The organism is Nostoc cf. commune SO-36 (assembly GCF_023734775.1).
GTDB lineage: Bacteria > Cyanobacteriota > Cyanobacteriia > Cyanobacteriales > Nostocaceae > Nostoc > Nostoc commune_A.
Genome location: NZ_AP025732.1, coordinates 1,915,515 through 1,973,185, shown reverse-complemented (window position 1 = coordinate 1,973,185; position 57,671 = coordinate 1,915,515). Strand labels below are relative to the sequence as shown.

The window sequence follows — 57,671 nt, the reverse complement described above, 5'->3', positions numbered from 1 at the left end:
GCATGGCACAGGCTCTCACGGAGTTGGGGATAGAATTAAAAGGTACACACCACCGTGGTATTGATGATGCCCGTAACATTGCCGCTATCTACAAACAGATTAAAACTAAAAAACTAAGCTGAATAAGAGTACTCCAAGTAAAAAAATGCTCAATTGTCATTGTGAACGCTCGCGGAGCGTCTCGTAGAGAAGCAATCTTAGCCCTTGCGATTGCTTCGCTTCGCTCGCAATGACGGGTTTTGGATCATTTATTTTTTGGAACACTCTAATAAAAAATTTCACATCGAGCCAATCAAAGTTTCTTTTACTGGGGTTGGGGAAGGTAATAGAGGATAGCGGGGAAAAAAGGGAAAGATATACTACCCTATTCCCCGTGCCCGATATCCTTTTTCATAAGGTTCATCGTATCTTCAGAAAAAAAAAGTTTGAGTGGGGTTCTGAAAGAGCTAAAGTTTTGTTAAGATGCAATGGCTAGCACTTTCTCAACGAAATACACCTGTCGGGGTGTGGAGAAATAAAAAGTACTAGCAGCAAAAAGTTCAAAAGGTGAAGCAATGACCACCTATATTTTTTCTGATGAAGCCCTGATGATGCTGACCAACGCCTATTTGATATCAGTAGTACTGTTAATAGCAGCTTCTGGTATAGGTTTGGCGGTAATTGAAACCATAGAAAAGACAGGAGAACGCTAAATTTATAAATGGCAATCTATTATTTTTGCCAAAAACCATTGAGTGCAAGTGTTCGCTGTGCATAAATCCTGGGAACACTAAAGTATGAAAGTCTCATAGCGCTACAGTCTTACCTGTAAATCTACCAAACACACAGGTAACTTTAGCGCCATTGGGACTCTAACTAAGGAGCTACTACAATGGGTCTATTCGACGCTGTTTTGGGCACAGAAAGCCAAACCCAAGCAGCACTCAATCCAGCCGAAGCTTTTGCTGTCATTATCTTGACTGCAACGGCCTCAGACGGTTATCTTTCTATTGAGCAAGCAAATTCTATCACTTCTGTGCTGTCTCGGATGAAACTTTTTCAAAGTTATCCCCATGAGATGATCAATAGGCTGTTTGACATAATCTTGGGCATTCTCCAAGGTGATGGTTTTAATGATTTATTTAATGCAGCAAAAGATTCTCTATCTCAAGACTTGCGGGAAGCAGCCTTTGCGGTAGCCACCGATTTAGTCCTAGCTGAAGGTATTGGAGCTGAAGAGAAAAACTTTTTAAATGATTTATATCAAGCTTTAGGGGTTTCTAGTGAAATTGCAATACAAATTGTGCAAGTAACCTTAATTAAAAACCGGGTATAGGGCGATAGAAGACATACTTAATTAAAGTATACAAATAGCTTATAAATAAAGCGTGCCACAAAAGCTGAGTTTCTTTGGCACTATTTTTGGTGTTATTGTAATTGTGTCATAATCCGATTTTATAACTTTAAACTTTAAATTGTAAATTACTTATGCGTTGTTCTGCCACCCTAACCCAACTGGTTGAAGTTCTTTTGGCCTATCCTGTAAACGTGTCTGAAACTGCTTTAACACAAGTAAGTAGCGGTATACAGACAGATAGCCGTACCCTCAAGCCGGGTGAAGTATTTGTCGCTTTAAGAGGCGATAAGTTTGATGGACATGAATTTGTGCCAGCTGCGATCTCAAAGGGTGCTTTAATTGCAATTGTAGATTTTGAATACGACAATCCCGGATTTCCTGTATTACAGGTAAAAGATACCCTCAAGGCATATCAAAAAATTGGCAGATGGTGGCGCGATCGCTTTAACATTCCTGTAATTGGTGTAACAGGTTCCGTGGGCAAAACTACAACTAAAGAATTGATCGCCGCAGTTTTAGGAATAAAGGGAGTAGTTCACAAAACTTATGGAAATTACAACAACGAAATCGGTGTCCCAAAAACTCTCTTAGAACTTGGCGCAGAACATGACTACGCCGTGATTGAAATGGCGATGCGGGGTAGAGGGCAAATTGCCGAATTGACACAAATAGCCCGTCCAACAATTGGATTGATTACCAATGTGGGGACGGCACATATTGAGTTACTGGGTTCGGAAGAAGCGATCGCTGAGGCAAAATGTGAGTTATTAGCCGAAATGTCTGCTGATAGTGTGGCAATTCTCAACCACGACAATGCCCTATTAATGGCCACAGCAGCAAAAGTTTGGCACGGAGAAGTTTTGACTTACGGCCTTTCTGGTGGGGATATTCAAGGGCAATTAATTGATAACGAGACTGTGGAAGTCTCAGGAATCCAACTGCCTCTGCCGTTGCCTGGTCGTCACAATGCGACTAATTTCTTGGCAGCTTTAGCAGTGGCAAAGGTGTTGGGAATCGATTGGGCATCCCTGAAAGCAGGTGTGATGGTGAATATGCCTACAGGGCGATCGCAGCGATTTACCTTACCCAACGATGTGGTAATCTTAGATGAAACTTATAATGCTGCACCAGAAGCGATGATCGCAGCGTTGCAATTATTGGCAGATACACCCGGAAAACGGAAGATTGCCGTATTGGGTGCAATGAAAGAATTGGGAGAGCGATCGCAGCAATTGCACCAGCGAGTGGGAGAAACAGTACGAAAATTGAATTTAGATGGCTTATTGGTTTTGGTAGATGGGCAAGATGCCGAAGCGATCATTAAAAGCGCCGAGGGTATTCCATCGGAGTGCTTTGCAACTCATGCCGATTTGGTGGCTAGGTTGAAGACATTTGTGCAAGCAGGCGATCGTTTATTGTTCAAAGCCGCCCATTCCGTGGGATTAGATCGAGTAGTCAATCAGTTACGTGCAGAATTTCCTAAATAGACATTTATTTGGTGAAATTAAATATGCGTTATCCAAAACCCTTGTAGAGATGTAGCACTGCTACATCTCTACATTCTGTCGTGGAGAGTCGGTATAGATTTCAGACGTTGTTGGAAAGACTAGGACTATTACTGTGGCGTCTTTGAAAAAGAATTGCTGCCAAATTAGCCAGTAAACAGGTGATTGCTAGCCACAGCAAGATATAAGTAGGAGCCATCACCACGCCAATCTGGAACCAAGTATATACATGCAATATCATTACAGAAGCGAAAAAGCTAGCAATTCCAGCAGATTGCCATACTTGGTGCGATGGGCGACGTAACGCTACTAGGCTGATCGTCAAAATTGTGACAAGCAAGTTAGCTGGTACGAGAAATGTACAAATACTTATGCAGTTGCCACGAGAAAACTCAGCTAAGGTGTCTAAATCGAGCATTAATTTGTTGGGATAGATGTTAGGTTTTTAAGACTTTAGTTTATTTGATTTGAAAGCAATGAAATATAAATTCACATATAAGTGAGTAATCACATTGCAAATATAACATAAATTAAACTATTGAGTTGCATTTTGATGCTATGAATAGTTAGTTAATTATAAAGATTTTGGATAAGTAGGGTGGAAAACACCCACCCTAGCTGAATTAACCCGGTAAAATCACCGTATCGATAACGTGTACCACACCATTATCAGCTTCTATATCTGCTGCTAAAACTGTGGCATTTTTAACTTCAAAACCATCGGAAGAATGAATTTTAATAGGTGAACCTTCTACAGAATTAACTGTACCGAGTTGGGCTAAATCAGCCTGTAGGAGCTTTCCGGGAACGACATGATACTTTAAAATACGCGTTAGCTGAGGAATATTCTGTAACAGAGTTTGAATAGTTCCCGGTGGTAGCTTGGCAAAAGCATCGTCATTTGGTGCAAAGACAGTAAACGGGCCAGGACTTTTTAATGTTTCTACTAAACCAGCAGCTTGCACAGCCGCCACCAGTGTTTTGAAAGACTCAGCCGTAACTGCAATATCAACAATATCAGCCATAAATTTTACCTAAATCTCTGAAAAAGATTTTAAAGGATAATAAACCTATTTTAAGTTTTGTGAAACAAAATAAATTTAAAATCAATCGTTGAATAAACTACACGCAGACACGTACTACCTGTCAGACATCGCCTTATGATGTTTCTAGGAAAATTTCGTTATATAAAGAAATGTCCGATCGCACGTATGCCATTCTAGGAACTGGAGCATTAGGTGGGTTCTATGGTGCCAGACTACAAAAAGCTGGATTGGATGTCCACTTTTTGCTCAAGAGTGATTACGAACAGGTAAACAAATATGGTTTAGTGGTAGAGTCCAAAGATGGCGACTTTACGCTTCCCAAAGTCCACGCCTACAACGACGTTGAAAAGATGCCACGATGCGATGTGGTGGTGGTGGCACTAAAGACGACGCAAAATCATTTATTACCAAAGATGTTGCCATCTGTGGTTAAAGACGATGGGGTAGTACTGGTATTGCAAAATGGACTCGGTGTAGAAGAGGAAGTTGCTGAAATTGTTGGTAATGTAACTGTTAGTGGTGGGTTGTGCTTTTTATGTTCTAACAAAGTGGGGCTAGGGCACATACACCATTTAGACTATGGGCAAATTGTTTTAAGTGAATATACCCCTAATTATCAGCCTGCTGGGATAACTGAGATGATGCAGCAAATTGCTAATGACTTTGAAAGCGCTGAAATTTCAATTGAATTAGCCGAAGATTTACTACTGGCACGTTGGAAAAAGCTGGTGTGGAATATCCCCTACAATGGGCTTTCTGTGATTCTCAACGCCAGAACAGATGAATTAATGGCATATAGCTACACCCGCCAGTTAGTTGAACAGTTGATGTATGAAGTAGCAGCAGGGGCAAAAAGTTATGGACGGATAATCAGCGATCGCTTCATTCAAACAATGCTCGATTACACTGTCAAAATGAAGCCTTACCGCCCCAGCATGAAAATTGACTACGACGAACATCGCCCTTTGGAGGTAGAAGCAATTTTCGGCAAACCATTACAGAAAGCCCAAGCAAAAGGTGTGAATTTAGTGCAGATTAGTTGTTTATACCACCAGTTGAAGTTTTTGGATGCAAGGGGAAAAGAAGGGGGATGTTGAAGGAGGCAGAAGGGGACGCAAAGAAATTCTTCCCTTGCGTCCCCGACTCTCTACACGAATAGTATTAAGTTAAGATACACACCTTGCCTCTTAACTCAACTTCTTTAGTACTTCAAGTAAACTAATCACTGCTGAAATTGTTGCTTGAAGTTTTTCTGTACGATCGTCTGAACCTTGATCAATAGTTTTAACAAACTGTTCTAGTGCTTGAGTCAAGTTTGCTTGAGATTGCTGAATTGCAGACGTATCAGATATCTGAGGTTTTGCTGGTGCAGACGGTAAATTTACGGATTCGATCACAGGGCGATCGCTTGTCGGATTATCACTAACAACTAACCGCACTGCGGGGTCGCCAATAATGGCATAACTACGAGCATCGTTGTTAGCTGTCCACATTCCAGACAAACTTATTGGATTAGCGATCGCTCCATATTTAATCTCTTCTAATTCTGTGCTGAGGTCGGAAGACAGTTCAGCATAGCGTTCGTTGAAATATTCGACGGCTGACCCTACGGGATGTCCTTCTAGCAATCGTTTGAGAGTACTTTGAAAAACTGCTAACTGTTTACCAGTTTTTTCCCAAACGAAAGAACAACCCCAAGCGCGTTCTACGTGACCGATGACAGCCAAAGCGCCGCCATTGGGATGGCTGAGGAGTCGTCGGGGTAGGGGAGCGATAAAGGCATTAGGAGCGATCGCTAACCTTTCGTTAGAGCCTTTTTGATGGGCAAATTCATCAAATCGGGGAGTACCCGCACCATAACAAGCAAAGTGAAAGGCAATCAGCCCTAATAAGCGGGCATCGCTGCCAACATCATCTGCTGAGAAGTAAAAATCTTCAGGAATCGGTTCTCGCCATTTGAGCGGGCCCGGCCAGTCTTGACAAAGTAATGCTCCTTGATGGCGTAGTTGTCGCTCATGTCCATTAGGAAAACCCATACCATGACTAGCAGTAAACAACAACGCTGGAGTCTCTTCCCCCCCTAGCAGCTTCTTTAAACGTGCTTTGGTAGCTTCTTCTGCAAGTAAGGTTTGAACATTCCAATTGTTGTCTTTTTGATCGTTAAGCATCCATTCAGCTAAGGGCTGGATCAGATTTTGAGCGCTGAGTTGTGTGGCTGCGTCAGCAGCGTTACGCACACCAAAAAAGCTGGCGCGGCGAGGTAGTGATAAATTGGTGGTTTCCGCTTGCACTACACTACGAGCATACTGAGCATATTCTTCCGGCGTATCGAAATAAATCCGGCCTACTGCATATTGCACGTCGAGTTGATACTGAAAACGATAGGAAATTGTTTCTGGATCGCCAACAATCAACAGGTAATAAGGCATTTTGTCAGGATCTGCTGGGCCTGGCCCAACTCCATGACGTGATAAAAATTGATTCTTTGATTCCCCTGGACGATAACCCTTTGGGCCAGTGTATTCTCGATAAAAATGCTCGTGCTTTTTCGCCGCTTGCTTTTGTCGATGCGTTAATAATTCTTGGAGTGCTTCTTTAATTGCTGGGTCGGCATTATAGGCAAAAATAACTCCCCAACCTGTCTCTGCGAGGTTTTTTGGATCTACACCTTCTATGGGGGCAAAATCAGGTTCTAGACCTTTAACATGCAGATCCTTTTTCTTGAGTTCGCTAATTTCTATAGGATCAAAATCTTCGCCCTGAGCAATCTTAGCTAGCTGCTCAGGTGTTAATGGAGGCAACAAATACTCTCCAGAAGCCCCATCAATGCCATTGAAATATAGCTCTTTTGTCAGTTGTTCTATGCTCATACTATTTACACCCTTATATTTTTATTGGCACAGGGATTGGCTGTTCACTCGGAAAAACTATGAATGTTTTCCCAGTTCCTGAATTAACTAGCAAAAGCTGCTGACCATACAGCATGAGCTACTTCCGGTTTATCAATTGTGTTGTGGGCATCTTCATCTTTACCGTTAACTAGATTGCGAATAAACTCACTGCTTTCTAAGTTGTAAACTTTACCAGATTGGAAATTATAAGGCTTTTCACAAGGGTGCATTTTTAGACTGATAATTTCGTCTAATCCTTGAATACCAAAAGTGCCAATACTACCATATTCAGGGAATTCTGACTCAGTAGAAATTGCAAAGTTTATATCCTGACCCATAAACCAGTTACCAGGTCTGCTAGCAATAGGATACAGTTTGCCCACAGCATCGTCATGTATGGAGCGAGTGGTAACAACTGGGCCAACAACTTTACAGTCGTTGATAATTGAAGAAAAACAACCAGCTAAATTTGCTCTGCGAGGAATATTTGAGCAGTAAGACCAGAGTGATAAAGCTCCTTGGATAAGAACTAAGGAGTTAACTGGACGGATTAATCTACTATTGTTTTTACCTGCCACAATAGAAGAAACAACGATACATCCAAAGCTATGCCCAACTAAGTGAAATCTTGCTGTTGGAGCAGCAGCTTTTTGAAGTTTTGTTAATAAATTAAAACCACTAGTTTCACCAATTTGGCGGGCACGCTGTTTCATCTTCCAATAAGACAAGCGTCCTAATAAATCCAAAAATACATTTCTTCTGTATTCAGAAACATCACCAATTGCAAAACTAATTTCTTCAGATTCTTTTTGAGCAATGATAGATTCATAGATATCGTCAGGCTCTAAATTAAACGATTCGCTATCATTTTCATCAGTGTCTAAAGAAGCCTCTTTAATTAATACTTCGTAGGCTTGTCTCACTTCCAGTGGTAAGTTGTCTGGTGGGATAGAATATTCTATTGACGCTGTAAAAATTGTTCTGAGAGCTTCACGTGCCGCTTCCGTATCAGCAACATCTTGGGCGTATTGTTCGATTGAATCATTTAATTGTGTCCCTGTCGTGTCAAAAGATGCAGCGTTAGCATTTAAGTCTTCATTACCCCAGGGTCTACTAGGCCAATGCAACCCAATCAACAGTGGACGGAATTCTTGGTTTTGAGATTTCCGTAATTCTTGAATTTTTTGAATATCAGCCTGACTGTATACCATAGCTTTAATCCAACTTTGGTAATGTCTTTTTGCTCCGGGAACGTCACCTAACCATCCGTGACTCATGAAAAAGACATCTGTAATTGGTTGAGTGGATAGTATCTCCACTAGCTTTTGACTCATAAATCCATCTGTCTCAAGACGTTCATTACCATCAGCATCAAAAGCAATGAGGTAATAATCTAAAGAAGCAGCGATAGTATCAATGGTTACAGTTTGGATTGGCATATATAAATCCTTACCAGGGTTTGATTTTGATATGTTGTGCTAACTGTTAGGAAGATCGAAAAAATAAAATGCCTTTCTTGCAAAAACTACGAAATTTTGGCGCGGCAGCCTGAAGAACCGTCAATGACGGCTGGGCATTTTATTACTTGTAAGTGCCTTAACGGAGAGTCACAATTGTTGGCTGTATCAGTGAACTACAATCTGAAATAATCATTTATTTCAAGCTTGCAATTCATTTATACTTAGTAAAGACTGACACTATTAGATACATGATATCTATAAAGAAACGGTAAAACCTCAGTGATAATACGATGGTTTTGTCGTAATCTGCAATAAACAAGCAATACTTTTTTAAAATAGTTGTAATTTATACATAATATTTTTATCAGTAGAGCGAGATAGCAATCATTTATGGTGTGTCATCAAATAGCGATCAATCTAGTTGAGAATCGGATTACACTAAGTTAAGACATAGCCCTTGCTCTAACTGGTTAGCCTCGTTCCGAGCCTAACGAGACTACACAAGACCTTTAAAAAAGATTGTTTGGTTGTCTTGCCAGAAAACTGCAACACCTGATGAGAAAATAAGACATTCAAACAGAGCGATATCTACGATGGGCTACGCCTACGCCATTTGATTGCTAAAAAGCCCGTTAATTCAGATGCAATTTTTTTGAGTTTACAGGCAATGAAAGTGTTATGGGGTATCAAGTAGAAGGTCATCACCTCGAAATAGTTCTAAAAGCCAGTCCTTCTTTAGTAAGTTTTGTGTAGAATTTGGTGGTGAGGTTATTTACTTGATTCTCAATTGCAGCAATCCAGGTTTCATTTATGAATCAGTCTTTTTCTCAAAACCAAGCAAGACGAAATCGTCAACAAAAGCTGTGGCAACAAAAATGGAGTTTAAAGACTAAAGCAATAGTTTGGGCATTAAGTATAAGTGCCTTTCCTATAGTTGCAATTGGAACATTTACTTATTACTATGCTAATGATTTAATTACCAAACAAATTCCGCAAGTAAGACTTGAGAGTGTAAAAAATTCAACAGTAACGGAAGCTCTACAAGGGCAACTCTCAGTGTTGGTAACTGGTATGGGAGTAACAGCAATTTTGACAGGTGCGATCGCTGTTTTTGTGACTAATCAAGCTATTAGTCGAGTCAGCAAAGCTGCTGCAATGTCTAATAGTATCAAAAATAAGCTCCGTCCAGACAGTGAGTTTACTCAATATTTCATCGCTAGCGAAGATGAATTAGTGATGTTAGAGAGAAACATAAACTTATTCACAGAGCTGCTTTCAGTTTTAATAAAGGAAAAAGAAACCGAAGCTGATTACTCCCAACTATTAATTAAAGTTACCCGATGGGTTCGAGAATCATTTAATGAAGAAGATGTTCTCAAAATTACCTCAGAAGAAATTCGTAAAGCTTTAAGCATTGATCGCGTAACCATTTTTTGCTTTAACTCCAACTGTAATGGAACCTTTATCGCCGAATCAGTAGCACCTGGTTTACCAAAAATTTTAGGGGTTACAGTGTCTGAGCCTGGGTTCGAGCCAGGATATATAAAAAAATACCAGAATGGTTCCATCCGTGCTATTGATAATATCTATCAAGCCGATCTTAGTGATGATGATATTGAGTTGCTAGAGCAATTTGCTGTCAAATCTAATTTAGTAGCACCTATTCTCAAAGGCAAACAGCTATTCGGTTTATTGATTGCACATCAGTGTTCTAGAATTCGCTTTTGGCAGCAGTCTGAGATTGATTTGTTAGCTCAGATAGCTATACAAGTAGGATTCGCCCTTGACTATACCAAACTTCTAGAACAGGTTGATACGAAGGCGGATATAGCTGAGGTATTTATCGAAATTACCCGCAGCATTCGCCAATCGCTCAACGAAGAGGATGTCATCAAAACCACCGTGGAAGAGGTTCGCAAAGCACTGAGTACTGACCGAGTACTGGTCTATACTTTTAGCGCTGATTGGTCTGGAACTGTGATTGCAGAATCAGTGGTTCCAGGTTATCCCAAAGTTTTGCGGTCTGAAGTGCAAGACCCATGTTTTGCTCAGGACTATGTAGAAAAGTATCAGTCTGGTCGCGTTCAAGCTACAAATAACATTTATGAAGCAGGTTTGCGTGATTGTCATATTAACCTGCTAGAATCCTTTGGCGTGAAAGCAAATTTGGTCGCCCCCATCCTCAAAGATGAACAACTGTTTGGCTTATTAGTTGCACATCAATGCTCCAGACCGCGTGATTGGCAACAGTCTGAGATTGATTTATGTACCCAAATAGCGATGGAAGTGGGATTTGCTCTCGACCATGCAAGGCTCCTGCAACGAATCGAGGCTGAAGGTGTGCAAAGTCGGTTGCTGGTGGATACTATCGGCAGCATTCGCCAATCGCTCAACGAAGAGGATGTCCTGAAAACCACTGTAGAAGAGGTTCGTAAGGTACTGGCTACTGACCGAGTGATGGTTTATAGCTTAAATGGTGATTGGTCTGGAACTGTGATTGCCGAATCAGTCGTTCTCACCTACCCAAAAGTTTTGCGATCTGAAATCCAAGACCTATATTTTGGTCAAGGCTACGTAGAAGATTATCAGTCTGGTCGCGTTTTAGCAATAAACAACATTTATGAAGCCGGTTTGGCTGATTATCACATTAACCTACTCGAATCCTTTGCTGTGAAAGCAAATTTGGTAGCCCCTATTCTTAAGGATGAACAGCTATTTGGCTTATTAATTGCACATCAGTGTTCCAAACCTCGTGATTGGCAACAGTCTGAGATTGATTTGTTTGGTCAGATAGCGATGCAAGTGGGATTTGCTCTCGATCATGCAAGACTCCTGCAACGAGTCGAAGCTGAAAGTAGGCGAAGTCAGTTACTGGTGGATATTACCCGCAGTATTCGCCAATCGCTTAACGAAGAGGATGTGATCAAAACCACTGTGGAAGAGGTTCGCAAAGCACTAAGTATTGACCGAGTATTAGTTTATAGCTTTTACGCTAATTGGTTCGGAATTATAATTGCTGAATCAGTAGTTCCAGGTTATCCCAAGGTTTTGCGGTCTAAAATTTATGACCCTTGTTTCACTGAAAACTATATAGAAAAGTACCAGTCTGGTCGTGTTGTCGCCACTAATAACATCTATGAGGACGGTTTGGCTGATTGTCATATTACTCTGCTCGAATCTTTTGGCGTAAAAGCGAATTTAGTAGCACCCATTATCAAAGATGAGCAGCTATTTGGCTTGTTAATTGCACATCAGTGTTCTGGCCCTCGTGATTGGCAACAGCCTGAGATTGATTTATTTGCCCAAATAGCGATGCAAGTAGGATTTACTCTCGATCATGCTAGGCTCCTACAAGCGTATGAAGCTTCTGAAGCTAACTCTGATGAGTAGGGCGGAATTAGTCGCTTGGTCGTAACCAGAAAATCACTGACTAGGAAAAGTTTAATTACGGTTTTTACAAAATTTTATAGTTGTAAAAATCATAATATAGGGGCGCACACAGATCATTGGTGTCAACTTACAGCAAATTGCAATCAAACGTGCCACAGATAAAATTACTGAAAGCAGTACTGGGCTTTGTTTTAGGATTTATTTTGTGGTGGGTTTGATCAAAAACTGCTGTAACGTGAAAGCCAGCCTATAACCAGCTTTTAGATATTCTCCTCTCGTTCCCAGTCTCCGACTGGGAATGCCGTCCTAGAGGCTCCGCCTAGGGTGTTGACTCTGTATCCTTTAGCCCATAAGACTTCATGCAAAAAATGTGTCGCCTGTGTTTGACTTAAAGTGCCTGCTTTAGGCACTTTAAGTCAAACAAAAATAACACGAATAATTTTCCCGAAAATTCCCGAAAAATTCACAAAGTCAACAGCCTAGGCTCCGCCCCCCTTGCTGGCGGCAGAGCCGCTTTTGAGCAGCATTTCCAGCCCAGAGGCTGGAAACGAGATTTGAAAAGGCTTTCAGCTTAAGTTGACACCAATGCACACAGATGTGCGCCTACAGCATTTTTTATCCATAGACTTGCCGTCAAAAATCCTGCGCGTTCAGATTGAGAAGAAATTTAATGAAGGAATTGGGCAATTTTTTCCACAGCAGCTTCCAACAAAGGTGGCTCATGCACTAAGGCAAAACGGACATATCCTTCTCCAGATTTGCCAAAGCCAGCACCAGGGGAAACGGCTACACCAGTTTCTTTGACTAGCTGGGTGCAAAATTCTATGGAGTTGTGACTCCAAGCTGAGGGCAATTCTGCCCAGATGTACATTGTCGCTTGGGGAGTAGGAACATTCCAGCCAATGCGGTGTAAGGCGTTGATAAAAGCATCACGTCGTCCCTGGAAAGTAGCAACAGCAGATTTTACTCCAGCTTGAGGGCCAGTTAAGGCTGCGATCGCACCATTCAAAATTCCCCGATACTGATTAAAATCAACGGCGGCTTTTACCTGGCGTAAAGCTTTAATTAACTGGGCATTACCAATAGCGTAGCCAATACGGAAGCCGCCCATATTGTAGGACTTGGAAAGGGTGAAAAATTCAATTGAGACGCTTTTTTCTGGATCAGCTTGCAGAATTGAAGGGACTAGGGATCGAGAAAGATTTTTTCTAGTTTCTAATTCCCCGTCCCCAGTTTCTCCAAATACTAAATCTACGTAAGGGAAATCGTGAACCAACACGAGATTGTGTTCCTGACAGAAGGCGACAGCTTCTTGAAAGAAAGATAAAGGAGCGATCGCAGCTGTGGGATTGTGAGGATAACTTAATACCATCATCCGCGACTGAGCCAAGACTGGGGCAGGAATATCAGCAAACACTGGTAAAAAAGCGTTTTCTGCCTGTACTGGCATTGGGTAGATTTGACCACTAGCTAGGTAGACTCCCCCGGCATGGGAGGGATAACCTGGATCGAGCAATAGGGCAAAATCTCCGGGATTGAGTATTGCTAGGGGTAAATGGGCTGTGCCTTCTTGAGAACCAATTAGAGGTAGTACCTCAGTTTGAGGATCGACTTTGATGCCAAATTTTTGTTCATACCAATTGGCTGCGGCTTCGCGGAACTCTTGAGTACCGTTAAACAACAGATAGCCGTGGGTACTGCGATCGCCAAGAGACTGGGCGATCGCCTCGATGACGTGTGCCTCGGCTGGTAAATCAGAAGACCCCAACGACAAATCAATTACCTGTCGTCCAGCAGCCAAAGCGACTGCCTTGGCTCTGTCCATATCAGCAAATACATTAGATTGCAGGGGTTGTAAACGCTTTGCAAATTGCATATTAATTATTTGTCCTTTGTCATTTGTCATTTGTCATTTGTCTAATTACTAATACTTCTTTACGAGAGGCGGCGCTAACGGCAAGACTCAGTACAAGTTACCAATGACCAATGACTAATGACTATTGACTAATTACTATTTAAGTAGGTATCTAAGAGTTCGAGTAATTTATCTTTACCGATGACTCCCTCAGTGGATATTAGAACTTCCTGGCCAAGAAATAGTCTAATGGCGGGTACACCTTCCACTTGGTACTGCTTAACAGTGAGTGGGTTGGGGTCAATTTCCATTTTAACGACTTTGAGGCGATCGCTATATTTGGTAGCAGCTGAGTTAATTAGGGGCGACATCAATTGACAAGGCCCACACCAGGAAGCCCAAAAGTAAACTAATACAGGCTGTTCAGCTTTTAATACTTCGGTTTCAAAGTCAGCATCAGTTATGGTGATTACAGCCTTACTCATTGCAGTCTCCATCAGGTGGCGATCAAAGTTGGCACACACAATACTTTATCCCAAAGTCGTCAATAGTCCATAGTCAATAATTCATAGTTATTAGGAATGTTAACTATTGACTAATGACGTAAAATCCCACAGCCAACAGGTGTGGGACTAGCTCAAATAAGTTTTCTGCCAATTTTACAGTTGATCCAATTGCTTGCGTAGGGAATCCAACTCCGCATCAACTACCTCATTAGACTTAGGAGTAGTGCTTTCTTGTTGCGGTGGCAGTTGTGCTTGAGTTACTGGAGTAGCAGGTGGTAGCATTTGCGCTTTCAAGGCTGCCAATTCATCATCAACATCGCTACCACCTTCCAACTGGGCAAATTGGGTTTCTAAATCTGCACCTGCTAACTCTCCTAATGCCTGAGCGCGGGATTCTTGCATCAAGACTTTTTCTTCCATCCGCTCAAAGGCAGACATTGCACTGCTGGTATTCATCCCACGCACCATCCCTTGGAGTTGCTCTTGGGCTTTGGCAGTGGTGATCCGGGCTTTGAGCATTTCTTTCTTGGTTTTAGCTTCAGAAATTTTGCTTTCTAGCTGGATTAAGTTGCGCTTGAGGGTTTCAACTTGAGTGCTTTGGGTATCGAGACTAGCTTTCAGGGCAGCGCTGGTGTCTGTATAAGTCTTTTTCCGCTCTAAAGCTTGTCTGGCTAAGTTTTCATCACCTTTTTGCAGCGCCAGTTGGGCATTGCGTTGCCACTTATTGATTTCATTTTGAGCATCATTGTACTGCTTCTCACTGCGTTTTTGGGAAGCGATCGTCTGGGCTACTCCCTGACGCAGTTGCACCAAGTCTTCCTGCATTTCCAGGATGGCTTGCTCTAGCATTTTTTCGGGGTCTTCGGCTTTGTTAACGAGGTCGTTGAGGTTAGAACTAACTACTCGCTTAATGCGATCGAATAATCCCATAACTTTGTTTTTCCTTGTGTAATTTACGCTTTTTGTTGAACAGTTAGCTTTTTTACTTTTTAATAGCTACCTATTTTAATGTAATCTTTTCGGTTTGAATGAGTACCTCCTAACAACTCCTAATTGTTAAGATATCTCTAAAGAGGGGTAATTAGCTGCACTTCAAGAGTCCTTAGTTTTGGGTAACTGCTGTTTAGGAGGCTGCATTGTCTTCTGGTTTCCCTCAGTTAGAAGGCTGTTGTGCTGTGTGTTTTCTGCTTGGTTTAAAACCTGCACCTTCATCGCTGCCAATTCGGTATCTACATTATTAGTAGATTCCAAGGAAGTAAATTGTGTTTCCAAGTCATCGCTACTCAGTTGGGCAATAGCTTCTGATTTCGCTTCTATTTGCGAAACTTTTTCTTCCATGCGCTCAAAAGCACTCAGACTACTGGTGGCAGAAACTCCGCCGAGCATTTCTTGGAGGCGAGAAGAGGCTTCAGCAGAACGGGCGCGAGCAATATACATATCTTTTTTTGTTTTCGCCTCGGAGATTTTTAACTCTAGCGATCGCATATCCGTTTTTAGCCTAGCGACTATATCGTTTTGCTGCTCTATTTGGGAAAATAGGGCTGTAGTGGTTTGTTTATAGGCTTGGCGCTTAGTCAAAGCTTCGCGTGCTAGAGGTTCGTTGCTTTGTTGCAAGGCCAATTGGGCGCGGCGATACCATTCTTCTGTTTGAGACTGGGCAGCCGCAGCCTGTCGTTCAGTACGTTTTTGGGTAGCGATCGCTTGTGCTACACCCTGCCGCAACTGCACCAAATTTTCCTGCATCTCTAAGACAACTTGCTCCAAAATCTTTTCTGGATCTTCTGCACCACCGATCAAACTATTGAGATTAGCGCGAATCACCCGCAGGATACGCTTGATTAATTCCATGTCGGCTCTCCATTCACGAAACTCAGTGCTGAGTAATGAGTTTTGATAAGTCGTTAGGCATAAACAAATTAAAGTAAAGTTTGTAGTTGGGACTTTAGTCCTGATAATCCTTGTTTTGAGCAATGAATCGCTGACTAAGAACTATCACCGCATCTGTGGCTACCACATCCTAACTAACTCAGTACTGAGTATTAAGAGGAGGTGAAAAGTGGTAGATGCGGCAACGCAGATAATAAAAATGTTCTCATTCTCTCTCATGTCTTCGTATCCCCGTGCCCTGTTCACGCAGGACTCAACACTCATGACTCAGGACTGTTATCTCATCGTATCGTAGATTTTTGCAGATCATGGCTGCTGAACCCGCGCTTTAATTCCCTTCGCCTCTAACAGTCGCATCTGTTGTCTCACTTGCTCTTTAGTTTTAAAAGCACCCAGATAAATCAATTCTTTGTTGGGTGATAAATAAGCATCGGGAACTATTTGCCGTGCTGAGGCAAAAGCCGCATCTTTATTATCTATCACTACATGATAAAACCCATCTGTTCCTGGTTTGATTTCTGCATTCGGCTTCGGTGAGGTGGCGATTGGCTTGGGCGAGGTTTTTGCCGTTGAAGTAGGAGGCAAATTCCGGGTGGGCAAAGACTGTACTGTCGGTACTGGTGCTAAGGCGATCGGATTTGTCGGTTTTAGGGCTGTGTTGATTTCAGGCAAAGCCCCTTGAGAATTTGTGGAGTTCTGGGGAACAACTGGATTAGGCACTACTGCGAGGCTGGGTTCGACTTTGGGTTTTAAGCCAACGACATCATTAGGATCTCTCACCTCAGGAAACTCTTCGGCAGCGAGATTGGGATACTTGGGTATAGATGTGCTTGGTGGTTGGATTTGCGGTTGGGTAGTACTCCCAACTACTTCAGTATTTTCTGGTGCGGGAGACGAGTTTCCGTTGAACAAGTTGCCTAAATTCCATTGTGGCAAGCTTTTGGGATTGAACACCACATAGCCCAAGGTAATACTTGCCACCAATAGCAGCAACATAGAACCAATACCCAAAGGTGATAGCAGACTGTCGCTAGAATTGCTTGCCTTCTTGGTTTCTGGTTGTTCTTCTGTCAGACTTCGTAGCAAGGCTTCACTAGATTCCAAATAGTCATCTGGGTGCTTGGGTGTGTCATCTGGCTGCAAGAGATTTTCGCTTTTAGTATCTTTAACGAGTGCTGGCACAATGCTGCTATTAAAGTTAGGCGGGGGTGGTGGAAGTTGAGTTTGGGTTTTAGCAGAATCGGAAGTGGAGGTAACGTTAAGATTATTGAGTTCTTCGGTCTTTGCCTTGACTGGGGCTGGTTTCATCTCAGGATTCACAGCTACAGAAGATGGTGGTGGGTCAATTTTTGCCGTAGCTGCGGCTGAGGTTTTCTGATGATTCACAGTTAGAGATCCAGGCGGCACATTAGTTTTAATTTCTGTTACTGAAGACTGAGGTGTGCCCAATTTTGTAGGAGTAGCAGCCATCGACTGGGATTGATTGCTCATGTAACTTGCAACACGGGACTGGTTCAATGACACCAAACCATTTCGCGTGCGTCTGTATCGAGCTAACTCTTGATCTAGCGGCACTTCTAAACTCGCTAGTGCTGCTGCTAGTGCTGGTTTCAACCCAGGTGTTTTAGACGATTTAGTACCGGAATCGTTCAGGGGGTTTTGAGTCATTGCCTCTGTACCTCAAACTTAGACTGCTGGAATTAACTTATATATTTGTGACAATATTAGCGGAAATTATTTAAATATATAGGGTAGACATTGGGTTATTCCCCTTGTCCACCAGTCCCAAATCCCCAGCCCCCAGTCACCATTTTTAACGATGTCGTTGAAACCAATTAATGATATTTTAGGCGTTCTGGAAAAGCAGGCTAAATGGCAGGAGCAACCATTTCAACGCCTGCTCAAGTTTTGGGCAGAAGTTGTTGGGCCAGTGGTTGCCGCAAATACTCGACCATTGTCGATTCAGCGTGATGTTTTGTCGGTGGCAACTTCTAGTGCTGCTTGGGCGCAAAACCTGACTTTTGGTCGAACATCGCTGCTTTTAAAGTTGAATAAAAAGCTGCCAACACCTTTGGTTGATATTCGCTTCTCTACTGCTAGCTGGCAAAATCCATCGGTGGAGAGAAAACAGCAACCAACGGTTTTACCCTATGAGCATCCCAGTTACCTTGGTGATGATATTAACCGCTCTGATGCTACACCTACCAAGGATGTGAATGTGGCTTTTGAACATTGGACGAAGATCATGCGATCGCGATCGCATGGCTTACCCCTTTGCCCCCAGTGTCAATCTCCCACCCCACCCGGTGAACTCCAGCGTTGGCAAGTCTGTTCTGTCTGTGCTGCTAAACAGTTTTGAAAGCAAAATAGTTGAGCGATTATTCATTGAACAAATTTTATCCTCAAGTAACTTGCTGCGATCACACAAAATATTTCTGATTCTTGAGAAAAAAAATATTTTTGCAGTAATACAGCACTTCCAGCTATTATGCAATACAGTTTTTATCCTTGTCCCTCTCCTGTCATAGCTTTCAGTTTTGAGGATGTACCTTATAGCTGCCGGAAGTGCTGTATATGCCGAATGTGGTCTGAAAAACTGACTATTTATCTGAAATTCTCTGCCTCAAGGTATACTTAAAGAGGAATTTAAAAGCCTGGATAAATCAAAAGGTTTACTTTTACCCTTGATCCCTAATAAGTTTTAGCCAAAATTTATATGTAACTACTATACTGATTATTTATATATATAACAAGATTATAAAAATATCCTGAAGTTTATTTTTTCCTTGGGATCGCTGAAACCTATAGAAAATAATGGTTTTTTGGCTCTTATCTATCTTTATATATAGAGGCAAAATATAAAGATGAAATTCAGCCAGACACGGCACTAAAGATGAATCCAAATGAAACCCATTAAAGTTTTAGCATCTGCCTGTAAATATTGCCGTCATTACCAGCCAGAGGGCCGCCGTGGCGGAACGTGCCAGCAGTTGGGCGCACCAGTTCAAGCAACTTGGAAAGCTTGCTCTTTGGCGATCCCACCTTTTGCACCTTCTTGGGAAACCTTGGAAGATGCTTGGGGTTTGCCAGATGCAGCCCCAGTTTTAGCATCTTGTCAATTAGCCTCAGATTTGGACAATGCTACTCTTGCCCCTCTAGAGGAAATAACGATCTCTATATCTGAACAGGTAAAGACTAAAGCAGTGGTTATTTAGTTATCCATTATTACGGACTGAGTTTTTAGTCTATTTAAAATAAGATTTGTTTTTAAGATTTTTAGTGCTGTAAAAGTTGATATAGACAAAAATCGCACCCTTTAGTAAGGTGCGATTTTTGCAATTTTAAGGCAACCAAGGAAAAGAACGAAAATCTGGTGGACGCTTTTCAAGAAAAGCTTGTTTGCCCTCAGATCCCTCTTCTGTCATGTAATAAAGTAGAGTGGCATTGCCAGCGAGTTCTTGTAAACCCGCTTGTCCATCACAATCAGCGTTGAAGGCGGCTTTGAGACAACGAATTGCGATCGGACTTTTTTCTAAAATCTCTTGCGCCCATTGAATACCTTCTGCTTCTAGTTGTTCCACTGGGACAACGCAATTAATTAAACCCATTTCTAGAGCTTGTTGTGCATCATATTGGCGGCAGAGAAACCAAATTTCTCTAGCTTTTTTTTGCCCCACGATACGGGCGAGATAGCTAGCTCCAAAACCACCATCGAAACTGCCGACTTTCGGGCCAGTCTGTCCAAAAATAGCGTTATCGGCGGCGATAGTAAGGTCGCAAATCAAGTGTAGGACGTGTCCACCACCGATCGCATATCCCGCTACTAGGGCAATCACGACTTTTGGCATCGAACGAATCAGGCGTTGTAAGTCCAGCACATTTAAGCGGGGAATGCCAGTGTCATCCACATAACCCGCATGTCCCCTTACACTTTGATCGCCACCAGAACAGAAGGCATATTTTCCATCTGTATGTGGGCCATAGCCAGTAAATAGAACAACACCAATAGTAGTATCTTCACGAGCATTAGAAAAGCGTCGTACAGTTCAAAGACTGTTTCAGGACGGAAAGCATTGCGTTTATGGGGACGGTTGATGGTGATTTTGGCAATGCCATCAGTTTTTTGATACAGAATGTCTTCGTAGGTTTTGGCAGTTTGCCAGTTAATTTGCATTGTATGGAGTGCGCTGTTGTGCTTGAGAATTTTATCGCGGACGTAGGGACATCCGATACCTGCGGTGGGCTACGCTACGCTAAAATTGTTGTCTCAAGCCTTTACAATCTGGTAATTGTCTGGGTGTTGAGGAATAAAAATGCGACGTGACACCATCTTCTACAAATTATTTAAGCAATTTCCCGGTTTGCTGTTTGAATTAGTAGATGAACCACCTCCAGAAGCGGAAAACTACCAGTTTGAATCAGTTGAGGTGAAAGAAACGGCGTTTCGGATTGATGGAGTGTTTTTACCTCCCGATAATGCAGTTTCCAAAACCGTCTTTTTTGCAGAAGTCCAGTTTCAGAAGGACGAAGACTTATATCACCGCTTCTTTAGTGAGTTGTTTTTGTTTCTCTACCGCAACTCTATTCGTTACGATGACTGGTTTGGAGTCATAATTTTTGCTTCTCGCAGCTTGGAACCTTCTAACTCAACAATTCATCGCGCTTTGTTGGAAAGTGGTCAAGTCAGGCGGGTTTATCTGGATGAGTTGGGAGATTTGCGAGAACAACCTTTGGGATTGGGTTTGATGTTGCTAACAAATGTTACTTCTGAAACGGAAGCAGTGGAAGGGGCGCGGTTTTTGTTGGAGCAAGCACGGCAACAATCGGAGCAAGCGATAATTGATTTAATTACGACGATTATTGTTTACAAGTTTTCTACCTTAAGTCGAGAGGAGATTGCAGAAATGTTGGGACTGAATTTGGAAGAACCACGGGCTATTCTGGAAGCGAAAGAAGAAGGGCGAGAGGAAGGCGAAAGAACGATCATTTTACGACTATTAAATCGGCGTGTGGGTAATATTCCTGATGCGCTTCTGTCACAGATTCAAGGGTTATCGGTGGAACAGTTGGAAGCTTTAGGTGATGCTTTGTTGGATTTCTCTACTCTTGCTGATTTGGAAGGGTGGTTACAAGGTCAACCAAGAGGGTAAATTTCACGCACAGGAGAAAGGCGATACCTGCGGTGGGCTACGCCTACGCACCCGGCAAAATTCTCATAGCTAAATCTGAGGCTGGAAGACACGCGAGTATATCAGGAAGCGGTGGAAGGAAAAGTGCGATCGCTCCTCCTGCGACTGTTAAAACGACTATTTAGTGAAATTGCTGAGGAACGTTGGAAGCATTAGCTTTGGCGTTGTAGGAATTGAGATTGCGATCGCGAGCTTAAGTAGTTACATTTGTATATACAAATGTAACTATAATATATGACAGAAGCTGTATCAGGCTTTAACTGGGATGATGGAAATATTGAAAAATGTCAAAAGCACGGAGTCTCATTAGAGGAAATTGAGGCTTTGTTTCTTGATAAAAGTCTTAGGATTTCACCTGATATAAAGCATTCTGAAAGTGAGGATAGATTTATTGCAACAGGCGTATCAATCAAAGGTAAATATATTTTCGTAGGATTTACATTCCGGGAAAAGCAAGGAAAAAGGTTAATTAGACCTATCAGTACTCGTTACATGAGAGAGAAAGAGGCGAAAAAATATGAAGAAAATATTTCCTAGAATCAAAACTGATGAAGAGTTAGAAAGTTTACTAGATGAAGATTTGTCAGATTATCTTCATACTGACAACTTTAAGCCCGTTACTTTTGAATTTCAGCCTAAAGACAAAACTGTAAATTTAAGAATGTCAGAGGAAATGCTAGAAAAAGTTAAAGCTGTTGCTAAAAAAGAAGGTATTCCTTACCAAAAGTATATCCGAAGGGCAATAGAAAGGTCTTTGGGTGAATAAATACTTAAAAATATGTTGTTGAACTATCTGTACTGTTCTTAAGTTTTTGCCCGCGATCGCACTCCGTAAAATAATTATGCCTACAAATAAAGTTTCCCGAAGTCAAGTAAACCAGCATTTGCAGACATGCGGGTATATCAGAAGCAGTGGAAGAAAAAGTGCGATCGCTCGTCCTCTGACTTTTAAAACGACTATTTGGTAAAATCGCTGAGGAACGTTGGAAGCGCTAGCTTTGGCGTTTTAATAGAGTAATGTGTTTTATTTATACTTAAAGGATTGTATCGATTATGGCAATGGAGATTGTAATTTGATTTCATTCAGTAGCTACAAAGGAACTGCATCTAAGTGGATTACCATATTTGACTCACCATTCTACCCTGATTCTTTAGATGAAGCTAAAATGCTCTACGAGAAAGTTTTGGAGCGTTTCATAGAATTGGTAGACCAAGCAACAAACTCTGCAAATTTACTCGAAATTATTACAAAAGAGCCTGATCCTTTACGTATTCAACTTCTTAGAGTATTTCGGAGGTATGTATCACCAGATACGACAGTAGAAATGACCAAGAAAAAACGTGATATTCCCAATATAATTAACGATTTTGGTGATAGATTTCGTAGCTTAGAAGAGGTTAGAAGAAACTTGCAAAGTCGTCCTGTACCCGATGAAACTCTAATGGCTCTTCTTTTAGAGCAGAGTAAACGGGGACAAAAAGGCTATGACTTGACAGAAGCGTTTTTCTTATGGTTTGACAGAGTATTTGGTAAAAACTATATAATTCGGGGGCCAGTTCGTGCTGGAAAAGATGTAATGCTTGATAAGGTTTTGAATAATTGGGAAGCTCAAACTCCAGCAGATATTTTTATATCTCGATTAGATGGAACCCCCTTAGTAGTTGGATTTGCTCGTTATGACTCTGATAGAGGAGGTTCTCAAGAAGATGATCGGACTGGTGGAAATCGAGATAAAGCAACTGATCTTCTCAGATATGCTGATACATATAAAGTGGCTTTAAAAGTATTCTTTTTGAATGATGGCCCAGGATTACTACTAGGATCTATGTGGAATGATTACGCTCGTCTAGAAAGTTATGGTAATGGCAAAATAATGGTATGCACTCTGAAAATGCTTGATGAGAAATTTACACAAGATTGGCTTGAAAGTTAAGTTTGCTATCCCAATCATGTATTACATTATCAGAGATAAAGTCTAATTCTGGTGTTTCTTCAATATATAAATCTAGACCACTTCGTAAAATTCTATTTATACCTATTAAGCACTTTTGTTCATGTTTAGCGGAACTATTTCCGTTAATGAAGTCACCCATTGCTTCTGTCCCTTTAACTAAACGCTGAACTATTGTAGCTATAGCAAGTTGAGAATTATCAATAGCTATCCATTTTCTACCTAACTCTTCAGCTACAGCAGCAGTAGTACCACTTCCAGCAAATGCATCTAACACAATATCTCCCTCATTAGATGAGGCTAGAATTATTCGTTTGATCATATCTGGATTTTTTTCTGTTGGATAGCCAGTAATTTTAATATTTTGATTGTGAGCATCCTTGAAGTCAAGCCAAATATCTTGGACTGAAATACCCTGGCTATTATCCAAATAAACTTTTCTTCTTGGATTCCCTGTTGGTGACCAGTAAATCTCTCCGCGTGCATCCATTTCGTCTAAAGTTTCTGGAGTATATTGCCAGTGTTTACCTGGAGGAGGTAATATTCCTCTCCAGGGTTGACCTGTTGCACCTTTTCTTACACCTGGTGCATGAACAGGAACTTTCTTATAAACTCTTCCAGTCTCCTTTTCAACATATTGATACTCTTTCTTTGCAGTAGTTTCAGTCCAAGGGTTAAAAGGCTGATTCCATATATAATTATCTGTTTTTGTGTAAAATAGAATGTAGTCAGCGGTGTTTCCGTACTGTTTTCGTGTATAGTTTTTTGGGTTGCATTTTTTTCTTGTAATCAAATTGCGAAAGTTTTTAGAACCAAAAATTTCATCCATTATAATTTTGACAGCACAAGCCATCTTGTCATCTAAATGTATATAAATAGAACCTTCATCTGATAAAAGTTCTCTTAATAAAACTAGTCGTTGACGTAAAAACTCTAAGTATTCCGCACCTTCCATTAGGTCGTGGTAAGCATGGTCTCTTTGACGAGACTCAAAACTACTCCCTGTTGCATAGGGAGGATCAATATAAATTAAACTAACTTTACCCGCGATAGTATCATCGTTCAAGAATGAACTAAGAACTCTTAAATTCTCTCCATAGATGAGTCTGTTTCTTGGATGTTGATCTATACTGATTATGCGATGTAACTTGGCTACAGGAATTTTTAATATATCCTCTATAGGAATTTTCCCTTCATATTCCAGACGAAAAGGAATGACATTTTGTTTTTGACTTTTACGACTATTTCGACTAGGTATTCCTGTTGCCATTTGAGTTAATATTTTATTATGCTTATTTTCTACTATTATTTATTTGTAAAAACTCATCTAAGTATTTTTGTCTGACCCGCCAAATTTTTGGCTTCATTTTCGTAGCTTTAAGATTATTTTATAATATCTATCTTTGTAGATATTTTTGGTAAATACAAAGAAGTTGAGCTACTTCAATAGTTGTCAAAAACGAAATATAGCGGTTATTGATTGGACGAGAACACCAAAGTCCTTACTGTCAAATCATTTCAGCAAAGTTTTTGTATCTCACTCAACTGCATACCGCTATACCTTCTTCATTATCATTATTGTGGTGTTTTGCATTTGTTGCTAAACTCGCTAGATTCGTTATTGTACTACTAATTTTAATACTTTGCAAGGGTGAGCAACGCCAGTGCTTGAAACACTTGTAGTCAAATAATTTTAAATTTGATACCACAAATGCTATGATTTTATACTCCTATTAAATAACACCTAACAAGATAGTTAAATTGCAATATCTGCGGCAAACTTTTTCAATTTATCTTGTCGCCACTTAGCATCGGCTTTGCGATTTGTCTGCACCTCTAAAACCCGAATTCTTGTATTTGGTAGTGGGTTTAATGTTTCCTGCAATTCCTGCCAAGAAGTAATCAATTCATGCTGCACATTATAAGTAGCGCACAAATGAGCAAAATCAATATCCTGGGGAGTGCCGAAAAACTCTTCAAATGGTGGATCAAATTTGGCAATGGGTAACATTTCAAAAATCCCACCGCCATTGTTATTGATTAACACAATCGTCAAATGTCCGACAAATTTATTGCGGATTAAAAAACCATTGGTGTCATGCAACAGAGCTAAATCTCCGGTTAACATCACACTACTTTGCTGGCGATGGGCAATTCCTAAAGCTGTGGATAATGTGCCATCTATACCATTTGCACCCCGGTTAAAGTGCGATCGCACTCCTAAATTATTAGGTTTCCAGAAATATTCCACATCCCGCACAGGCATACTATTGGCAATAAACAGAGGCGTTCCAGGCGGTAAAATCTGAGAAATTAACCAGGCTGCTTTACTCTCAATGATTTCATCTATTTTTCCCATCGTCTGGTCAACCACTAACCTGACCTTAGTTTCCGCATCACACCATTGCTGCACATATTTTGAGGATAAAGATAAATTTCTCTCCTCTGCCTTTATGTCTTCTACAGATATCCTTAAATGCGTCGTTCTCCCGTGTAAAGGATCGAGATTTTGGTCACTGGGGTCAATTACCCAGCGTCGCGGTTGGGTTGCATCTATCCAGGTACGCAGTTCTTTACTCGTAGGCATTTCACCCACCTGGATCACCATTTCGGGCGCTAGCAGCTTTGCTAGTTGCTGATTTCGCAAAATCAGGTCATAAGTGGAAATTAAATAGGGGTTGAGTTCGGCATAATTTCTTATTGGGGAAAGTCCCTCAGCTAGCACAGGCCATTTGAGAGTTTGGGAAAGTTGCGCGATCACTCTACAATATTCCTCTGGTTGCGATGGTTGGGCAACACCTGCGATAATGATACCGCGATCGCACTCTTTCCATTCTTTGGGAATGGGGCATGGGGAATGGGGAATGGGGGATGGGTTTGCTATTCCTGCGAAAAAGTCTTCTGATTCAAACAGCGATTGCAAATAACTCAAGTCAGTTCCATCAGGAAGAGGTGCTAAGGGATCGCGAAAGGGAATATTCAAATGTACTGGCCCCTTTGTAGGATTTTGCGCTCTTTCCCAACTATGAATTACCGTTTGTCGCAGATAAGCTAGCATTCCCAGATCGGCAGAGGGTAAGGCTAACTCTGTTTGCCAATTTGGGTAGTTTCCATATAATCTCAATTGATCTACAGTTTGCCCAGAGTGACAATCTCGCAATTCTGGGGGCCTATCGGTGGTTAATAGCAACAGTGGGACGCGACTATATGAGGCTTCAATGACTGCTGAATAAAAATTTGCTCCTGCTGTACCAGAGGTGCAAACTAATACTACAGGGCGACCGGTTGCTTTAGCTTGTCCCAAAGCAAAAAAGGCGGCGGAACGTTCATCGAGAATGGAAATCGCTTCAATCTCAGGCGCTTGTTGAGCAAAGGCGATCGCTAAGGGTGTAGAGCGCGATCCCGGACAAATGATCGCACAAGTCAATCCCAACCGCTTTAGTGTCTCTGTTAAAATATAAGCCCAAAGTTGATTAACATTTCTATAGGCGATCGGCATTAAATCAAACATAGTTATAAAACAATCTTAAATTTTAGATTTTATCTAGGGAAATTCAATTTAAAATCCATCAATGCGGTGATGGAACCCAACACCGACAAGCGAGTTTCTGGGAAATAAAATCTCCAAGTAAACTTGCTCGACTTTCTACAAAATTCACAATTTGCTCTCGAACTTTTATGGACTGCATTCATTTAACGGGAATTCGTGGCTATGGCTACACTGGGTATTTACCAGAAGAACAGGTGCTAGGACAATGGTTTGAGGTGGATGTGAGGTTATGGTTGGATATCTCCACAGCGGCCAAGACTGACGCGATCGAAGACACTTTAGATTATCGCAGCGTCATTAGCTTGATACAACATCTGATCAAAACGTCTAAGTTTGCTTTGGTGGAAAAATTGGTAGTAACGATCGCAGATTCTATTCTCCAAGAGTGCGATCGTGTAATAAAAGTCCAAGTCACTCTCAGCAAACCTGCTGCACCTATTCCAGACTTTGGTGGCAAAATTAGCATTGAACTGACTAAAAGTAAGTCCAATCTCTAAAAAAGCACAATACTTTTTATAAATATCTATTTCCCAGCAAATAAAGGGGGTTTATTTGGAGTGTGGAAGTATCTCACGAAGAGAATATTTCCTGCCATTGCCCCCAGCAATTGCTCATTATCAAAAAACTAAAAAATCCCGCGATCTGCTGATGAGTATTGAATTTGCAAATTTTCGTATCGCAGATTTTGTAATAAGTATTATCTTGACTGAGAGAAGAAATTATTTGTATACAAAGTACTATAGGACTCCGATTTGATTTCTGAAAACATACTGAGACTGAAAAGCTTAATTCCCTACTCCCTACTCCCCGCCTACGCAGATAATTTCAAAAATCAAATACGATTCCTATATAAACTCTTTAATTACAGATAACGATTAATACTTATTAATAATTTAATAAGTGAATAGGGCAAACAGCATTTTATACATAAAATATAGAATATCATTTTTCTTAACTAAAATTAGAGTAGTCTGCTCTAATTTTGTAAACTTTTATTCTTGATTAATTTTTACATAAATACTATACTTAGTATTTATGATTCCCTAAAGAAAAATCGTTGCATATATTTTAAAATAAGTTTTTGAGTGCTGGTAATTACATGGTAATTTATGTTTGATGTTAATGGCATGATATTAGCTGTATAAGTTAATCATAACTAAGTTAATTAATAACAAAATTAGCAGAAACTAATCCACATTTAGTATTAATTTATATCTCCCTATCTGGAGAAATTGACAGTGTACATATATAGGAATCCGGTTTGATTACTGAAATTATTTGCGTAGGCTGGGAGTGGGGAGTAGGAAAAAAACTTTTTGAGTGTACGGAGTTTTTTCAAAAATCAAATATGAGTCCTATAGCAGATATTATCCAAAATAACTTCCATGTATCTATGAGTATATATAACAGAGTGTCCGGAGTACAAAACCTTACATAAAAATCAGCTAAGTGAGCCTTTTAGTTACATAGTCAAACCATTTATCAAAAGTGATTTACATTTTGCGATTGAAATGGCTCTCTATAAACATTAGAGCAAAAAAATGTTATACGAAGAAAAACAGAGGTTAGCGGCAATTATTAACAGTATGGGTTCTGCTGTGATTGTGACATACACAAATGGTTGTATTCAAATGATGAATCCGATGGCAGAACTAATTACTGGTTGGAAGCAAAGTGAAGCATTCGGTAAAGATTTAGTAGAAGTTGTTAGCTTAATTGACAAAGATGTAGGGGAAAAAATTGAAAATTTAGCTATATATGTAATGGAAGCAGGTGAAGTTTTGAATCTACCAGAAAACTGTACACTTATTACCAAAGATGGCGAAGAAATCGCAGTAGGGGATAATATTGCACCGATCCGCGATCAGAATGGTAATATTATTGGCGCGGTTTTAGTGTTTCAAGATATTACTAAACGCAAGCAGACAGAAGCGCAACTGCTCCACAATGCATTTTATGATGGGCTGACAGAATTACCAAATCGTGTTTTATTTTTAGATCGGCTTAGACAAACCATTGAACGTAGCAAACGTAGAAGCGATTATTATTTTGCAGTTTTATTTTTAGATTTAGATGGATTTAAGAAAATTAACGATCGCTTTGGACATGGGATGGGAGATGATTTCTTAGTAGCGATCGCTAGACGTTTAGAGTCGTGTTTACGCGGTGGCGATACTGTAGCACGATTTGGTGGTGACGAGTTTACTGTTCTTTTGGAGGATATTAAAGACATTAGCGACGCTACCAATGTTGCCAACCGTATTCAAGACTCATTGCGATTGCCAGTTAACCTCAATGGATATCAGTTATCTACTACAGCTAGTATTGGTATCACTTGGAATTTTAGTAATTATGAGGAGCCTGCAACTTTGCTACGGGATGCTGATATTGCTATGTACCGAGCTAAACGGCAAGGAAAAGCTACTTATGCCATATTTTAGTTAAAGATGAATATGCTATGGCCGCTATTAAGTAAGTAGACGCAATTAAATATTGCCTTAGTATTGAAAAGTTTTTTTAGAAATGGTATGAGGTTATTGCACATAACCGAGAAGTTCCATCAGTCTGTCATGGAAAAAACCGAAAAACAGAAAATGCTTGCAGGCGAATTATATCTTGCAGAAGATCCAGAATTGGCTGCCGGAATGAAGCGAGCTAGTCGTCTGTTGCGAAGTTACAATTCTACAACTGAAGAACAGCAAGAGCAACGACAGCAAATTTTGCAAGAATTATTTGGAAAGATCGGTCAAAAAGCATTAATTGTGCCACCCTTTCACTGTGACTATGGCAGTAATATTATCGCTGGCGACAGATTGTATATGAACTATGGCTGTGTAATTTTAGACTGCAATACAGTTAATATCGGTGAAAATGTCTTGTGCGCTCCTTATGTGCAAATTTATACTGCTTATCACCCTACAGAGCCGGAAATTCGTCTTTCTGGTAGAGAATTAGCTGCCCCAATTAACATTGGTAACAATGTCTGGATTGGTGGCAGTGCAATTATTTGTCCAGGTGTAACTATTGGTGATAACACAACCATTGGTGCTGGCAGTGTAGTTGTCAAAGATATACCTGAGAATGTTGTCGCTGCGGGCAATCCCTGCCGCGTCATTCGGTATTTATCCTAAAATTTAAAATTTATAACCTCTAGCAATCCAATAGAGCCAGTCTTCGATCGCTTCTTGAGTTTCACTATCAGCATCAATGGCTGTTATTTCAGATAACTTTGCAGAATATACATCATCATCTTTACCATTAATGTAAGCCACTTCTACAAGCATATCTTTCAAGCACTCATCATCTGGGGCCATTCCCAGCACTTCCACTGGTTTCTCCTCGGTAGAACCTGATTTGCGTGCCTTCTTAGTCCATTTAGCCATAAAGGGAAAATTCAGAGTCTCTTCGAGGTAATAGTACCAACCCATCGCCCGGTCTTCCTTGTCTTCAGCATCTACAATGATCTCTGTTTTAATGCGATGCTCTCGGTTTTCGTCGGCTTCAACACTAGGCATAAAATAACACTTTACGTATAATGCATTTTGATAATACTACCAAAGTCCTAACCAGGAATAATTTTTCTAAAATCTAAGTAATTGGACAAAAATATTTACAAGTATTTACAGCCAGAGGCTGTAAATGAGATTTTAAAAAGGTTCTAGCGCTTAGTTGACACCAATGACAGATGTGCCCCCCTACGTTCGCAGAGCGTGCCCCAGGGATGGGATGTTTTTTCACTGGAAGTCCTAATCTTTATAAAAAACCGCTTGTCATTGACAAACGGTTTTCTAGTTATTGCGCTCAAGGCGGAACTTATTTGTTGTACCAAGATGCAAAGTTTTTTCTTAGCGCTAAAGGGCAAGATATTTCAGCAGAGATTAAACAAGTCTCAAATCAGGATAATTTGCCAGTACATCATCAGATGTCAGGGTATCATTTTCAGCTTGCGGAGTCCAAAGAACTTCAATTGCCAGAAGTTTCTCACTGGGGATACTACCAATTTGTCGCAAAGCTTGACGCAAATCATCAGCACTGTTAATTGCTGTGGGGATTTCAAACTTACCTAATGTCGCCGCCAGCAAGGTGACGATAATGTATTCTCCAGGGCCTTCGGTAAATAGGCGGGTGGGGTTGTCGAGTTCACCAGCCGGAGGTAAAGCATCTTTGGTAAGGGCTGCTCTTAGCTGGTTGTTGACGTTAGAAATAGTTTCTTCGCTAAACTTGCTGCGTTCTGCCAGTGACAGCCGATTAAACTGACTTTCAGCTGAATTTAAACTGGCTCGTTGAGTGCCACCACCTGCATATACAAAGTATTCGGGATGGCGGAGTAAAGCTAGGCTGGCTTCTTGTAAAACTTCTGCTCTCCCCTCTGAGGTATTGGTATCAGCAGTTTCAGCAATGTGGTTGAGTTCATTTTGCAATTCACGGGCTTGAGCTAACAAACCTACTTGCAAACGAGTCACAGAAACAGGAGAGTTACTAGTGTAATCTGCTTCTTGTGTTTCACCGCCAGAGACGCGGCGGAAAGTTTGTAACAAGAAATTAGCGATCGCAAAGAAGATTAAGATGCTAAATAGACCACCAAATCCCCCACCAATACCCCAAAAGGGAAGTAGGAAGGGAAAGCCAAAACCACCACCAAAACCACCACCAGGATAATATCCGCCTCCGCCAGGAGGTGCATAAGTGCGGGGTGTATAGGTGCGGCTGGAAGGCACTCTAAAAGAGCCACCACCGATTCGACCCCCACTGCGGGCCGCTAATGCTCCATCGGCGTGGCTAAAAGCCAAAGTTAACACTAGGCTTAGGGCTAGGAAGGTTTTTAACAGTGGTTTGATGGTTTGTTGTAGTTTTTTACGCATAATACAATCGCTTGGAAAACGAAATTATTTATGATTTCTCCCCATGCTGGTAGGAGTGTTTCAATCTGTCGCTAACGCCAGCCCGTAATTAAGCAAGCTTTGTAGCATTCACGTAGCATTCACTTTTAAAGGCTACATATTCAATCTACCGCGTCTTCTGTTGGGTAGGTAGCGATCGCAGGGGGGATTTCTCGACTGGGGAACCGTACCTTAAGATATGTTTACAATTACCCATAGTATTCAGAATATTCTATTGAACGTAGCTAAATTTCCTAATTTTCGCAACAGTTTTTCACTGGGCCATTTTGCTACAAGTGCTAAATATTAATTTTATTTATTGTTCATCATGCACAGAAATTCTTAATTAGTGAGAAAATTACCGCAAAAATAAAGTCAACACAATAAAAAAACAATCTTTGTGGCTAATCTTCTAAAATAGGCTGCAAATTTGTCTACCACATTCGTTTTAAAAGAAATAAAATGATAATTATGGTTTTGAAAATAATCCTAATTGTAAATAAATTAAAAACTATTTGAAATATAGTCATCAAGTTTATTATGGAACATATTTCTCAACTAACAGCCGAAATCACAGACAAAGCTGCATACCCAGATATCCTAGTCATATCCCGGATATTTCTGCCGAAAGAAGCTGTAATTGGGGAATATATCTACAATCGCTGTCTCCAAGATCCAGAACGAGTTATTGTGCTGGCGGCTAGTTGCTCAGGAGATCAAGTATTTGATGAAAGTCAACAATTTCCTGTATATCGCTGGTATTACCCTAGATATTGGCGTAGTGGCTGGGTGGGAAGTATTTTAAAGCCTTTAGTCAATATCGTTTGCTCATTTGTTCTAGCAATTAAACTCTATTTTCGTTATCACTATCGTTATATAGAGTGGGGCCATAGCTATGATTTTCCTTCACTGTTATTATTGAGCTATTTATTACCTATTCGCTTTTTTATCTATCTGCATGGAGATGATCTTTTTTGTACTTTACACAATCCCCTGCTGCGATCGCTATTTAAACTAACACTCAAACGCGCCGAAGGCATTGTTTGTAACAGTTCTTATACAAGAGACTATCTCAGAACTGCTTTACGATTAGATACTCCTACCCACGTCATTAACCCAGTAATCAGACCAGAAAAATTTGGTAATAATATCGGGAGTCCCAGTAGCCTGGATGATTTGCGTGTTCGTATGCGTCAGACGTACAATATTCCCGAAGCAGCAATAGTTATTCTCTCCATTGGCAGGCTAGTTAAAAATAAGGGTTTCGACCGAGTAATTGATAACATTCCACTATTGCTAACTTTTGGGGTCGATGTCCACTATATAATCTGCGGTCAAGGGCCAAGTGAATCTAATCTGAAATCTCTGGCGCATCGTTTGCGGGTAGATAAGCGCGTACACTTTGGCGGATATGTGCCAGAGCGGGGATTAGCAGGCTATTATGCAGCTTGCGACATATTTGCAATGCTGACTTTATCGGATACTAAACCTAATAATATGGAAGGTTTTGGTATGGTTTATCTAGAAGCAAGTTATTTTGGTAAACCGATAATTGCACCTCGTTTAGGCGGTGTTCTAGATACAGTTCAGCATGAAGAAAATGGGATACTGGTTAATCCGAATTCTGGTTATGAAGTATTTCAAGCTTTCAATCGGTTGTGCAAAGACCAGCAACTACGTGAGCAGCTTGGGCGCAAAGGTAAAGAATTAGCCAAGCAGAAAACCCTTCATCGATCGCTGTATAAATCAGATTTGTGATATTTTTACTACATTCAAGGGCATACACTCAGTTTTTCCTTTTCATCAGGATTAGTTACAAGGTAATCTTTAAGGCGATCGCACCCTTCATGCAGCAGTTCATCTAATCCCCGGATACGCCAGACAATTGCCGTCTTGTCCTCACTGGCTGTAGCTAGAAGTTTACCATCTGGGCTAAAATCTGCACTTCTGACAAAGCCTTGATGACCTGTAAATTCTGCTACTTGTTGTCCTGATAAATTCCACAACCTAGTTGTGTAGTTTGCCGAAGATGTAGTCAGTAGTTTACCATCCCGGCTGAAAGTTACTTGTGTGATTCTGCCTTCATAAGTCTTAAATTCTTGTAACTGCTTTCCTGAATAATCCCACAGCCTGACAGTCCCATCATCTCCAGATGTAGCCAATTTATTCTCCTTGGGACTAAAACCAACAGTAGTAACATTTGATACTACCTCTGTGAGCAGGTATTGTTTTAAAAATTTTTCCTTGGAGAGTCCACAGTCTGACGTAGCCATCATCTCCAGTTGTTGCCAACAGATTTATCTTAGGAAGAAAACGAACATTGTTAACACTACATTTATCACCCTCTTTTGCTAAGTCGTATTCTTTTACAGCGCTTCCCGCTATTATGCAATACAGTTTTTCTTATTGCCTCTCTCCTAACATAGCTTTTAGCTTTGAGGATGTACCTCATAGCTGCCGGAAGTGCTGTATGTCACATTGATGATGTATAGATGTTATGGCAGGTGGAGACCAATTCTGATCTGCTGATAAAAAATTCCACATCTGTGAGACATCCCACAGCTTTACCCAACCATTACTTGCAGCTGTTGCTAATATTGTTTGATTTTCGTTAAAATCGATACTTTTGATACTGTTATTGTGCAGTTTAGAATTTTTCAATGTTTTCAATGGCTTTCGTTGGAAATCTCGCCATGTGACTGTGCCATCTTCTCCACCAGCAACAATTAATTCCTGTTGGTTATCCTTTTGAAGAAAACGGATACTGTTTACACCTCTTTGGTAAGTATTGATTTGATTTGTTTGATGAATATTATCTAGAATCTTCTGCAAAGCTAGCAGAGGGCTCGTGGCTGGACAATCTTGCAAACAATTACTATTCCAAAAAGCCATCTTTTTAACTTCTTGTCCGGCTTCCATTGCTGATACTAAAGCCTCAATTTCTTCAGCACCAGACTCAAAATTTCTTAAAGCAGTGACTCCAGAACCTTCAACCTCAGCTGTCCATCTTAGCCAAAATGCAATTACAGCCAGCATTGAGACTACTAGTAAACCACCTGTCAGCCCAAATAGAGTAAGCTTGCGACGACGTTCTTTTTGCTTGCGATCGCGATCGCGCAATGCTAAACTCTGCTGGATGAAATCTTGCTCTGTTTGGCTCAACTCATCTTTGCGTAGCTGGAGCCAATTTTCCGCTTCCCCTAGCTGTACACCTCGCAGTAATGATTCCTCATCTTGTTCGGCATTTTCCCACTGACGCATTCCCGATCGCAATAATTCTTGCCAAGTGCGGAAAGAGCGATCGCTCTCCATCCATCTATGCAGTTGTCCCCATTCCCGAATCAAGGTTTCATGGACAATTTCTACTGTTTCTTGTTTTTTGCCAACAGTGTCATTAAGTCCAGTTACCACTACCAGAAGCCCCAATTACCGCTACTAATGATTGTTTTTGGACTGTATCTACAAGTTTCTGGGTAAAAATATCCCGCCCAAAGAAAAATCGTGCGTCTTCTTCCCGAAAAGCAAATAAACCACGATAGGGACACAAAGCAATAGCTTGACTCAATACAGACCATCCTATCACCAGCACCCGTGTGGGAATCATAAACCCAACTTTAGCATCTGGTTGATTGATGTCTGCCGCTACTGCTATTCCTACTACACCCTGAAGCTCACCATCCCAGATGGGCGCACCACTGAAACCCGGCTTTAATCCATAACCTGTTTGTTTCTCATCCTCTAGTTGTACCCAACTTTTACCCGTGTGTCCGCGTAAAACGCCAGTAGCCCAAACACCATCGGGTTGTCCTGCGGGAAAACCAAATACTCGGAAAGGATGTCCCGCCCATTCATCAGATGTAATTAATGGTGCTATTAGAGCCTGATTTGGGGGAGAATGTGCTAACTCTAATCCGGCAATATCTTCTAATTCCACACTCGGATTTACAGGTAGCCAGAAAACAACCTTAGCTTTGAGCAGTTGTTTGGGCGCAACTAACGGAAAATCCAAAGTTATTTCTGCATCTGGCATTTGAGCAGTTGTTCTGGCAAGTCCCAAAGCATCAGCTACGACATGAGCGCAAGTGATGATGTATTTTTGAGAAACTAAGAAGCCAGCACCAATTACTTTGCCCTTGTTACTGTTAGAGTAAATTCTGACAATAGATGACTCAAGGGGTGCTACCATTTTGTGAATCTTTTTTCCACTTCAAAGTGATTTCATAGTTGACTTCACTATTGCCAGAAGCTACAACCGCCCCAAGTTGAGCGCTAATTTTGATGCCAAACTTGACTTCTACTTCATCTGCTGGCTGTTTAAGACTGCCGATTTTGGTAATAATTGCATTAGCTATGGGCTTAACGGTTTCTAGGGCTGACTCGAAAGTTTGTGTAGCTTTATCAACAACTTGATCTCGCAAACCGATGCGATCGTCTATCTGTGCGGCTTCGTCTACTTCAACAAAAATAGATTTGCCACTTTCAAGAGGAAATTCTATTATCTGCTTCACAATAAGTTTACAAAATTGAGTATAAATACATAAGGTTAGATATATACAAATTATATAGAGTTTTCTACTACTTTAAGTTCCCAGATAATGCAACTTTTAGAATTTAACGCTCATTTTGCAACCCCAAATAGGTTGATTCCGAAATATTCCGAAAACCTTTGAGGTTGAAACACACTTAACCACCACCAACAATAGTTACCACTTCTAAGCGATCGCCTAGTTGCACTTTCGTTTCCGGCCAAAACTGGCGGTGTAAAATTTCACCATTATACTCTACAGCCACTAAGCGGGGGTTAAAACCCAACTGTTGGAGTAAGTCGGGTAAAGAAGTTTGAAATGAACAGTTATGGGTTTCCCCATTTACCTGAACCGTAATCTCGTTAGACATAATTGGGGAGTGGGGAATAGGGAATAGGGAATGGGGAATGGAAATTGGTTACTCGCTTTGGGTTAATGAGAAATGACAAATGACTCTTTTAAAATTCTGGTTTAATGCGATTAAGTTGAGAGAGCAAATATTGTGTCACGAGGGTGGGCTGTTCGGCTTGCATGAGCGATCGCACCACTGCTACACGTTCGGCTCCGGCATCGATCACATCATTGATATTATTGGCATCTATTCCCCCAATGGCAAACCAGGGAATTGAGCAATTTTTGGCAGCATAGCTGACGTATTCTAGCCCTGTTGCTACTTTACCTAGTTTCGTGGGAGTTTCATAAACTGGCCCCACGCCAATATAATCTACGCCTTCAGCAATTGCTGCTTGCATTTCTTCTTTATTTGTGGTAGAAAGACCTATTAAACGCTGTGAACCCAGTAATTGCCGAGCGATCGCAATAGGCATATCTTGTTGTCCCAGATGCACCCCATCGGCATCGACAGCTAAAGCTACATCTACGCGATCGTTAACAATGAACAAAGCACCGTAAATATGGCATAACTGCCGGAGTTTTCTTGCTTGTTCCAGACGCAAAGAATCATCAGCAGTTTTGTCGCGGTATTGTAAAAGCGTTAATCCCCCTTTGAGTGCAGCTTCGACATTGTTCAACAAAGTTTCATGTGGGGAAGTGACAAGATACAAATGCGATCGCCACAATAATTGATGGCGCTGATGACCCATTAAACTACTTTCTAGGGTATAAACCTGATAACGCATCTGCTTGCAAGCTTTAGCCATAGTTGGCTGGTAGAGCTTGCTGTATTCTTCCAACACCCTTAATGCTTCTTCTATCCGGCAAAAGTTAGCTTGCAATACCGATTTTATACTAGCTCGTTGTTCTTCCTGAGGATGGGTTAACTCTGTCCCAGGATCGCCTGGTGTATCTCGCGCTGCTCGTAATTCGGAGGTATGCCACTTGGCTACTTCTTGGCGCAAGCGCTTGCATTCAAGAGCCAACTGAGCATTATTCAACCCAAACCGACACCATTCCTCGATAATTCGCAAGCCTTCACGAGCGCGGTCTAAATTGGCATCTAAAATGCGGTAAACAACTTGCTGTATTTGCTCTTTTTGGCTGTATGGCTCGACCATTACAACAACCCCATTAGTGCTTTCATCGAAGTGTGAATTATCATAAATCCTAGTAACCATAGTTAATTAATTTGCTTTTTTTTACTAGATTTTTGCTGAATCTACGCAAAACAACGTATTAGTGAAGTTACAATAAATTATCCCATGTTCTTATAAGCAGTGATAAGGGTAGTTTGAGGCTACAGTTTTGCGCTAAGGTTAGTCAAGTATTTTTCGCTAAAGTACAAGCTTACAAAAGACTGGCAAGTGCGAATACATCAGAAAATTCACAATTAGACATCTCCGAAAATGAATGTAGAGACGTAGCAGTGCTACGTCTCTACAAGGATTCTGGATAACGCATATTTAATTTCTGGAGATGTCTATCGTAGAGACGTAGCATTGTTAGTCCTCTACAAGGGTTTTAGGTAACGCATATTTAAATTTCACTCCTATTTCTATTAGATACAGCAGATTGCACCAGGCGTGAGGTACAGATAATCGTAGGGGCACAACATATTGTGCCCCTACCTATGTACGTTGACGGTTCATGAGTTTTCAGTCAACAGTCAACGACTTTAAGTGGAATAATTTATTTTTTGGAGTTCCCTTGTGATAATTCTGTGAAGGTCAGTCCTAGAAACGTAAAACATAGCCTTTCTACATAATTAATGGGACTCTGGATGAATTAATTATTTAGGATGATAGCTTGCTGCCCTTGAGGCGAAGTTGCATAACCTAAGAAAGCTTGGACTCCAGGACTAGCAGAGTTTTTATAGACGTAAAATAGCTGCCGTTGATAAGGATAATTATTTGCATCGGGAGTCAATCCATCAATTGGAACAAATCGCACTGTTTGCTGATTGGCAACTTGTGCAAAAGTAGCATAGCCGATGCCATCAGTTCCCAAAGCTTGGAGTAGGGGAGTTGTGGCATCTCGTGGTAGTGTTGCGATGTTTGGTGTTGTGCCAAAATTAGCTTTCTTCAACACTATTTCCTGAAATGCTTGATGGGTTCCACTAATTGCCGGTCGATTAATGACTCGGATAGTCCCATTGCTACCACCAACTGCTGACCAGTTGTTAATTTTTCCCTGAAATATATCTGCTACTTGAGCGCTGGTTAATCCTTGATTGAAAGGATTTGCTTTGCCAACCACCAGCGCGATCGCATCATTTGTCACGGACACCGCCACTAATCCCTGACTCTGTTCTTGTGCAGTCAAGGGTCGAGATATCGCCGCAATATCCACTCTACCCGCTATCAGATCCGCGATACCATTTTGAGAACCATTAGCACTAGTTACAACACTCGTACCAGGAAACTGCCTCTCAAATGCTCTTTTGAGATTTTGGTTAATTGTCACCATGCTCGTAGAACCGTCTATTTTTACAGTAGTACCGCTTGGTAATGAACTTGGGGATGAAAAACTAGTAGAAGGTGTGTTGATTGGGGAAGTAATATTACCTGGTACTGCTTCCCGCTTGAAAAAGAACCAGTAACCACCACCGATTAAAGCTAGAAAAATCAGGATAAAAACAATTGGAGGAGGAGCGCTTTTTTGATTCATAACTTTTACTCTGATAATTTTTCAGTATTTGACTCAGTTAACATCTGCAAACGACGAGAAACTTCGTCATCTACAGTCATACGTTCTATTTCAGCTTGGAGTTTTTCAGTTGGGTTTTCAGATATTTCTGCTAAAGCGCCTGTTTTGAAATTTCGCCGTTCAACTGCACTTTTAGCTTTTTCAAAGTCACTTTTAGCCGAACCAATGTCAAATTCATTGTTGACTTTAGCAATCATTGCTAGTGCTTCATTTACCTCTGACATATCTTTCATATTTTGCATATCAGCCTTGTAGCTTTCTAACTTCATGCGTTCCCGATTCAGCTTATCTTTAGAAGCATTTACAGATGTTTCAGCCTGTTTGACCATTTCCTCTAGTTTTGGCAAAATCTGCTCTGTCTGGATTGCTTTGGTCATTGCCATTCGCGCTGCTTCTGCATTACCACTGCGTTGGGCAATATTTGCTTGCTGCTCCAAAGTCTGTAATTCTTTGATTTTTGCCTCGTATTTATTTTTGGCTGTTTTGTAAGAACCTTCTTGCATAGCAACAGCTACAGCTAGCTTTTGCACCGATTCTTGCATTGATTGCAATGATTCTTCAGCCACGGCTACAGCTACTTTCCCACCAGATTCTACTGGCATTCCCCATAGCCAATTCCAAGTACCAACTATGGTTCGTCCTGCTTTTTCACCCATTAACCAATACATCACTTTTTTCATATAGCAGACCTATCTCACTAAGATTGCTCGGAATCTGATACAGCAAGTTTTATGCTTGGACTCTTATTAAACTTACATCCACTATTTTTATTTTTATGAAATGGTGAGTATGAATTGCACTAAAACAATACCGGAAGTAAAAAAAGTCCAAGCTATAGAAATCAGTTAAGTATACGCAATTAAATATAAGATGTCATTGCGTTGGCGTAAGCCTTCCCGCAGGGTACGGAACGTTCGCGGTAGCGTCTCGTAGAGAAGTGAAGCGTGGCAATCTCAGTCTTTGCGATTGCAACTTTTAGAGACGCTCCGCGAACACTTCGTACTCTGCGGGAAGGCTTACGCCAACGCAATGACGAAATATAAGAGGTTTTTGGGTTTTAGTTTTACTTGGGGCGATCGCTGATAAATTTTCTCTAGCAAGAGTAATAAAAACTTTTTGATATCTACAACATTTAAAGGTAATAAGTGAATTAAAAATCAGGTAAACTCAAGCTGCAAAAGCTTTATTGTCTTTCAGGTAATTAACAGGCACAGCAGCTTGGGAGAATAATCCTTGTGGATGAACAACTGAAAAAACTGATTGATGATGTATGCTGCTACCCAGACCCCAGTCCAGAGAGGCAAAAAGCCTTAAATAGACTGCTTATGCTTATTCAACAACTCCCTGGCATTTATAAGTCAGGACACCAAGACTATTTAGAAGCCTTAAATCAAACTTGGGAATGGATGAGCCGGAAGATTTGCGAGTTTGAAGTGCGTTCACCAAGTGACTCCGTTCGCGTAGCGTCCCGAAGGGAAGGAGTATCGCCTTCCTTCCAACAAAGCCTAGTAACTTGGATTAATGGCTATCTTAAATGGCGCATTAAAGATTTGTATATAGCAGATAGTAATTATATCATAAGTTTAGACAGACTTACCCGTAACGATGAGGGTGACGAAACAACCCTACTAAATATCTTGCCAGACCGTCAGTCAGAAAGTATTTCTTTAGATTTGCTGGATATCAAAATTGCCCAAATCCAGGAAGTTGAGCGCCAATGCCTTGGTCAACGCATCTGGCAATATATTGAGCAAGATCAAGAAGGTAAATTAAAAGCCAGTCATCCGCGTAAAAATCCTGAATGCCATTGTCACTTATTGACAATGCGGTTACTTCTAAAACAACCACCTCATAAAATCGCTGATATTGCTAGAGAGTTAAATATAAGTAATCAAACTCTTTACTCCCACTGGAAGAAAAATTGCCTTCCCCTGTTAAAAGATATTGGTATGAATTTCGGATCTGACTAATGACCAACACACAATCATCTACTTTAAGCGTCCCTCTCCCCAAAAATGCCCACCGTTGGGCTGAGGAATTTGCCGCCCAGCAAGATAGTCTCCAAAAAGGCAAACAAGTTTATCTCAATACTCTAGCTGTTTATGCGGTTCACAGTTATCTCAAATGGCTAAATGTTGAGACAGCGCTGAATCAAGGCGATAGCTGGCATCGCAGTCTAAGGGCAATTTTTGATGTTGCTGACTTAGTATTGCCGGGGGTTGGTAAGCTTGAATGCCGTCCAGTGTTACCGGGTGAGGTTGCTATAGTCTTACCTGCAACCATTACACAAGACCGGATTGGTTATGTAGGAGTTCAGTTTAGTGAGCAATTAGATTATGTAGAATTGTTAGGATTTCTTCCGGCAAGGGAGATGACTGAATCACCAGCAATATTTGAAATAGTCCAACTGCAATCTTTTGATGCTCTGATTGAGATTATACATAAGCGGAGGCTATTAATAAATCTGCGTCAATGGGTTATGGGAATCTTCGAGTCACATTGGCAAGCCCCAGAGTTAGTATTTGCTAACAATTTTAGAAGCAGTAGTACAATGACTCGCCCTGCGACTAACTCTATCAGTCGGGCGAAAGTGATTGACTTGGTTCGGCAAGTACTCTTATTAGTGCAGTTAACACCCACAGATAGCGAAGTTTTTGATATTCGCCTACGAATTTATCCCGCCGACGATGCGATTCATTTACCCCCAGATTTACAACTGATTGTCTTAGATGCAGATGGAAACACTGGCATGGAAGTGCAAGCAAGAAATGCAGATGACTGGATGCAAGTAGAGTTTAGCTGCCAGCACGAGGAAAAATTCAGTGTCAAGATAGTGTTAGGGGAAACAAGCCTGATGGAAGAGTTTGTTGTTTAAAACAAACAAAAGGAGACAGTAATGGCGACCGTCAAGTTGAAACTAAGACGCAATTCACCAGATGGATTTCTGGTAATTTTAACAGCGAAAAGCTTGGATGAAGAAACAGAAGGGTTTTTACCTCCATTACCACTAAATTTAGAATCATCCTTTAATGAATGGCAGTCAGCATATCGCCAAATCGAGGCTGTGCGTTCTTGTGCTACCTTCCGTCTCACACCCAAAAGTGTCATAATTCATTCTCACGCGGCACACACTTTAGCAGTGAAAGACGAGCTAAATCAATGGTTAAATACTTACGATAGCAGGTGGGGGCCAATCCGGGATAGATTAATTGCGATCGCACAACAATTGCACCATGCAAATGATGAGATTCGTGTGATCATCGATGCCAAAGATATCGACTTGCGTCGCCTCCCTTGGCAAGAATGGAATTTATTTGAAGAACACTATCCCAATGCTGAAATTGCCCTAACTGCGCCCAAAAGTTTTAATCCGAAGATAAATAAGCTTGTTCCTAAAAGTATAAAAGTCAGAATTTTAGTTGCTGTTGGCAGGAGTGACGGCATTAATACAAAAGATGACTTAAAGGTAATTCAAGATTTAGAGACAGATGGGGTAGAAGTACACTGTTTAATTAAACCTAGCCGCAAGGAGTTGTGCGAAGCACTTTGGGATGAACAAGGCTACCATATTTTCGTTTTTACAGGACACAGTGGGAGTCAAGAAGATGGGCAGATTGGTTGGATTGAACTTAACGAGCAAGATAGTTTGACTATTGAAGAATTTAAAGAAGCTTTGAAACAAGCTATTGATAAAGGATTACAGTTAGCAATTTTTAATTCTTGTGATGGTTTGGGATTAGCTAACCAAATGGCCCAATTACATTTACCTCAAGTTATTGTCATGCGCGAACCCGTGCCTGATCCCGTAGCAGTAGATTTTTTAAGATATTTCTTCCAAGAATTTACTCATAATAATAAGTCACTGTTTACTTCTGTTAAAAAAGCGCGAAAACGCCTAGAACATTTTAAGTCTGATTATCCAGGTGCAATTTGGTTGCCAACAATTTGTATTGAAGCCAATGTTGAACCGTTGACTTGGCAAGGATTGCGCGAAAGTTCTCCGCCAAAGGTAACTCCCATCAAGCTAGAGGATTCAACTTATAAACCAAAGAAAAATATCAAACCGTGGTTATTAATTGGTTTGGTGGGCGTGATTGTCAGTAGTGGTGTAGGCTATTTAGTTGGGACAAAAGACAATTTATTTGGGACAAAAGCCAATTTAGTTGAGACAAAAATCAACTCCAATTTTAGTTCCGTAACTGCCCCCGAAGGAACATGGTTTTATGGTGGTAGCACATCTTGGGCAACAGTTCGGCAATATGTAGATCCGGAAATCAAAAAAGCCCATCCGCAGTTTGAATTACGCTATACCGATGCGATTAATGCTACACCAGGTTCAGGTACGGGAATTCGGATGTTATTGGAAGGACAACTGACCTTTTCTCAATCCTCCCGCCCGATCGCAGACAGAGAGTTTCAACAAGCTCAACAACGGGGATTTAGCCTCAAACAAATTCCAGTGGTTTTAGAAGGATTAGCGATCGCTGTTCACCCCGATCTGCAAATTCCAGGGCTAACCTTAGGACAAATTAAAGATATTTACACTGGTAAAATAACTAACTGGAATCAGGTTGGCGGGGCTAACCTAAAAATTACTGCATACTCCCGTCGCTTTGAAGATGGAGGCACTGTAGAGTTCTTTGCTAACAACGTCCTCAGTGGAGAGAAAATTGGAAGTAATGTAGTATACGTCTACGACACAACCGATGGACTGAGAAAATTAGCAAGCGATCGCGGTGGCATTTACTACGCTTCGGCTCCTGAAGTCGTCCCCCAATGTAAGATTAAGGCACTGCCAATCGCCAGACAAGGGTACAGTTTTGTCACTCCTTACATCAAACCTTTGATTAAACCAGCTCAATGTCCAAATCAACGCAATAAGTTAAACATTGATGCTTTCAAAACAGGTGAGTATCCAATTACACGTCAGATGTTTGTCATAATCAGGCAGAATAATGGCAGTCTAGAACAAAAAGCGGGCGAGGCATACGCCAATATGCTATTAACAAATCAGGGACAAAAACTGATGAATGAAGCTGGATTTGTGCGTATCCGTTAAGGGAGTTCCAAGTAAAAAAATATTCCATTGCTATTGTTCACTGTTGACCAATTCTTCCTTGATGGTACAAGCCCCTAAATTCATTTATGGATAGATAAGTTTTAAACAATGCAGGGTTCAAGCCCCCGGATAAATCCTGGGGCATTAATTGCGAATTGCGAATTGCGAATTGCGAATTGTGTTGACGGTTCATGAGTTTTCAGTCAACAGTCAACGACTTTAAGTGGAATAATTTTTTGGAGTTCCCTAAGTGTTTATATATAGTTTTAACTGATATATTCTAATTTTTTTTTGAGGTCAAACAAAAGGAGACAGCAATAGCGATCGTCAACCTGAAACTCTACATATAATATTTAGTTGTAAAAGTTACATTATATTTTCTTACAACTGATTCAGAATTTACTTAAAGTTTTTAAATAGGATTGCTACATCCTGCCATAGCTTTTTACATACCCTATTTATGCTAAAAAGCCAATCCCCTAACCGAAGTATTTCTTTGGAAGTACATTTTGTATTTCAGCTAACAAAAAAAGTTTGCTTTTTATTAATAAATAAAAAAGCTCCTATCCTTAATCATAAATATCCCTGACGGGGGGATTGTAAGTTATTAAATATTATGGTTCTAATTATTTAACACCTGATTTAGGAAAATTTATATGCTGATCAAAAGATGGAAAGAGTTGCTATTAGCAGTGGCAATGTTACCTTTGTTTATCCAACCAGCTTCAGCACATATTATTTGGTTTGACTATGAAAATGGAGAATATAACCTCTTGTTTGGTCATCCAGAAGACGGGCCTGAACCTTACCAGACATCTAAATTTCAGCAAGCTACAGCTTATGATTCTAATAGACAAATACTTCCGTTTGATATCAATCAGAAAAAAGATGGGCTATCTCTAACTTCTAATAGTGAAATCGCTGCATTAACTGGCTTTTTTGATAATGGCTATTATGCTAGGATAGGCGATGCATATCAAAGTATTTCCGAGCAAGAAATTGGACAATATCAAGATGTAGGTCATTATCTTAAGTATACTAAAGCTCTTTATGATTGGTCTGACACTTTGGCTCAACCATTCAACTTACCTTTAGAAATCATCGCATTACAGAATCCTCTTACAGTCAAACCAGGAGAAAACTTGAAAGTTCAAGTTCTTTATCAAGGAAAACAAATTCCAGATGTGACAGTAGAATACTTGGGCAAAAAGTTAACAGGTGATCAAAATGGTACTTATTTAGTTCCTATTGGTGATAAAGGATTACAACAAATAGAAGCTAGTTACACAATTGCTTCAGCCACCAACCTTAGTATTTCTTACGAAACTGGCTTTACAGCACAAAAAACTTCTGTACCTGACCCATCAGCATTACTTGGTCTTAGCGTAGTTGGATTACTGGGATTATACAAAAAAAGGTTTTTCGCCTAAAGCTTAATAACAAATTAGTCTCAATACGGTTCAGTTAAGCCAGAAAAATAAATTTGCGTAGCGACTGTCTTGAAAGTCATTTAGTATTACCCAACAAAGCCTTGATAATGTTGGGTTTCGTTCCTCAAGCCGACCTACTATTTTTCTTAACTGAATGAACTGTATTGCCTCACACACTTGAACTTATTTGGAAGTCCTTTATGAGTTTGTCGGATTTACCTAATCTCTGGGTTCCTCTAGCACTTTTAGGCTTAATTTTTATAGCTGCTGTATTTTTCAGCCGCAGCAATTGATATAGCTAAGAAAGTGATCTAATACCAATTTAATGTGAAGTTGCACATATCTTTATCCAGCCCTCTCAATATTGACAAATAACATATTTTATGGTTTTGCTTTACGGAATGGCATCAAGAGTGGCTTTGTATTGCTTGAGCTTTCGAGTAGTGGAACAGTGGGGATGTTTGCCATCAACGGAGAGTGGTGGTCGCTTCTTTTTGGGACTTCTGGGATGCTTACGAAAGGATTTGAGATGTACTTTGGTTGCTAGATGTTGGAGAACGTCTACCATTTGAATGTCGGTAAAATCCTCAAAACATTGCCAATGTTGCGGAGGAATCGCAATCATCATGCCCCGATAGATGCCGTGAATGTCATCTACCAAGTAAAAATCCGATAGCCCAGCGTCGATTTTGTCTACCCCATGTACACTGCCAAGAACTGCTTTAATTGTCGCTAAAAGGTTGTAGGCTGACAGTGCCATACAATAGGAGAATAAGGCAGCTTTAGGATAAGCTAAGGTTTCAATCTCTCCGTGAAAGTTTTGGGTCACGGTTTGGAATAAAGTTTCCACACTCCATCGCCCTTGATAGAGTTCTGCCACCAGAACACCGTCGGCGTTAGTGGGTGGTAAGTTGGTGAAAATGGCAATTTCCCACTCTTGGTCACGGGTGGGACGAGTTAACTTGATGACAATACGGCGACACTGAAAAGTCCCTCCCTCATGGACAATTTCCACCTTTTGTTCAAACACAGTTCCTGCTTGGCACAACCCAACAGGTTGTAACTCACCAACAGGCTCGTATCCTAAACCCCCATGTTGACGAATCACAAAAAACGCTCCCAGTTTCGCAATAGTATGGAGAAATCCTGCGGTACAAAAGTTGCGGTCTGCAATCCATACCTGTTGGGGTTGCACTTGTGCCAAAACCTGATGAAACTTGGAGCGTTCTTGGGAATGACCGTCTTCACAGGGAATCACATCAACCACTAGTTTTGTCCCTGGGTCGAGAATGGCAATTGTTTTTCCGGGTAATGGTTTGGCTGCATGAGGGCGCAGTGCTGCTAGTCGGCGTTCGGTTCCGGCTAAACAACTGCCATCTACAATCCGCAGCCGATATTGTTTTCCTAAAGGACTGGGGCGTTCCACATTCAATAGGTGGAGCAACTCCTGGAGATCGGATGCTGTCTCATGGACTAATGCTCGACTTACAGGAAGTTCAATCCGTTGCAGTTTGTTGTATAACGCTGTTGCACTGACACTTACCTCCACTGCCTTCTTCTGATAGGCTGCATGAACCGATGGATACATCCCACACACCACCAAACTCATCAAATCCACCAGACTCGAAAACAGTAACTCTTGAGAGTATTGACGAACGCTTGCAGTCTCAAAAATCTGATTCATCCGCCAGGAGTTAAAAATGTTCTCCATCAGGACTCGCATCATTACACTCACGGGGCTGGCTTCTACAAAAGCATCAAATACGGGAGATAGCATAAGCGCTTCAGTGCTGTTTTAGTCTTACCTTCTTAGAAAACTCACATAGTGTACTATTTGTCAATATTGAAAGGGCTGATACGTGAGCATATTTTTGCAAACCTTAGCAGTGATGGCATTATCTAGACACATAGATCATTCTTTTTGTCAACGCGTAAGTCCTAGTGTATTATAAAAATCTTAATTTTTAGTTAGTCCACGGAGGTGGACTTTGTTTGTGTAGCAGTGAATTCTATTCGCCTAATATTTTGCTGAACAATGAGAGAATAAGTAATAACCACAGCTATATATGAACTTTCGTGAAGAGTTTAAACTGCTGCTACGTGCCCGCTACCCCTTGATTTATATTCCCACTTATGAAGAAGAACGGGTAGAAGCAGCTATCCGGGAAGAAGCAACCAACCAGGGTAATCGCCCAGTGTATACTTGGGATTTTGTCGATGGCTACCAGGGGAACCCCAATGATGTGGGGTTTGGGCGACGTAACCCATTGCAAGCTTTAGAATTTATCGAAAAATTACCAGCTTCCGCACCTGCGGTATTGATTTTACGAGATTATCATCGCTTTTTAGATGATGTTGCGATCGCACGCAAACTCCGCAACCTATCACGACTCCTCAAGTCGCAACCAAAAAATATTGTCCTACTATCACCACGTATCGCCATCCCTGACGATTTAACCGAAGTTTTGACAGTCGTGGAGTTTCCCTTACCTGCCGCCGCAGAAATTAAAACTGAGGTGGAACGCTTGCTACAAAGTACTGGTAACTCACTTTCTGGCAAAGTTTTAGATGATTTGGTGCTATCTTGTCAAGGACTTTCGATGGAACGGATTCGGCGGGTTTTGGCAAAGGCGATCGCTACCCACGGAGAATTGCGACCAGAAGACGTGGATCTCGTTTTGGAAGAAAAGCGCCAAACTATCCGCCAAACCCAAATTTTGGACTTCTACCCCGCCACGGAGCAAATTTCTGATATCGGCGGACTGGATAACTTGAAAGACTGGCTAATTCGTCGGGGAGGCTCATTTACTGATAAGGCGCGACAGTACGGATTACCGCACCCCCGTGGTTTAATGTTGGTGGGTATTCAAGGAACTGGTAAATCGTTAACAGCAAAAGCGATCGCTCATCACTGGCATTTACCCTTGCTACGTCTGGATGTGGGAAGGTTATTTGGTGGTTTGGTGGGTGAATCAGAATCTCGGACTCGGCAAATGATCCAAGTAGCTGAAGCCCTTGCCCCCTGTATTTTGTGGATTGATGAAATAGATAAAGCCTTTGCTGGACTTGGTAGCAAAGGTGATGCCGGAACAGCCAGCCGTGTGTTTGGTACTTTTATTACTTGGCTAGCTGAAAAAAGCTCACCCGTATTTGTCGTCGCCACCGCTAACGACATCCAAGCTTTACCGCCAGAAATGTTGCGTAAGGGGCGATTTGATGAAATTTTCTTTGTGGGATTGCCTACCCAAGAAGAGAGAAAAGCAATTTATGATGTTCATTTATCCCGACTGCGCCCCCATAACTTGAAAAGTTATGACATCGACAGATTAGCTTATGAGACACCCGATTTTTCTGGGGCAGAGATTGAGCAAACTTTAATTGAAGCGATGCATATTGGATTTAGCCAAAATCGAGACTTTGCTAATGACGACATTTTAGAAGCAGCCAGTCAGATCATCCCCTTGGCGCGAACTGCCGTAGAGCAAATTCAGCAACTCCAAGAATGGGCTGCTGCGGGGAGAGCGCGTTTAGCATCTAAACACAGTCCTTTGAGCGATCGCCTCCGGCGCAGTACGTGAAGGCATTAGACAAAGTAGAGATGTAGCATTGCTACGTCTCTACAAGGGTTATGAATAACGCATATTTAAATTCGGTTGATGTCTATTCAGCAGTAGCTACAATAATTAGTTAGTCAAAAATCCATAGTCAATAGTTAATGATGAATTATTATGGACTATTGATTTCTTATACACAATAAGGTTACTTGTTTCTCTACTCTTAACCCTGGAGAGCCAGTTTAACGCTACTCCCCTCAATGGGGAAAATACGGAGATGACTGGTTCCCCTTCACCCTTAACTGTCGAACTAAAATACGCTCGTTCCTTGCTATCGCAAATCTAAAATCCAAAATTGTTTGATTCTTGATAATCAGGTTTTAATTATGTTGTCTGGCTTAACAAAGTTTATACTGGGGTTTTTCTTAGCGATCGCTGTGTTAATAGGTGGCGGCGCTGCAATTGCACTCTATTTCATGAATCGCACTGGCATACCTCCTGCCAAACCCGTTTATTCCAATGATAGCCCCTCGGTGAAAGCTCAAGCTCCAAAAGCAACCGAGCCTGGAGGAACTAAAACCACCCTTACACCTGGGGCAAATACTAAATCTTCTCCAAGCTCAACCTCTACTCCGACAGTATCGCCTAAAGCTACCCCATCAACAAAGCCGTTACCATCGGGAGCTTATCGAGGACGTGTTAATTGGGCTGAAGGCTTGAGTTTGCGAGCAAAACCAAATCAAGAAGCTGAACGTATTGGTGGGGTAGGTTTTAATCAAAAAATTATTATTTTGGAAGAAAGCGAGGATAAAGCGTGGCAAAAGATTCGTTTGGAAGGTAGTGAACAAGAAGGTTGGGTAAAAGCAGGTAATACTGAAAAAGTTGATGAAAAACCAGAGGATACAGAGCAACCACAGCAAGAACAATAACAATCGAGATGCAAGGCAGGCTGCTAATAGCCAGCATCCGTTATTTTCTTGATAAAATGTCCCTAAATTTACAACTTTTATAGACAAAAACCCATCAAATTCAAAGGTACTGGGTATTACTCTTCCCCAGTCCCCAATTTCCGTTACTATTAGGACTAGTCAATTCCTTGTAAAGAATCATACGAGAATTTATTATCACACAGAGAAAGTGGTATACTTTTTTGTAGCCATAACAACTTGAATAAAGCAAGTGAAAACAGGGGTAGATAGCTATTTAACCAAGCTCGCCTCAGTCTGCGAGACATCCGAAAGTATCAAGGTTGTTCCTACCGTAGCTGATTTCAAATTTTTGAATTGGAAAAAGTTATCTAGCGGTGCGGCGATGCGTCTTCTGTCTCTGGCACTGATTACGGGGCTTCTGAGTATAGCTGGGCAAGCTTTAGCACTTCAGAAAATAGGAAGTACTGGGCCTGAAGTTAGCAGTAGCCAGAGGTGTTTAAAAAAATTAGGCTACTTTAACGGCCCGGTGACAGGTAAGTTTGCTAGCTTGACTCAAAATGCTGTGATCAAATTCCAGCAAGCCAATAGAATAAGTGCTGATGGAGTCGTAGGTGCTACTACTCAACGAGCCTTGCAACGAACATGTCAAGGTATATCCAGGAGCATCTCACCGCAGGCATCACCTGTTGGCCAGTACCCTACTCTTTCTCAAGGCAAAACTGGTGCAGCCGTCACCAGATTGCAACAGCGTCTACGGCAATTAGGCTACTTTGATCCTAATCCCACTGGAAATTTTGGACGAATTACTAAAGATGCTGTAATTGCATTCCAGCGAAATTATCGCATACCTGCTACCGGGATTGTGAATCGACAAACTTGGAATGCATTAATGGGTTCCTCTCCGACTTCAGCAAGTTCACGTCTCTCTACTCAACAAGTGAGAGAACTACAAGTGCGTTTGCGACAGCTAGGTTATTTAGATGCTGATGCCACTGGGAATATTGGCCCAATGACTAGAGAAGCTGTAATTGCATTCCAGCGAAATTATGGCCTACCTATTGATGGCATCGCCAATGCTCAAGTTTTGGACTCAGTGCGTAGAGCCTCCACAGGTGGTACTCCACAATCAGGCAGAGATTATCTAACTGTAGGCGATCAGGGAGAGAATGTCAGATTAGTTCAAGAGCGTTTGTGGCAGTTGGGTTTCTCTAATACCAATCCTGATGGCTTTTTCAATGATTACACCAGACAATCTGTAATTGCATTCCAACAATCTTCTCGATTGAATTCTAATGGAAATGTAGATCGGCAAACTTGGGAAGCTTTAGGGTTGAATAACTCAAGTGGGGGGAATTATATTCAGAATACTCGCTATGTATTGCCTCCTAATAATGAGTATGTAGTACCTGTTGCCAATGGCAATACATTAGTTGCTAATAATCCTTACAGAGTAATAATTCCAATTTCCAATAATGATACTCTGAGCAGAGTGCAACAATATATACCCGAAGCTATCACAGAGCAATCCAATCTAGGGGATTATGTGAATGCTGGAGCATTTAGCGATCGCGCACAAGCAGAAACACTAACGAAAAAGCTTCGCTCATTAGGTCTTGATGCACGCGTTAAATTTAATTAAATTGACAAACTCAACTGCGAACCTTCCTGAGTTTTATTCACCTCAATCCGGGCTTGGAAAGCTTCTTTGAGGTGGGGCATGTGGGTGACAGTGAGGATGCAGGCGAAATCGGAGGAGATGGCATTAATCGCGGCAATCAAGCGATCGCATCCTTCCGCATCTTGTGTACCAAAACCTTCATCCACAATCAACAATTGCAACGCCGCCCCCGCCCGTTGCGCTAATAATTTCGCCAGTGCCAAACGGATGGCAAAGTTAATTCTAAAGGCTTCTCCACCAGAGTAAGTTTCATAAGATCGCGTTCCTCTAGAATCGGCGATTAAAATATCTAGGGTGTCTATCAGCTTGGCATTTTTCTTGGTTGATTTAGCACTGCGCCCAGCTTTTTGAGTAATAAATTGTACATGAAACTGATTACCACTCAACCGCGAAAGTAGTTGATTTGTCTCAGCTTCCAGTTGAGGCAACACATTCTCAATCATCAATGCTTGGATACCATTTTTACCAAAAGCTTGCGCTAATTCCTGATAAACTCGATATTCCTGCTTGCAAGATTGTAATTGCTGCTGCTGTTGTTCATATTGAACTTGCAGTGTTTCCAGTTGATGCGCCAGCTGTTCTAAACGCCCTAACTTGGCAATTTGCTCATCAAGTTGCCGTCTGCGGATTGCTAACTGCTGCTCTAAAGCTTGAATTTGGGCAGATGGGTTAGCTGTTGCTTGTAATTGCTGGATAATACTTTCGATTTGTCCACCGAGTTTTTGCCGCTCGGTTAATCTGGCGCTTCTAGACTCCTCTAACTCTTGCAATCTTGTCTGGAGTTGCGGATACTGCTGCTGGGCTGATAGCAGTTGTTGATACCGCAAATGCCAAGATTGAGCTTTCTTTGCAGCCATACGCAGATTGTTGTGCTGCTCGGAACTGTAGCCAATTTCAGTAATGTGACGCTCAAGAGCCGCGATTTGTTTAGCACATTCAGAATCAATCTGATCTTGCTGGATTCTGGCTTGTAATTGAGCAATTTGGGATTGTAATTCTGGTTTTCGGGCTAATAGTTGCGCTTGTCGCTTAGTTGCATCTTTAATTTGCCCTTGTTTAATTTCTGCCCATCGCCACCGCTCAACTTCACTCCGAGCGAGGGCGTGGTCTTGTTCATTATAATTAACTTGTTGCAGATATTGGTCTAGCTGCCGGAGTTCGGCTTGTTTATCGGGAGCGTAATCACCAGCTTGAAGCGATCGCTCTAAATGCTGTTTTTCAGCAGCAATTTGTTGTAACTGTTGTTGCACATCAGTTGTCGCTTCTAACTGTGCTGCCAACTGTCCCCGTTGTTCGCGTAAACCATCATATCCTGCTAATTGTTGGGAAATTTCCCGATATTCCTGCCTAAGTACCTGGATTTCTCTGTCAGACACAGCCATTTGTTCCCGCACTACCCAAAACTGCCCTTGAGTATCCTCTAACTCAGCCTGGGTTTTTTCCACCACTCGACTCCAGTGATGTTCGTCTAGTGGACGCTCACATAATGGACAAAGTGCTTCAGGATTTTGAAGCATAAGCAATTTTTGCTCTAATTCTCCCAGCAGTTTTTCATAGTCCCGTTGATGAGCTTGTAGACGTTCGATAAAGTGCCGCCTTTCTTGCCCTTTTTCCTGCACTCGTTGTAGATAAACCCGCTTTTTCTCCAGTTCCTCAATTTGGATTGCCACATCCATCACCGCTTGTTGCAGTTGCGGTTGGCGGCGGTGCTGGCGTTGCAATTGGTTTTCAGTACTTTGGAGTTGTTCGAGCCGCGCTACTAAACCAGCATGAGTGCGATCGAGTTGGCTTTGTAAAGTTGCTCGTTGTTGCAACAAGGGAGTCACTTGCATTTGCAGTTGATCTAAACGAGCAACATGGTGACGGGCTGCGGCTAGTTGTGACAAAGCCGCTTCTACTTCACCTGATTTAGTCAGAGTTTGCTGAATGTCTCGCTCTTGTTGCTGCAAAGCTTCTAGCTGCGCTTGGGCTTGTTGCAGTTGCCGTTCGATTTCGTGAATTTGTTTGGTAAGTTGTTGTTGCTTTTGTTGACGATTCTGCCCAGCGCGGGTGTGTTCTTCAAATTTGACAGCAAAAGCTTCTTCTTGAGATTGTAAACTTTGATATTGGGCGTATCCAGCTTTAATCTCAGCTTCTTGGTGTAATATTTTTTCTAAATCTGATAGCTGAGAGCCAATAGCTGATTGTTCTTGTTGGAGGCGATCGCAATCTTGGGTAAGATTTTGGTATTGCTGCTTTACAAAATTAAGTTGTTGTTCCCAATTTTGGCGCTGGTGCTGGACAACTTGCAAACTTTGTAATTCAATATTATCAAAGGCTTGCACCTGTTGCAGTTGGTTGAGTTCGGCTTCTAACTCTACTCTTTGCGCTTGCGTTGTCTCGCGTTGTTGCAGCTGAATTTTTATCGACTCTAAAGAACGCTCTAACTCTACTGCTCTTGCTTTGAATTGACGAGAAGATTCTTTTGCTCGTTCTTCCAAATCATCATACTGATTGAGTTTTAACAACTCCGCTAAAATTTCTTTGCGTTCCGTGGGACGCTTGAGCATGAATTCATCTGCACGACCTTGACGTAAGTAGGCAGAATTAATAAATGTATCATAATCAAGCTTGATGTGTTCTAAAATCAAATCCTGTGTCGCTCTTACCCCTTTGCCAGTGAGTGAGCGAAACCCAGATGGGATTTCTATTTGAAATTCAAGAACGCTAGTACCTCCCCGAATTCGAGTACGAATCACCCGATATTTTTGCTGGTTACTTTGGAAAGTAAAATCAACCCGAACTTCTTTCGCACCAGAATAGATCACATCATCTTCAGCAGTGGCACGGCTTTCACCCCAAATAGCCCAAGTGATTGCTTCTAAAAGGGAGGATTTACCCGCACCATTGGAACCACAAATACAAGCCGTATGCAAACCGCCAAAATCTAAAGTTGCATTACGGTAACTGAGAAAGTTTTTGAGGATGAGTTGTACTGGGATCATTCACGCTATAGCGCCACATCTACTTTTAATAATTAACAGTACAGATGCACTGTTTGTTAGTTTAGCTATCTAGATATCAGGTTTCTAGTCTTGAAGACATCAATTTTACAAAAATTAACAATATGATGAGTCAATTTTTACTTGTTGTGTGAAAAACTTTTACTGTCTTCGGATAAAAATAAAACTCATCTGGAGACTTTTGTTATTTCTTTTCGTTGAGTGAGAAGAAAACATTCTTATTTAATTTGTGAGAATTCAAAGTTACAGATCCCTGACTTATCAGAGAAGTCGGGGATCTTTATTGTCGAATTTGTCATTGGCTAATTGCGATCGCTTAACCTTGACCGAGGTATCAACAATTCAATATATGTACTGATAGAAAATTTTCAGAAAATAAATTTTATTTTTTAGCTTGTCGGATACTTGCGTAAACTTGTTGTCCAATCTGCCAAAACTCTGGGAGAAATGTGTTTACCCCGCTCCTTGATTAATGAATCAGCCATTGCCGTCACCTCTATCACTGTTTTGTGTCCTGTCTCTACCATCTCAGTCAATAATCGCAGTGTTCTAGTGTAGGTAACACCGTATGCCTTGCAGGTTTCAACAACTAGCCCGTCATCACTAGCACAAATCAGCAATTGATGACGAGCAATGGCAATCGTAGATCGATCCGCGACACTCAAAAGGGGCGCTCTAACGTTAAATTCTAGAAAACTAACAAACATTTCTTCTGTGGAAAGAGTCAGAGGTGTTAAGTATTGGTTAGCAGCCTGGCGAGTTGGGGGTTCCAGTTGATCTGAGTCTAGAAGTTCCTGGGCAATGTACAACGGGCTGTAGTGCTGTTTTAGCCACCCCCACTCGTTCAGCCAGCGAAAATCAATGAGTGCTGTTGCGTCAAGAATTGTTCCGTTAAGCGACTGCATAAACCTCATTTTCTTGACGAAGCACCCGCAGGTTTTCAACAGTTAAGTTGAGAAGTTCTGCTGCTTTCATCTCTGAAATCTTGCCCAATTTTAAAGACTGCCAAATTAGAAATTCATAACGTTCATTTTCTGGATAATCATCCACAGGTAGTGCTGGTGGTAATTCCATTGAGTTTTGCAAAGATGCACCATCATGTTGCTTTTTATAAATTGCACATATTTTGACTTTCTCTTTAGCAAAATCAATGATTTTCATTTCTGCTAAACGATTCAAGATGAATAGGTAACTCACCCGAAAATGCCGTTTCAGTTTGACAATATCTTGGGTAAGTGTGTACATCCGCTCAAATTCAGCTTGAGGCACAAGTAGATGACTAGCAAAGTAATCAGCTACCTTTTCTCGTGCTTTTTCTTCTTCTTTGGTTCCTTCTTCAATCAGGGTGTCTTGGTACTCTACACGGTGAAAGATTAGGTGTCCAATCTCATGTGCAAGGGTAAACAATTGACGTTCAATGGTGATGTTATGGGTATTTACCAAAACAAAAGCACCTTCAATATCACTACAAGCACTCAGACCAAAGAAACCTTTAATGGGAACGGAGGAGCGTAAAACTTTTAAACCGATTTCTTCTACAGACTGAAACAGGTTGGCAATGGGAGCGTCTCCCAAGCCAAGGCGATGACGAAACAAAGAAGCTATTGTCTGAATGTGCTTTTCATTGCCTTCTACTTGATGGCAAGGTGTACTTTCTGGGGTGTAGGTTGATAAGCCAACGGCTTGTTCTAGGGCGTTATAAGTTTGCAGCATTCGTAGCACTTGGGCTGCAAATTGGGCATTTTTGTCAAAGGAAACATGAGCGCGGAACCGGAAGTTGGGTAGTCCAACACCAAGTGAGCGTAGCAAGTCATCGAGTGTAATGCCCAAAACACTCGCCAGAGCAGAGAGGATTTTGCTGTCTGGTAAAGTTTTGGCGTTCTCGTAGTTATTGATGCTCTGGCGAGTTACCCCAGCTTGTTCTGCAAGTTGCTCTTGAGACAAGCCCAGACTTTTACGGTAGCGGTTCAGGTTCGCAGCAATGATCTCTTTCATAGCTGATTCTTGAGAGCGATCGCTATAGGTGTCAAAGTTGTTGATACTACTTTCTTTAATTATAACAGAAAATGTCAAAGCGCTTTTACATGAGTCTTAAGGAGGTGATAAAGATATGGCAAAGAATACAGGTAACGGTTATCGCCGTGGTGCTGTGGACAAACGCAGCCAAACTTACAACCCTGTTACCGAACAATGGGTAAAACGTAATGCTGAAACCGGACAGTTTATGGACGTAAAGCAGAATGGTGAACCTTTTAAGGGTGTTCATAAGGAAGACTAAATACTAAATTGCGTCCAGTGTGGAGACTGAACGCAACTCGGTAATGGTATTAGTTTTGGTCTATTGGAGGGGTGGTGTTACGCTCGTAGCCCACTCCTTCAGTTTCTTCTATTGTGTTTGTCTTCAGCTTCAAAATCCAGACTATCATTTAAATAGAAGATACTTTACTATTACCGATCGCAAAGATTAAACAGCGCAAGCAGCAATCTTAAATACACATATAGCAGATACTAAATCATTCCTTAATATGCCCACGCGATCGCACAGACTTCACATCATAATAAGTACTTGTATACGTCTATAGACAGGTTCCAAAACAGTCAGAAACAAACTCAGTGAATCCTCGTCATTAAATACATCACATACACAAAGGACAACCCTCTTATGACACGCCTATATCAATGGAAATCTGGAACTGCTGCACTTATGGCAATAGCAGTTACTACAACCGTCATTAGCCCCCTATTCAGCTTGGCTCCTGCTAATGCTCAATACAGAATTGATCAAAACAGAACTGGACAATACGGAAACGTTACCATTCCTTCTGGAGTCGCTTTTCCTGTAACCTACGAAAAAGAGACAATTACTATTGCTCCTGGAGAAAGTAAATCTATAACCTTGAGAATAGCGAACGACATTATCGACAGAAATAGAAATGTCTTAATT

At 41.2% G+C, this 57,671-nt stretch carries 50 protein-coding genes and 2 pseudogenes (2 of these 52 cut by a window edge); 26 read left to right on the top strand and 26 right to left on the bottom strand.

Features of this window, described 5'->3' with window-relative positions; all coding sequences use genetic code 11:
* The 4 genes from ANSO36C_RS08665 to ANSO36C_RS08650 all read left to right on the top strand — a co-directional run.
* Positions 1–122, top strand: partial view of a 3'-5' exonuclease gene (locus tag ANSO36C_RS08665; RefSeq protein ID WP_251959200.1) — the end only. It extends 442 nt beyond the left edge of the window; the window shows 122 of its 564 coding nt (coding positions 443–564); its start codon lies beyond the left edge, outside the window; its stop codon occupies positions 120–122.
* A 432-nt stretch (positions 123–554) separates the two neighbouring features.
* Positions 555–692: a hypothetical protein gene (locus ANSO36C_RS08660; protein WP_190939313.1), complete on the top strand. Its 138-nt coding sequence runs from the start codon at positions 555–557 to the stop codon at positions 690–692.
* Positions 693–871: 179 nt separating this feature from the next.
* Positions 872–1,315, top strand: a complete 444-nt coding sequence (locus tag ANSO36C_RS08655; protein WP_251959199.1) for a tellurite resistance TerB family protein — start codon at positions 872–874, stop codon at positions 1,313–1,315.
* 152 nt (positions 1,316–1,467) lie between these two features.
* Positions 1,468–2,823, top strand: a complete 1,356-nt coding sequence (locus ANSO36C_RS08650) for a UDP-N-acetylmuramoyl-tripeptide--D-alanyl-D-alanine ligase (RefSeq protein WP_251959198.1) — start codon at positions 1,468–1,470, stop codon at positions 2,821–2,823.
* 100 nt (positions 2,824–2,923) lie between these two features.
* Here ANSO36C_RS08650 and ANSO36C_RS08645 read toward each other — a convergent pair whose 3' ends face one another.
* Together ANSO36C_RS08645 and ANSO36C_RS08640 are read right to left on the bottom strand one after the other, a co-directional pair.
* Positions 2,924–3,259 (bottom strand): hypothetical protein, encoded by a 336-nt coding sequence (locus tag ANSO36C_RS08645; RefSeq protein WP_251959197.1) that lies wholly within the window; start codon positions 3,257–3,259, stop codon positions 2,924–2,926.
* A 205-nt stretch (positions 3,260–3,464) separates the two neighbouring features.
* The gene (locus ANSO36C_RS08640) at positions 3,465–3,866 is read right to left on the bottom strand and encodes a fasciclin domain-containing protein (protein ID WP_251959196.1); all 402 of its coding nucleotides are present in this window, start codon (positions 3,864–3,866) and stop codon (positions 3,465–3,467) included.
* A gap of 170 nt (positions 3,867–4,036) precedes the next feature.
* Here ANSO36C_RS08640 and ANSO36C_RS08635 point away from each other — a divergent pair, with 170 nt between their 5' ends.
* Positions 4,037–4,984: a putative 2-dehydropantoate 2-reductase gene (locus ANSO36C_RS08635; protein ID WP_251959195.1), complete on the top strand. Its 948-nt coding sequence runs from the start codon at positions 4,037–4,039 to the stop codon at positions 4,982–4,984.
* Between the two features lie 90 nt (positions 4,985–5,074).
* Here the strand turns inward: ANSO36C_RS08635 and ANSO36C_RS08630 are convergent, their stop codons facing one another.
* On the bottom strand, positions 5,075–6,757 hold the full coding sequence (locus ANSO36C_RS08630) for a C25 family cysteine peptidase (RefSeq protein ID WP_251959194.1): 1,683 nt from the start codon (positions 6,755–6,757) through the stop codon (positions 5,075–5,077).
* An 83-nt stretch (positions 6,758–6,840) separates the two neighbouring features.
* The gene (locus ANSO36C_RS08625) at positions 6,841–8,217 is read right to left on the bottom strand and encodes a hypothetical protein (RefSeq protein ID WP_251959193.1); all 1,377 of its coding nucleotides are present in this window, start codon (positions 8,215–8,217) and stop codon (positions 6,841–6,843) included.
* Between the two features lie 831 nt (positions 8,218–9,048).
* Here ANSO36C_RS08625 and ANSO36C_RS08620 point away from each other — a divergent pair.
* On the top strand, positions 9,049–11,628 hold the full coding sequence (locus ANSO36C_RS08620; protein ID WP_251959192.1) for a GAF domain-containing protein: 2,580 nt from the start codon (positions 9,049–9,051) through the stop codon (positions 11,626–11,628).
* Positions 11,629–12,295: 667 nt separating this feature from the next.
* On the opposite strand, the gene ANSO36C_RS08615 is transcribed toward ANSO36C_RS08620, so the two are convergent.
* From ANSO36C_RS08615 to ANSO36C_RS08595, 5 genes are all read right to left on the bottom strand, one after another.
* On the bottom strand, positions 12,296–13,504 hold the full coding sequence (locus ANSO36C_RS08615; RefSeq protein WP_251960283.1) for an LL-diaminopimelate aminotransferase: 1,209 nt from the start codon (positions 13,502–13,504) through the stop codon (positions 12,296–12,298).
* A gap of 128 nt (positions 13,505–13,632) precedes the next feature.
* Positions 13,633–13,968: a thioredoxin family protein gene (locus ANSO36C_RS08610; RefSeq protein ID WP_251960282.1), complete on the bottom strand. Its 336-nt coding sequence runs from the start codon at positions 13,966–13,968 to the stop codon at positions 13,633–13,635.
* Positions 13,969–14,142: 174 nt separating this feature from the next.
* On the bottom strand, positions 14,143–14,919 hold the full coding sequence (locus ANSO36C_RS08605) for a PspA/IM30 family protein (RefSeq protein WP_190939322.1): 777 nt from the start codon (positions 14,917–14,919) through the stop codon (positions 14,143–14,145).
* 162 nt (positions 14,920–15,081) lie between these two features.
* Positions 15,082–15,837 (bottom strand): PspA/IM30 family protein, encoded by a 756-nt coding sequence (locus ANSO36C_RS08600; RefSeq protein WP_251959191.1) that lies wholly within the window; start codon positions 15,835–15,837, stop codon positions 15,082–15,084.
* Positions 15,838–16,182: 345 nt separating this feature from the next.
* Complete coding sequence (locus tag ANSO36C_RS08595; RefSeq protein ID WP_251959190.1) at positions 16,183–17,544, bottom strand: hypothetical protein; 1,362 nt, start codon at positions 17,542–17,544, stop codon at positions 16,183–16,185.
* Between the two features lie 151 nt (positions 17,545–17,695).
* Here ANSO36C_RS08595 and ANSO36C_RS08590 point away from each other — a divergent pair, with 151 nt between their 5' ends.
* Complete coding sequence (locus ANSO36C_RS08590) at positions 17,696–18,235, top strand: DUF721 domain-containing protein (RefSeq protein WP_251959189.1); 540 nt, start codon at positions 17,696–17,698, stop codon at positions 18,233–18,235.
* A gap of 544 nt (positions 18,236–18,779) precedes the next feature.
* On the top strand, positions 18,780–19,091 hold the full coding sequence (locus ANSO36C_RS08585) for a hypothetical protein (RefSeq protein ID WP_251959188.1): 312 nt from the start codon (positions 18,780–18,782) through the stop codon (positions 19,089–19,091).
* 126 nt (positions 19,092–19,217) lie between these two features.
* Here the strand turns inward: ANSO36C_RS08585 and menB are convergent.
* Positions 19,218–20,050: pseudogene (menB, locus tag ANSO36C_RS08580) on the bottom strand (1,4-dihydroxy-2-naphthoyl-CoA synthase).
* Between the two features lie 139 nt (positions 20,051–20,189).
* Here menB and ANSO36C_RS08575 point away from each other — a divergent pair.
* The 5 genes from ANSO36C_RS08575 to ANSO36C_RS08560 all read left to right on the top strand — a co-directional run bounded on the left by ANSO36C_RS08575 (position 20,190) and on the right by ANSO36C_RS08560 (position 22,999).
* Positions 20,190–21,026 (top strand): Rpn family recombination-promoting nuclease/putative transposase, encoded by an 837-nt coding sequence (locus ANSO36C_RS08575; protein ID WP_251959187.1) that lies wholly within the window; start codon positions 20,190–20,192, stop codon positions 21,024–21,026.
* A 32-nt stretch (positions 21,027–21,058) separates the two neighbouring features.
* Positions 21,059–21,190: a hypothetical protein gene (locus ANSO36C_RS33860; protein WP_267145364.1), complete on the top strand. Its 132-nt coding sequence runs from the start codon at positions 21,059–21,061 to the stop codon at positions 21,188–21,190.
* Between the two features lie 109 nt (positions 21,191–21,299).
* A complete protein-coding gene (locus ANSO36C_RS08570) occupies positions 21,300–21,602 on the top strand; it encodes a BrnT family toxin (RefSeq protein ID WP_251959186.1) in 303 nt (100 codons plus the stop codon).
* Entirely contained in the window at positions 21,583–21,831 is a 249-nt protein-coding gene (locus ANSO36C_RS08565; RefSeq protein ID WP_251959185.1) for a CopG family antitoxin, read from the top strand. The genes ANSO36C_RS08570 and ANSO36C_RS08565 overlap by 20 nt, the downstream gene beginning before the upstream one ends.
* Before the next feature lie 307 nt (positions 21,832–22,138).
* Positions 22,139–22,999 carry a hypothetical protein gene (locus tag ANSO36C_RS08560; RefSeq protein WP_251959184.1) on the top strand — a complete coding sequence of 287 codons (861 nt, stop codon included), beginning with the start codon at positions 22,139–22,141 and terminating at the stop codon, positions 22,997–22,999.
* Here the strand turns inward: ANSO36C_RS08560 and ANSO36C_RS08555 are convergent.
* Together ANSO36C_RS08555 and menD are read right to left on the bottom strand one after the other, a co-directional pair.
* Complete coding sequence (locus tag ANSO36C_RS08555; protein WP_251959183.1) at positions 22,974–24,287, bottom strand: site-specific DNA-methyltransferase; 1,314 nt, start codon at positions 24,285–24,287, stop codon at positions 22,974–22,976. The genes ANSO36C_RS08560 and ANSO36C_RS08555 overlap by 26 nt on opposite strands.
* A 486-nt stretch (positions 24,288–24,773) precedes the next feature.
* Positions 24,774–26,528, bottom strand: coding sequence for a 2-succinyl-5-enolpyruvyl-6-hydroxy-3-cyclohexene-1-carboxylic-acid synthase (gene menD, locus ANSO36C_RS08550; protein ID WP_251959182.1), 1,755 nt, complete (start codon positions 26,526–26,528; stop codon positions 24,774–24,776).
* Between the two features lie 167 nt (positions 26,529–26,695).
* On the opposite strand from menD, the gene folB reads away from it, so the two are divergent.
* The 3 genes and pseudogenes from folB (at position 26,696) to ANSO36C_RS08535 (ending at position 29,698) form a co-directional block, all read left to right on the top strand.
* Positions 26,696–27,064 carry a dihydroneopterin aldolase gene (gene folB, locus ANSO36C_RS08545; RefSeq protein ID WP_251959181.1) on the top strand — a complete coding sequence of 123 codons (369 nt, stop codon included), beginning with the start codon at positions 26,696–26,698 and terminating at the stop codon, positions 27,062–27,064.
* 860 nt (positions 27,065–27,924) lie between these two features.
* Positions 27,925–29,008, top strand: a pseudogene (locus ANSO36C_RS08540) (diguanylate cyclase domain-containing protein); the annotation flags it as partial.
* 129 nt (positions 29,009–29,137) lie between these two features.
* The gene (locus ANSO36C_RS08535) at positions 29,138–29,698 is read left to right on the top strand and encodes a sugar O-acetyltransferase (protein ID WP_251959180.1); all 561 of its coding nucleotides are present in this window, start codon (positions 29,138–29,140) and stop codon (positions 29,696–29,698) included.
* Between the two features lie 3 nt (positions 29,699–29,701).
* On the opposite strand, the gene ANSO36C_RS08530 is transcribed toward ANSO36C_RS08535, so the two are convergent.
* Together ANSO36C_RS08530 and ANSO36C_RS08525 are read right to left on the bottom strand one after the other, a co-directional pair.
* A complete protein-coding gene (locus ANSO36C_RS08530) occupies positions 29,702–30,082 on the bottom strand; it encodes a calcium-binding protein (protein ID WP_251959179.1) in 381 nt (126 codons plus the stop codon).
* Between the two features lie 363 nt (positions 30,083–30,445).
* Positions 30,446–31,429: a DUF1517 domain-containing protein gene (locus tag ANSO36C_RS08525; protein ID WP_251959178.1), complete on the bottom strand. Its 984-nt coding sequence runs from the start codon at positions 31,427–31,429 to the stop codon at positions 30,446–30,448.
* A 558-nt stretch (positions 31,430–31,987) separates the two neighbouring features.
* On the opposite strand from ANSO36C_RS08525, the gene ANSO36C_RS08520 reads away from it, so the two are divergent.
* On the top strand, positions 31,988–33,205 hold the full coding sequence (locus ANSO36C_RS08520; protein WP_251959177.1) for a glycosyltransferase family 4 protein: 1,218 nt from the start codon (positions 31,988–31,990) through the stop codon (positions 33,203–33,205).
* A 14-nt stretch (positions 33,206–33,219) separates the two neighbouring features.
* Here ANSO36C_RS08520 and ANSO36C_RS08515 read toward each other — a convergent pair whose 3' ends face one another.
* The 8 genes from ANSO36C_RS08515 to ANSO36C_RS08480 all read right to left on the bottom strand — a co-directional run bounded on the left by ANSO36C_RS08515 (position 33,220) and on the right by ANSO36C_RS08480 (position 39,755).
* Positions 33,220–33,723, bottom strand: coding sequence for a WD40 repeat domain-containing protein (locus ANSO36C_RS08515; RefSeq protein ID WP_251959176.1), 504 nt, complete (start codon positions 33,721–33,723; stop codon positions 33,220–33,222).
* 172 nt (positions 33,724–33,895) lie between these two features.
* Positions 33,896–34,858: a WD40 repeat domain-containing protein gene (locus ANSO36C_RS08510; RefSeq protein WP_251959175.1), complete on the bottom strand. Its 963-nt coding sequence runs from the start codon at positions 34,856–34,858 to the stop codon at positions 33,896–33,898.
* Positions 34,842–35,633 (bottom strand): S1 family peptidase, encoded by a 792-nt coding sequence (locus ANSO36C_RS08505; RefSeq protein WP_251959174.1) that lies wholly within the window; start codon positions 35,631–35,633, stop codon positions 34,842–34,844. Before ANSO36C_RS08505 ends, ANSO36C_RS08510 begins: the two co-directional genes overlap by 17 nt.
* Positions 35,617–35,955: a CU044_2847 family protein gene (locus tag ANSO36C_RS08500; protein WP_251959173.1), complete on the bottom strand. Its 339-nt coding sequence runs from the start codon at positions 35,953–35,955 to the stop codon at positions 35,617–35,619. The genes ANSO36C_RS08505 and ANSO36C_RS08500 overlap by 17 nt, the downstream gene beginning before the upstream one ends.
* A 175-nt stretch (positions 35,956–36,130) precedes the next feature.
* A complete protein-coding gene (gene thiS / locus ANSO36C_RS08495) occupies positions 36,131–36,343 on the bottom strand; it encodes a sulfur carrier protein ThiS (protein WP_251959172.1) in 213 nt (70 codons plus the stop codon).
* Positions 36,344–36,431: 88 nt separating this feature from the next.
* Positions 36,432–37,547, bottom strand: a complete 1,116-nt coding sequence (locus ANSO36C_RS08490) for a thiamine phosphate synthase (RefSeq protein WP_251959171.1) — start codon at positions 37,545–37,547, stop codon at positions 36,432–36,434.
* Between the two features lie 607 nt (positions 37,548–38,154).
* Positions 38,155–39,036, bottom strand: a complete 882-nt coding sequence (locus ANSO36C_RS08485; protein WP_251959170.1) for a phosphate ABC transporter substrate-binding protein — start codon at positions 39,034–39,036, stop codon at positions 38,155–38,157.
* Between the two features lie 5 nt (positions 39,037–39,041).
* Complete coding sequence (locus tag ANSO36C_RS08480) at positions 39,042–39,755, bottom strand: PspA/IM30 family protein (protein ID WP_251959169.1); 714 nt, start codon at positions 39,753–39,755, stop codon at positions 39,042–39,044.
* Positions 39,756–40,310: 555 nt separating this feature from the next.
* Here ANSO36C_RS08480 and ANSO36C_RS08475 point away from each other — a divergent pair.
* From ANSO36C_RS08475 to ANSO36C_RS08460, 4 genes are all read left to right on the top strand, one after another.
* Positions 40,311–41,045, top strand: a complete 735-nt coding sequence (locus ANSO36C_RS08475) for a helix-turn-helix domain-containing protein (protein ID WP_251959168.1) — start codon at positions 40,311–40,313, stop codon at positions 41,043–41,045.
* Complete coding sequence (locus ANSO36C_RS08470) at positions 41,045–41,950, top strand: DUF1822 family protein (protein WP_251959167.1); 906 nt, start codon at positions 41,045–41,047, stop codon at positions 41,948–41,950. Before ANSO36C_RS08475 ends, ANSO36C_RS08470 begins: the two co-directional genes overlap by 1 nt.
* A 21-nt stretch (positions 41,951–41,971) precedes the next feature.
* On the top strand, positions 41,972–44,134 hold the full coding sequence (locus ANSO36C_RS08465) for a substrate-binding domain-containing protein (RefSeq protein ID WP_251959166.1): 2,163 nt from the start codon (positions 41,972–41,974) through the stop codon (positions 44,132–44,134).
* A 656-nt stretch (positions 44,135–44,790) separates the two neighbouring features.
* Positions 44,791–45,564 carry a DUF4198 domain-containing protein gene (locus ANSO36C_RS08460; protein ID WP_251959165.1) on the top strand — a complete coding sequence of 258 codons (774 nt, stop codon included), beginning with the start codon at positions 44,791–44,793 and terminating at the stop codon, positions 45,562–45,564.
* Between the two features lie 394 nt (positions 45,565–45,958).
* On the opposite strand, the gene ANSO36C_RS08455 is transcribed toward ANSO36C_RS08460, so the two are convergent.
* Positions 45,959–47,341, bottom strand: a complete 1,383-nt coding sequence (locus tag ANSO36C_RS08455) for a transposase (protein WP_251959164.1) — start codon at positions 47,339–47,341, stop codon at positions 45,959–45,961.
* A 289-nt stretch (positions 47,342–47,630) separates the two neighbouring features.
* Between ANSO36C_RS08455 and ANSO36C_RS08450 the strand changes: the two genes are divergently transcribed.
* The 3 genes from ANSO36C_RS08450 to ANSO36C_RS08440 all read left to right on the top strand — a co-directional run bounded on the left by ANSO36C_RS08450 (position 47,631) and on the right by ANSO36C_RS08440 (position 51,686).
* The gene (locus ANSO36C_RS08450) at positions 47,631–49,142 is read left to right on the top strand and encodes an AAA family ATPase (RefSeq protein ID WP_251959163.1); all 1,512 of its coding nucleotides are present in this window, start codon (positions 47,631–47,633) and stop codon (positions 49,140–49,142) included.
* A gap of 362 nt (positions 49,143–49,504) precedes the next feature.
* A complete protein-coding gene (locus tag ANSO36C_RS08445; protein ID WP_251959162.1) occupies positions 49,505–50,047 on the top strand; it encodes an SH3 domain-containing protein in 543 nt (180 codons plus the stop codon).
* A gap of 250 nt (positions 50,048–50,297) precedes the next feature.
* Complete coding sequence (locus ANSO36C_RS08440) at positions 50,298–51,686, top strand: peptidoglycan-binding protein (protein ID WP_251959161.1); 1,389 nt, start codon at positions 50,298–50,300, stop codon at positions 51,684–51,686.
* On the opposite strand, the gene sbcC is transcribed toward ANSO36C_RS08440, so the two are convergent.
* The 3 genes from sbcC to ANSO36C_RS08425 form a co-directional block, all read right to left on the bottom strand.
* On the bottom strand, positions 51,683–54,709 hold the full coding sequence (gene sbcC / locus ANSO36C_RS08435) for an exonuclease subunit SbcC (RefSeq protein WP_251959160.1): 3,027 nt from the start codon (positions 54,707–54,709) through the stop codon (positions 51,683–51,685). The two genes, ANSO36C_RS08440 and sbcC, sit on opposite strands and share 4 nt — an antisense overlap.
* A gap of 407 nt (positions 54,710–55,116) precedes the next feature.
* Positions 55,117–55,632, bottom strand: a complete 516-nt coding sequence (locus ANSO36C_RS08430; RefSeq protein WP_251959159.1) for a hypothetical protein — start codon at positions 55,630–55,632, stop codon at positions 55,117–55,119.
* A complete protein-coding gene (locus ANSO36C_RS08425) occupies positions 55,619–56,800 on the bottom strand; it encodes an XRE family transcriptional regulator (protein ID WP_251959158.1) in 1,182 nt (393 codons plus the stop codon). The genes ANSO36C_RS08430 and ANSO36C_RS08425 overlap by 14 nt, the downstream gene beginning before the upstream one ends.
* A gap of 37 nt (positions 56,801–56,837) precedes the next feature.
* On the opposite strand from ANSO36C_RS08425, the gene ANSO36C_RS08420 reads away from it, so the two are divergent.
* Together ANSO36C_RS08420 and ANSO36C_RS08415 are read left to right on the top strand one after the other, a co-directional pair.
* Entirely contained in the window at positions 56,838–57,005 is a 168-nt protein-coding gene (locus ANSO36C_RS08420; protein ID WP_251959157.1) for a hypothetical protein, read from the top strand.
* Positions 57,006–57,389: 384 nt separating this feature from the next.
* A protein-coding gene (locus tag ANSO36C_RS08415) for a conjugal transfer protein TrbI (protein ID WP_251959156.1) crosses the window boundary here: on the top strand, positions 57,390–57,671 show its start. The gene runs 432 nt beyond the window's last position; only the first 282 of its 714 coding nucleotides appear in the window; its start codon is at positions 57,390–57,392; its stop codon lies off the right edge, out of view.

Excerpts from the sequence above, each read along its gene's own strand:
- ANSO36C_RS08530 (WP_251959179.1), bottom strand. The coding sequence starts at position 30,082 with ATGCCTAGTGTTGAAGCCGACGAAAACCGAGAGCATCGCATTAAAACA.
- ANSO36C_RS08565 (WP_251959185.1), top strand. The coding sequence starts at position 21,583 with ATGAAGAAAATATTTCCTAGAATCAAAACTGATGAAGAGTTAGAAAGT.
- ANSO36C_RS08420 (WP_251959157.1), top strand. The coding sequence starts at position 56,838 with ATGGCAAAGAATACAGGTAACGGTTATCGCCGTGGTGCTGTGGACAAA.
- ANSO36C_RS08430 (WP_251959159.1), bottom strand. The coding sequence starts at position 55,632 with ATGCAGTCGCTTAACGGAACAATTCTTGACGCAACAGCACTCATTGAT.
- ANSO36C_RS08585 (WP_251959188.1), top strand. The coding sequence starts at position 18,780 with ATGAAACCCATTAAAGTTTTAGCATCTGCCTGTAAATATTGCCGTCAT.
- ANSO36C_RS08450 (WP_251959163.1), top strand. The coding sequence starts at position 47,631 with ATGAACTTTCGTGAAGAGTTTAAACTGCTGCTACGTGCCCGCTACCCC.
- ANSO36C_RS08640 (WP_251959196.1), bottom strand. The coding sequence starts at position 3,866 with ATGGCTGATATTGTTGATATTGCAGTTACGGCTGAGTCTTTCAAAACA.
- ANSO36C_RS08465 (WP_251959166.1), top strand. The coding sequence starts at position 41,972 with ATGGCGACCGTCAAGTTGAAACTAAGACGCAATTCACCAGATGGATTT.
- ANSO36C_RS08660 (WP_190939313.1), top strand. The coding sequence starts at position 555 with ATGACCACCTATATTTTTTCTGATGAAGCCCTGATGATGCTGACCAAC.
- ANSO36C_RS08625 (WP_251959193.1), bottom strand. The coding sequence starts at position 8,217 with ATGCCAATCCAAACTGTAACCATTGATACTATCGCTGCTTCTTTAGAT.
- ANSO36C_RS08610 (WP_251960282.1), bottom strand. The coding sequence starts at position 13,968 with ATGAGTAAGGCTGTAATCACCATAACTGATGCTGACTTTGAAACCGAA.
- ANSO36C_RS08480 (WP_251959169.1), bottom strand. The coding sequence starts at position 39,755 with ATGAAAAAAGTGATGTATTGGTTAATGGGTGAAAAAGCAGGACGAACC.
- ANSO36C_RS08570 (WP_251959186.1), top strand. The coding sequence starts at position 21,300 with ATGACAGAAGCTGTATCAGGCTTTAACTGGGATGATGGAAATATTGAA.
- menD (WP_251959182.1), bottom strand. The coding sequence starts at position 26,528 with ATGTTTGATTTAATGCCGATCGCCTATAGAAATGTTAATCAACTTTGG.
- ANSO36C_RS08655 (WP_251959199.1), top strand. The coding sequence starts at position 872 with ATGGGTCTATTCGACGCTGTTTTGGGCACAGAAAGCCAAACCCAAGCA.
- ANSO36C_RS08575 (WP_251959187.1), top strand. The coding sequence starts at position 20,190 with ATGCGACGTGACACCATCTTCTACAAATTATTTAAGCAATTTCCCGGT.
- ANSO36C_RS08600 (WP_251959191.1), bottom strand. The coding sequence starts at position 15,837 with ATGGAATTAATCAAGCGTATCCTGCGGGTGATTCGCGCTAATCTCAAT.
- ANSO36C_RS08605 (WP_190939322.1), bottom strand. The coding sequence starts at position 14,919 with ATGGGATTATTCGATCGCATTAAGCGAGTAGTTAGTTCTAACCTCAAC.
- ANSO36C_RS08650 (WP_251959198.1), top strand. The coding sequence starts at position 1,468 with ATGCGTTGTTCTGCCACCCTAACCCAACTGGTTGAAGTTCTTTTGGCC.
- ANSO36C_RS08445 (WP_251959162.1), top strand. The coding sequence starts at position 49,505 with ATGTTGTCTGGCTTAACAAAGTTTATACTGGGGTTTTTCTTAGCGATC.
- ANSO36C_RS08525 (WP_251959178.1), bottom strand. The coding sequence starts at position 31,429 with ATGCGTAAAAAACTACAACAAACCATCAAACCACTGTTAAAAACCTTC.
- ANSO36C_RS08555 (WP_251959183.1), bottom strand. The coding sequence starts at position 24,287 with ATGGCAACAGGAATACCTAGTCGAAATAGTCGTAAAAGTCAAAAACAA.
- ANSO36C_RS08520 (WP_251959177.1), top strand. The coding sequence starts at position 31,988 with ATGGAACATATTTCTCAACTAACAGCCGAAATCACAGACAAAGCTGCA.
- ANSO36C_RS08645 (WP_251959197.1), bottom strand. The coding sequence starts at position 3,259 with ATGCTCGATTTAGACACCTTAGCTGAGTTTTCTCGTGGCAACTGCATA.
- ANSO36C_RS08505 (WP_251959174.1), bottom strand. The coding sequence starts at position 35,633 with ATGGTAGCACCCCTTGAGTCATCTATTGTCAGAATTTACTCTAACAGT.
- folB (WP_251959181.1), top strand. The coding sequence starts at position 26,696 with ATGGACTGCATTCATTTAACGGGAATTCGTGGCTATGGCTACACTGGG.
- ANSO36C_RS08590 (WP_251959189.1), top strand. The coding sequence starts at position 17,696 with ATGTCGTTGAAACCAATTAATGATATTTTAGGCGTTCTGGAAAAGCAG.
- ANSO36C_RS08455 (WP_251959164.1), bottom strand. The coding sequence starts at position 47,341 with ATGCTATCTCCCGTATTTGATGCTTTTGTAGAAGCCAGCCCCGTGAGT.
- ANSO36C_RS08615 (WP_251960283.1), bottom strand. The coding sequence starts at position 13,504 with ATGCAATTTGCAAAGCGTTTACAACCCCTGCAATCTAATGTATTTGCT.
- ANSO36C_RS08620 (WP_251959192.1), top strand. The coding sequence starts at position 9,049 with ATGAATCAGTCTTTTTCTCAAAACCAAGCAAGACGAAATCGTCAACAA.
- ANSO36C_RS08535 (WP_251959180.1), top strand. The coding sequence starts at position 29,138 with ATGGAAAAAACCGAAAAACAGAAAATGCTTGCAGGCGAATTATATCTT.
- ANSO36C_RS08515 (WP_251959176.1), bottom strand. The coding sequence starts at position 33,723 with ATGATGGCTACGTCAGACTGTGGACTCTCCAAGGAAAAATTTTTAAAA.
- sbcC (WP_251959160.1), bottom strand. The coding sequence starts at position 54,709 with ATGATCCCAGTACAACTCATCCTCAAAAACTTTCTCAGTTACCGTAAT.
- ANSO36C_RS08630 (WP_251959194.1), bottom strand. The coding sequence starts at position 6,757 with ATGAGCATAGAACAACTGACAAAAGAGCTATATTTCAATGGCATTGAT.
- ANSO36C_RS08595 (WP_251959190.1), bottom strand. The coding sequence starts at position 17,544 with ATGACTCAAAACCCCCTGAACGATTCCGGTACTAAATCGTCTAAAACA.
- ANSO36C_RS08470 (WP_251959167.1), top strand. The coding sequence starts at position 41,045 with ATGACCAACACACAATCATCTACTTTAAGCGTCCCTCTCCCCAAAAAT.
- thiS (WP_251959172.1), bottom strand. The coding sequence starts at position 36,343 with ATGTCTAACGAGATTACGGTTCAGGTAAATGGGGAAACCCATAACTGT.
- ANSO36C_RS08460 (WP_251959165.1), top strand. The coding sequence starts at position 44,791 with ATGCTGATCAAAAGATGGAAAGAGTTGCTATTAGCAGTGGCAATGTTA.
- ANSO36C_RS08635 (WP_251959195.1), top strand. The coding sequence starts at position 4,037 with ATGTCCGATCGCACGTATGCCATTCTAGGAACTGGAGCATTAGGTGGG.
- ANSO36C_RS08490 (WP_251959171.1), bottom strand. The coding sequence starts at position 37,547 with ATGGTTACTAGGATTTATGATAATTCACACTTCGATGAAAGCACTAAT.
- ANSO36C_RS08485 (WP_251959170.1), bottom strand. The coding sequence starts at position 39,036 with ATGAATCAAAAAAGCGCTCCTCCTCCAATTGTTTTTATCCTGATTTTT.